The 55327-nt window shown below is 73.8% G+C and carries 59 protein-coding genes (2 of these 59 running past the window's edge); 26 read left to right on the forward strand and 33 right to left on the reverse strand.

Translation table 11 applies throughout. The features are described from left to right. The 6 genes from BLU82_RS16465 to BLU82_RS16490 form a co-directional block, all read right to left on the reverse strand. A protein-coding gene (locus BLU82_RS16465) for a DNA-3-methyladenine glycosylase (RefSeq protein WP_092622252.1) crosses the window boundary here: on the reverse strand, positions 1–590 show its 5' portion. Its footprint begins 43 nt before the window's first position; 590 of the gene's 633 nt are visible here — the first part of the coding sequence; its start codon is at positions 588–590; its stop codon lies beyond the left edge, outside the window. A 22-nt stretch (positions 591–612) separates the two neighbouring features. After that, complete coding sequence (locus BLU82_RS16470) at positions 613–882, reverse strand: DUF6510 family protein (protein ID WP_069115424.1); 270 nt, start codon at positions 880–882, stop codon at positions 613–615. Between the two features lies 1 nt (position 883). After that, a complete protein-coding gene (locus BLU82_RS16475; protein WP_092622253.1) occupies positions 884–1648 on the reverse strand; it encodes a ferredoxin reductase in 765 nt (254 codons plus the stop codon). Next, on the reverse strand, positions 1618–2217 hold the full coding sequence (locus BLU82_RS16480; protein ID WP_092622254.1) for a sulfite oxidase-like oxidoreductase: 600 nt from the start codon (positions 2215–2217) through the stop codon (positions 1618–1620). Before BLU82_RS16480 ends, BLU82_RS16475 begins: the two co-directional genes overlap by 31 nt. A gap of 104 nt (positions 2218–2321) precedes the next feature. Then, entirely contained in the window at positions 2322–3341 is a 1020-nt protein-coding gene (locus tag BLU82_RS16485; protein WP_092622255.1) for a DNA polymerase IV, read from the reverse strand. A 37-nt stretch (positions 3342–3378) separates the two neighbouring features. Next, positions 3379–4263, reverse strand: coding sequence for a hypothetical protein (locus BLU82_RS16490; protein ID WP_157741052.1), 885 nt, complete (start codon positions 4261–4263; stop codon positions 3379–3381). Positions 4264–4369: 106 nt separating this feature from the next. Here BLU82_RS16490 and BLU82_RS16495 point away from each other — a divergent pair, with 106 nt between their 5' ends. The 8 genes from BLU82_RS16495 to BLU82_RS16530 all read left to right on the forward strand — a co-directional run bounded on the left by BLU82_RS16495 (position 4370) and on the right by BLU82_RS16530 (position 12669). After that, positions 4370–4750: a VOC family protein gene (locus tag BLU82_RS16495; protein WP_092622257.1), complete on the forward strand. Its 381-nt coding sequence runs from the start codon at positions 4370–4372 to the stop codon at positions 4748–4750. A 155-nt stretch (positions 4751–4905) separates the two neighbouring features. Continuing rightward, positions 4906–5955 (forward strand): LacI family DNA-binding transcriptional regulator, encoded by a 1050-nt coding sequence (locus tag BLU82_RS16500; protein ID WP_092622258.1) that lies wholly within the window; start codon positions 4906–4908, stop codon positions 5953–5955. A 29-nt stretch (positions 5956–5984) separates the two neighbouring features. Then, positions 5985–7280, forward strand: coding sequence for an extracellular solute-binding protein (locus BLU82_RS16505; RefSeq protein WP_092622259.1), 1296 nt, complete (start codon positions 5985–5987; stop codon positions 7278–7280). 13 nt (positions 7281–7293) lie between these two features. Beyond that, positions 7294–8244 carry a carbohydrate ABC transporter permease gene (locus BLU82_RS16510; RefSeq protein WP_092622260.1) on the forward strand — a complete coding sequence of 317 codons (951 nt, stop codon included), beginning with the start codon at positions 7294–7296 and terminating at the stop codon, positions 8242–8244. 74 nt (positions 8245–8318) lie between these two features. Continuing rightward, positions 8319–9074 carry a carbohydrate ABC transporter permease gene (locus BLU82_RS16515; protein WP_092625919.1) on the forward strand — a complete coding sequence of 252 codons (756 nt, stop codon included), beginning with the start codon at positions 8319–8321 and terminating at the stop codon, positions 9072–9074. A gap of 2 nt (positions 9075–9076) precedes the next feature. Beyond that, complete coding sequence (locus BLU82_RS16520) at positions 9077–10150, forward strand: glycosidase (protein WP_092622261.1); 1074 nt, start codon at positions 9077–9079, stop codon at positions 10148–10150. A 17-nt stretch (positions 10151–10167) separates the two neighbouring features. Further along, a complete protein-coding gene (locus tag BLU82_RS16525; protein WP_092622262.1) occupies positions 10168–12165 on the forward strand; it encodes a hypothetical protein in 1998 nt (665 codons plus the stop codon). 21 nt (positions 12166–12186) lie between these two features. After that, a complete protein-coding gene (locus BLU82_RS16530; RefSeq protein WP_157741054.1) occupies positions 12187–12669 on the forward strand; it encodes a hypothetical protein in 483 nt (160 codons plus the stop codon). Here BLU82_RS16530 and BLU82_RS16535 read toward each other — a convergent pair. Further along, positions 12629–14875 (reverse strand): DUF3488 and transglutaminase-like domain-containing protein, encoded by a 2247-nt coding sequence (locus tag BLU82_RS16535; RefSeq protein WP_092622264.1) that lies wholly within the window; start codon positions 14873–14875, stop codon positions 12629–12631. The two genes, BLU82_RS16530 and BLU82_RS16535, sit on opposite strands and share 41 nt — an antisense overlap. Before the next feature lie 71 nt (positions 14876–14946). Here BLU82_RS16535 and BLU82_RS16540 point away from each other — a divergent pair, with 71 nt between their 5' ends. Next, positions 14947–15369 carry an MmcQ/YjbR family DNA-binding protein gene (locus tag BLU82_RS16540; protein ID WP_092622265.1) on the forward strand — a complete coding sequence of 141 codons (423 nt, stop codon included), beginning with the start codon at positions 14947–14949 and terminating at the stop codon, positions 15367–15369. Further along, positions 15359–16093 (forward strand): bifunctional 2-polyprenyl-6-hydroxyphenol methylase/3-demethylubiquinol 3-O-methyltransferase UbiG, encoded by a 735-nt coding sequence (locus BLU82_RS16545; RefSeq protein WP_092622266.1) that lies wholly within the window; start codon positions 15359–15361, stop codon positions 16091–16093. Before BLU82_RS16540 ends, BLU82_RS16545 begins: the two co-directional genes overlap by 11 nt. Before the next feature lie 61 nt (positions 16094–16154). Here BLU82_RS16545 and BLU82_RS34215 read toward each other — a convergent pair whose 3' ends face one another. From BLU82_RS34215 to argC, 9 genes are all read right to left on the reverse strand, one after another. Next, positions 16155–16322: a hypothetical protein gene (locus tag BLU82_RS34215; RefSeq protein ID WP_157741056.1), complete on the reverse strand. Its 168-nt coding sequence runs from the start codon at positions 16320–16322 to the stop codon at positions 16155–16157. 241 nt (positions 16323–16563) lie between these two features. Continuing rightward, positions 16564–17067 carry an O-acetyl-ADP-ribose deacetylase gene (locus BLU82_RS16550; protein ID WP_092622267.1) on the reverse strand — a complete coding sequence of 168 codons (504 nt, stop codon included), beginning with the start codon at positions 17065–17067 and terminating at the stop codon, positions 16564–16566. Positions 17068–17077: 10 nt separating this feature from the next. Then, on the reverse strand, positions 17078–18496 hold the full coding sequence (gene argH / locus BLU82_RS16555) for an argininosuccinate lyase (protein WP_092622268.1): 1419 nt from the start codon (positions 18494–18496) through the stop codon (positions 17078–17080). After that, positions 18493–19008: an arginine repressor gene (locus BLU82_RS16560; protein ID WP_092622269.1), complete on the reverse strand. Its 516-nt coding sequence runs from the start codon at positions 19006–19008 to the stop codon at positions 18493–18495. Before BLU82_RS16560 ends, argH begins: the two co-directional genes overlap by 4 nt. Then, positions 19005–19937 carry an ornithine carbamoyltransferase gene (gene argF, locus BLU82_RS16565; protein WP_092622270.1) on the reverse strand — a complete coding sequence of 311 codons (933 nt, stop codon included), beginning with the start codon at positions 19935–19937 and terminating at the stop codon, positions 19005–19007. The genes BLU82_RS16560 and argF overlap by 4 nt, the downstream gene beginning before the upstream one ends. Further along, positions 19934–21175: an acetylornithine transaminase gene (locus tag BLU82_RS16570; RefSeq protein WP_092622271.1), complete on the reverse strand. Its 1242-nt coding sequence runs from the start codon at positions 21173–21175 to the stop codon at positions 19934–19936. Before BLU82_RS16570 ends, argF begins: the two co-directional genes overlap by 4 nt. After that, positions 21172–22053, reverse strand: a complete 882-nt coding sequence (argB, locus tag BLU82_RS16575; RefSeq protein ID WP_092622272.1) for an acetylglutamate kinase — start codon at positions 22051–22053, stop codon at positions 21172–21174. The genes BLU82_RS16570 and argB overlap by 4 nt, the downstream gene beginning before the upstream one ends. Next, positions 22050–23207: a bifunctional glutamate N-acetyltransferase/amino-acid acetyltransferase ArgJ gene (argJ, locus tag BLU82_RS16580; protein ID WP_092622273.1), complete on the reverse strand. Its 1158-nt coding sequence runs from the start codon at positions 23205–23207 to the stop codon at positions 22050–22052. Before argJ ends, argB begins: the two co-directional genes overlap by 4 nt. Then, on the reverse strand, positions 23204–24244 hold the full coding sequence (gene argC / locus BLU82_RS16585; RefSeq protein ID WP_092622274.1) for an N-acetyl-gamma-glutamyl-phosphate reductase: 1041 nt from the start codon (positions 24242–24244) through the stop codon (positions 23204–23206). The genes argJ and argC overlap by 4 nt, the downstream gene beginning before the upstream one ends. Before the next feature lie 99 nt (positions 24245–24343). On the opposite strand from argC, the gene BLU82_RS16590 reads away from it, so the two are divergent. Next, the gene (locus BLU82_RS16590; protein ID WP_092622275.1) at positions 24344–25285 is read left to right on the forward strand and encodes a phosphotransferase; all 942 of its coding nucleotides are present in this window, start codon (positions 24344–24346) and stop codon (positions 25283–25285) included. A 3-nt stretch (positions 25286–25288) separates the two neighbouring features. Here the strand turns inward: BLU82_RS16590 and BLU82_RS16595 are convergent, their stop codons facing one another. The 6 genes from BLU82_RS16595 to BLU82_RS16620 all read right to left on the reverse strand — a co-directional run bounded on the left by BLU82_RS16595 (position 25289) and on the right by BLU82_RS16620 (position 31480). After that, complete coding sequence (locus tag BLU82_RS16595; RefSeq protein WP_092625922.1) at positions 25289–25855, reverse strand: Uma2 family endonuclease; 567 nt, start codon at positions 25853–25855, stop codon at positions 25289–25291. Between the two features lie 92 nt (positions 25856–25947). Continuing rightward, positions 25948–26769 carry an SDR family oxidoreductase gene (locus BLU82_RS16600; protein ID WP_092622276.1) on the reverse strand — a complete coding sequence of 274 codons (822 nt, stop codon included), beginning with the start codon at positions 26767–26769 and terminating at the stop codon, positions 25948–25950. Further along, positions 26766–29267, reverse strand: a complete 2502-nt coding sequence (pheT, locus tag BLU82_RS16605; protein ID WP_092622277.1) for a phenylalanine--tRNA ligase subunit beta — start codon at positions 29265–29267, stop codon at positions 26766–26768. The genes BLU82_RS16600 and pheT overlap by 4 nt, the downstream gene beginning before the upstream one ends. After that, positions 29267–30376, reverse strand: coding sequence for a phenylalanine--tRNA ligase subunit alpha (gene pheS, locus BLU82_RS16610; protein ID WP_092622278.1), 1110 nt, complete (start codon positions 30374–30376; stop codon positions 29267–29269). The genes pheT and pheS overlap by 1 nt, the downstream gene beginning before the upstream one ends. Before the next feature lie 55 nt (positions 30377–30431). After that, positions 30432–30971 (reverse strand): MOSC domain-containing protein, encoded by a 540-nt coding sequence (locus BLU82_RS16615; RefSeq protein WP_092622279.1) that lies wholly within the window; start codon positions 30969–30971, stop codon positions 30432–30434. Beyond that, positions 30971–31480: a PPOX class F420-dependent oxidoreductase gene (locus tag BLU82_RS16620; RefSeq protein ID WP_092622280.1), complete on the reverse strand. Its 510-nt coding sequence runs from the start codon at positions 31478–31480 to the stop codon at positions 30971–30973. The genes BLU82_RS16615 and BLU82_RS16620 overlap by 1 nt, the downstream gene beginning before the upstream one ends. A gap of 35 nt (positions 31481–31515) precedes the next feature. Between BLU82_RS16620 and BLU82_RS16625 the strand changes: the two genes are divergently transcribed. Beyond that, complete coding sequence (locus BLU82_RS16625) at positions 31516–32352, forward strand: TIGR03619 family F420-dependent LLM class oxidoreductase (RefSeq protein ID WP_092622281.1); 837 nt, start codon at positions 31516–31518, stop codon at positions 32350–32352. A 4-nt stretch (positions 32353–32356) separates the two neighbouring features. On the opposite strand, the gene BLU82_RS16630 is transcribed toward BLU82_RS16625, so the two are convergent. The 6 genes from BLU82_RS16630 to infC all read right to left on the reverse strand — a co-directional run bounded on the left by BLU82_RS16630 (position 32357) and on the right by infC (position 35430). After that, a complete protein-coding gene (locus BLU82_RS16630) occupies positions 32357–32755 on the reverse strand; it encodes a PIN domain nuclease (RefSeq protein WP_092622282.1) in 399 nt (132 codons plus the stop codon). Then, positions 32752–32964, reverse strand: a complete 213-nt coding sequence (locus tag BLU82_RS16635; RefSeq protein ID WP_092622283.1) for a type II toxin-antitoxin system VapB family antitoxin — start codon at positions 32962–32964, stop codon at positions 32752–32754. The genes BLU82_RS16630 and BLU82_RS16635 overlap by 4 nt, the downstream gene beginning before the upstream one ends. Before the next feature lie 156 nt (positions 32965–33120). Next, complete coding sequence (locus tag BLU82_RS16640; protein WP_092622284.1) at positions 33121–33930, reverse strand: RNA methyltransferase; 810 nt, start codon at positions 33928–33930, stop codon at positions 33121–33123. A gap of 126 nt (positions 33931–34056) precedes the next feature. Further along, a complete protein-coding gene (gene rplT / locus BLU82_RS16645) occupies positions 34057–34437 on the reverse strand; it encodes a 50S ribosomal protein L20 (protein ID WP_069115457.1) in 381 nt (126 codons plus the stop codon). 58 nt (positions 34438–34495) lie between these two features. Further along, positions 34496–34690 carry a 50S ribosomal protein L35 gene (rpmI, locus tag BLU82_RS16650; RefSeq protein WP_069115458.1) on the reverse strand — a complete coding sequence of 65 codons (195 nt, stop codon included), beginning with the start codon at positions 34688–34690 and terminating at the stop codon, positions 34496–34498. A 20-nt stretch (positions 34691–34710) separates the two neighbouring features. After that, positions 34711–35430, reverse strand: a complete 720-nt coding sequence (gene infC / locus BLU82_RS16655; RefSeq protein WP_370246300.1) for a translation initiation factor IF-3 — start codon at positions 35428–35430, stop codon at positions 34711–34713. Positions 35431–35656: 226 nt separating this feature from the next. Here infC and BLU82_RS16660 point away from each other — a divergent pair, with 226 nt between their 5' ends. Further along, positions 35657–36004, forward strand: a complete 348-nt coding sequence (locus tag BLU82_RS16660) for a DUF1844 domain-containing protein (protein WP_069115460.1) — start codon at positions 35657–35659, stop codon at positions 36002–36004. A 547-nt stretch (positions 36005–36551) separates the two neighbouring features. Here the strand turns inward: BLU82_RS16660 and BLU82_RS16665 are convergent. Continuing rightward, positions 36552–37148 (reverse strand): SseB family protein, encoded by a 597-nt coding sequence (locus tag BLU82_RS16665; RefSeq protein WP_157741058.1) that lies wholly within the window; start codon positions 37146–37148, stop codon positions 36552–36554. Positions 37149–37328: 180 nt separating this feature from the next. On the opposite strand from BLU82_RS16665, the gene pknB reads away from it, so the two are divergent. The 3 genes from pknB (at position 37329) to aroF (ending at position 41537) form a co-directional block, all read left to right on the forward strand. Further along, a complete protein-coding gene (gene pknB, locus BLU82_RS16670; protein WP_092622287.1) occupies positions 37329–39461 on the forward strand; it encodes a Stk1 family PASTA domain-containing Ser/Thr kinase in 2133 nt (710 codons plus the stop codon). Positions 39462–39489: 28 nt separating this feature from the next. After that, positions 39490–40362 carry a deoxyribonuclease IV gene (locus tag BLU82_RS16675; protein ID WP_092622288.1) on the forward strand — a complete coding sequence of 291 codons (873 nt, stop codon included), beginning with the start codon at positions 39490–39492 and terminating at the stop codon, positions 40360–40362. A 119-nt stretch (positions 40363–40481) separates the two neighbouring features. Continuing rightward, complete coding sequence (gene aroF / locus BLU82_RS16680; protein WP_092622289.1) at positions 40482–41537, forward strand: 3-deoxy-7-phosphoheptulonate synthase; 1056 nt, start codon at positions 40482–40484, stop codon at positions 41535–41537. 4 nt (positions 41538–41541) lie between these two features. Here aroF and BLU82_RS16685 read toward each other — a convergent pair whose 3' ends face one another. Both BLU82_RS16685 and BLU82_RS16690 read right to left on the reverse strand, forming a co-directional pair. Then, complete coding sequence (locus BLU82_RS16685; protein ID WP_092622290.1) at positions 41542–42450, reverse strand: sulfite exporter TauE/SafE family protein; 909 nt, start codon at positions 42448–42450, stop codon at positions 41542–41544. Between the two features lie 188 nt (positions 42451–42638). Next, positions 42639–43661 carry a low specificity L-threonine aldolase gene (locus BLU82_RS16690; protein WP_092625923.1) on the reverse strand — a complete coding sequence of 341 codons (1023 nt, stop codon included), beginning with the start codon at positions 43659–43661 and terminating at the stop codon, positions 42639–42641. Between the two features lie 291 nt (positions 43662–43952). Here BLU82_RS16690 and BLU82_RS16700 point away from each other — a divergent pair, with 291 nt between their 5' ends. From BLU82_RS16700 to BLU82_RS16725, 6 genes are all read left to right on the forward strand, one after another. Beyond that, positions 43953–44309 carry a winged helix-turn-helix domain-containing protein gene (locus tag BLU82_RS16700; RefSeq protein ID WP_092622292.1) on the forward strand — a complete coding sequence of 119 codons (357 nt, stop codon included), beginning with the start codon at positions 43953–43955 and terminating at the stop codon, positions 44307–44309. Positions 44310–44412: 103 nt separating this feature from the next. Continuing rightward, the gene (locus BLU82_RS16705; protein ID WP_092622293.1) at positions 44413–45444 is read left to right on the forward strand and encodes a sulfate ABC transporter substrate-binding protein; all 1032 of its coding nucleotides are present in this window, start codon (positions 44413–44415) and stop codon (positions 45442–45444) included. A gap of 5 nt (positions 45445–45449) precedes the next feature. Beyond that, positions 45450–46235: a sulfate ABC transporter permease subunit CysT gene (gene cysT, locus BLU82_RS16710; protein WP_231947805.1), complete on the forward strand. Its 786-nt coding sequence runs from the start codon at positions 45450–45452 to the stop codon at positions 46233–46235. Continuing rightward, positions 46228–47040 (forward strand): sulfate ABC transporter permease, encoded by an 813-nt coding sequence (locus tag BLU82_RS16715; protein ID WP_092622295.1) that lies wholly within the window; start codon positions 46228–46230, stop codon positions 47038–47040. Before cysT ends, BLU82_RS16715 begins: the two co-directional genes overlap by 8 nt. Next, on the forward strand, positions 47037–48038 hold the full coding sequence (locus tag BLU82_RS16720; protein ID WP_092622296.1) for a sulfate/molybdate ABC transporter ATP-binding protein: 1002 nt from the start codon (positions 47037–47039) through the stop codon (positions 48036–48038). The genes BLU82_RS16715 and BLU82_RS16720 overlap by 4 nt, the downstream gene beginning before the upstream one ends. Next, complete coding sequence (locus BLU82_RS16725) at positions 48035–48559, forward strand: NAD(P)H-dependent oxidoreductase (protein WP_092622297.1); 525 nt, start codon at positions 48035–48037, stop codon at positions 48557–48559. Before BLU82_RS16720 ends, BLU82_RS16725 begins: the two co-directional genes overlap by 4 nt. Here BLU82_RS16725 and BLU82_RS16730 read toward each other — a convergent pair. Continuing rightward, on the reverse strand, positions 48516–51362 hold the full coding sequence (locus tag BLU82_RS16730) for a LuxR C-terminal-related transcriptional regulator (protein WP_231947806.1): 2847 nt from the start codon (positions 51360–51362) through the stop codon (positions 48516–48518). The two genes, BLU82_RS16725 and BLU82_RS16730, sit on opposite strands and share 44 nt — an antisense overlap. A gap of 115 nt (positions 51363–51477) precedes the next feature. Here BLU82_RS16730 and BLU82_RS16735 point away from each other — a divergent pair, with 115 nt between their 5' ends. Together BLU82_RS16735 and BLU82_RS16740 are read left to right on the forward strand one after the other, a co-directional pair. Beyond that, positions 51478–51819 (forward strand): VOC family protein, encoded by a 342-nt coding sequence (locus BLU82_RS16735; protein WP_092625925.1) that lies wholly within the window; start codon positions 51478–51480, stop codon positions 51817–51819. A 28-nt stretch (positions 51820–51847) separates the two neighbouring features. After that, positions 51848–52447: a glyoxalase gene (locus tag BLU82_RS16740; protein WP_092622299.1), complete on the forward strand. Its 600-nt coding sequence runs from the start codon at positions 51848–51850 to the stop codon at positions 52445–52447. On the opposite strand, the gene BLU82_RS16745 is transcribed toward BLU82_RS16740, so the two are convergent. Further along, the gene (locus BLU82_RS16745) at positions 52444–53805 is read right to left on the reverse strand and encodes a class II 3-deoxy-7-phosphoheptulonate synthase (protein ID WP_197682994.1); all 1362 of its coding nucleotides are present in this window, start codon (positions 53803–53805) and stop codon (positions 52444–52446) included. The two genes, BLU82_RS16740 and BLU82_RS16745, sit on opposite strands and share 4 nt — an antisense overlap. A 132-nt stretch (positions 53806–53937) precedes the next feature. Here BLU82_RS16745 and BLU82_RS16750 point away from each other — a divergent pair, with 132 nt between their 5' ends. Together BLU82_RS16750 and BLU82_RS16755 are read left to right on the forward strand one after the other, a co-directional pair. Continuing rightward, entirely contained in the window at positions 53938–55152 is a 1215-nt protein-coding gene (locus tag BLU82_RS16750) for a pyrophosphate--fructose-6-phosphate 1-phosphotransferase (protein WP_092625927.1), read from the forward strand. Between the two features lie 65 nt (positions 55153–55217). After that, positions 55218–55327: the 5' end (the start) of an acyltransferase family protein gene (locus tag BLU82_RS16755; RefSeq protein ID WP_370246322.1), read on the forward strand. It continues 1981 nt past the right edge of the window; only the first 110 of its 2091 coding nucleotides appear in the window; its start codon is at positions 55218–55220; its stop codon lies beyond the right edge, outside the window.

A 55327-nucleotide genomic window follows, 5' to 3' on the forward strand; every position in this document is an offset into this window, starting at 1 on the left:
GTCGGCTCGCCGTCCAGCCAGAATCGCCACGGGAACGCGACGCCGTCGCCGCCGATGCCGCTGACGCCGACCCGCGGGCCGGTCCGCACCCGGCCGCCGTCGACCGGCGGACCCGGGAGCAGCTGCGTCGGCGAGCCGGGAGCGCACAGGTCGACGCCGTTGTCGGGGCGGCCGAGGCCCAGCGCGGACGTCAGACGGGCCGGGCCGCGGGCGTACTCGCGCGCCGTCCGCGCGGACAGCCGCCTGGACGCGGCCAGCGCGGCGCCTTCGACGACCTCGCCGGCCCGCAGCAGCACCGCCGTCGCCGTCCCGTCGACGTCGCACACCACGTTCGCGCAGAAGTGCATGCCGTAGGTGAAGTAGACGTAGAGGTGGCCGGCCGGCCCGAACATGACGTCGTTGCGCGGCGTGCGCCCGCGGTACGCGTGCGAGCCGGGGTCTTCGGCGCCCTGGTACGCCTCGACCTCGGTCAGCCGCACCGCCACCGTCCCCTCAGGCGTCGTGTGCCGCAGCACGCTGCCGAGCAGGTCGGGTGCCACCTCGAGGCCGGGTCGGGCCAGGAACGCGCGGTCGATCGTCGCCGTCTCCACCGCGCCAGTATCGACGACGGCGTCAGGCGGGCGGCAGCGGGACGCGCAGGCTCACCGTCCCCTGGAGGTCCAGCCACGCCGCGTCGGGCGCCCGGACCAGCCGCAGGATGACGTGCTCGCAGCTCGGGCAGCGCGCCACCCAGCCCTGCGCGTGGCCGTACACCCGCAGGTCCGCGACCCGGCGGGTGTCGCCGCAGCTCACACAGCGTCCGGTGGCAGCGGTGACGTCGACGGCGAACAGCTCGGCGAGCGGGCCGGCCAGGGCGTTGCCGTCCTGGTAGTCGTCAGTCATGTCAGTCTCCTGTCGGGCCGAACCGCTCGGTGCGGATGCGGCGCGGGTCGTGGCCCAGTCCGACCAGCGTGTTCGCCACCTTCTCGACGAACCCGGTCGGGCCGCAGACGAAGCACGTCGGCTCGAACTGCGGCGGCCAGCCGTAGAGCTCCAGGTCGGCGGGCCCGATGCGGCCCGGCGTCCGCACGGACCCGGCCGGCGCCGACCGGGTGAACAGCGTCGCGATGTCGAGCCCGCCGTCGTCGCGGGCGGCGCGGCGCAGTTCGGACGCGTAGAACTGGTCGGACGGCGAGCGGACGGAGTGGATGAGCCGGAACGGCGCCCGGCTGCGCGCCTCGCGCCGGGCCCGGACCATCGCCATCAGTGGGACGATGCCCGACCCACCCGCCACCAGCAGCGCCGGCGCCGTCCGCGACGGGTGCCAGACGAACCAGCCGCCGACCGGGCCGCGCAGCTCGACCGGGTCGCCGACGGCGAAGGTGTCCGTCAGGTACTCCGACACCTCACCGTTGTTCACCCGTTGAACGGTGAGCTCGACGCGGTCGCCGTCGGCCGGTGCGGCCAGCGAGTAGCTGCGCTGGGTGCTGTAGCCGTCCTCGTCGGTCAGCCGGACGTCGACGTGCTGCCCGGGCACGTGGCCGGGCCAGCCGGGGACGTCGAGCAGCAACGTCCGGGCGGTCGCGGTCTCGGTGCGGATGCCGGCGAGGGTCGCGACGCGCCACTCGAGGCGGGCGTTCAATCGCCCGCGTAGCGCTGCTCGCGCCACGGGTCACCGTAGTTGTGGTAGCCGACGCTCTCCCAGAACCCCGGCTCGTCGAACTCGAGCAGTTGCAGGCCGCGCAGCCACTTCGCCGACTTCCAGAAGTACAGGTGCGGCACCAGCAGCCGGGCCGGCCCGCCGTGCTGCGGCGCCAGCTCGGAACCGTCGAACTCGTAGACGACCCACGCCTTGCCGTCGAGCAGGTCCTCGAGCGGCAGGTTCGTCGTGTAGCCGCCGTAGCAGTGCGCCAGCGCGTAGTCGGCTGTCGTGTCGACGTCCTCCATCAGCAGGTCCAGCGACACCCCGCGCCATGACGTGGCCAGCTTGGACCACTTCGTGACGCAGTGGATGTCGACCGTCGGCTCCTCGGCCGGCAGCTCGAGCAGCTCGTCCCACGTCCACCGGTACTCCTGGCCGGTCTCGCTGGCGATGGTGAACTCCCACCGGTCCAGCGAGATGTTCGGCGTCGGCCCGGCGGACAGCACCGGGAAGTCCTCGGTCAGGTACTGCCCCGGCGGCAGCTGGACGTCAGCGTCGTGCCTTCTTCTCCGGAACCCCGGAGACACGATCCCCATCGTTCCACCCCGTTTCCCTCGCGCCTGCGGACGCGCCCTCCCACCCTGGGCACATGGTCCTCTCCCCCAGGTCCGGAGTCCAGAGCATTCGGGAGGTCGGTTCGTCAGGTACCGAACTCGGCCCGCACGCCCAGGAGCCGGACCGGGCGGCGGTCGGTGAACCGGGACAGCGCCACCAGCGCGGCCGTGGCGAGCGCGTCGGCGTCGCTCGTGGGCTCGGCAAGCTTGTGGCCGTGGGTGGAGGTGAAGAACGGGGCATAGCGGACCTTGACGACGACGCGGACGGCCGGGCGGCCCTCGGCGACGACCTCGCCGGCGACCTCGTGCGCCAGCCTGGCCACCTCGCGGGCGACCTCGTCCCAGTCGTCGAGGTCGTGCTGGTACGTGAACTCCTTGCCGCGCGACCTCGCCAGCCACGGCTCGCCGCTGACCCGCGCCGACGCGACCCCGCGGGCCACGCGGACCAGCCACGGCCCGATGGTGGGGCCGAACCTCTTGGCGACGTCGTCGGGGTGGGTGGTGGCGAGGTCGCGGACGGTGTGGATGCCGAGCTCGGCCAGCTTCTTCGCCGTCTTCGCGCCGATGCCCCACAGCGCGTCCGTCGAGCTCTCGCCCAGCACGTCGAACCAGGAATCGTAGGTGAGCGTGGCGACGCCGGCCGGTTTGCCGAACCCGGTGGCCAGCTTGGCCTGCAGCTTGTTCTCGCCGATGCCGACGGTGCAGTCGAGGTCGGTGGCCTCGCGGACGCGCCGCTGGATGCGCCGGGCGGTTCCCTCGGGGTCGTCGTCGCCGACGTCGAGGAACGCCTCGTCCCAGCCGAGCACCTCGACGGTGCCGAACTCGCGCAGCGTCTGCATGACGTCGGCGGAGACGGCCTCGTAGGCGGGCTTGTCGACCGGCAGGAAGACGGCGTCGGGGCAGCGTTTCAGCGCCGTGCGCAGCGGCTGGCCCGAGTGGACGCCGAACGCGCGGGCCTCGTACGACGCGGTGGCGACGACGCCGCGCTTGGACGGGTCGCCGTCGCCGCCGACGACGACCGGGCGGCCGGCCAGCTCGGGACGGCGCAGCACCTCGACGGCAGCGATGAACTGGTCGAGGTCGACGTGCAGGACCCAGCGGGACACGTGGCCATTCTGGCCCGGCGCACTGACAAGGTGGGGGTCAGCGGGCGGGATCCGTGGGATCTGCCGGGTCCTGCGGGTCGGCGGGGTCGGCCGGGTCCTGCGGGTCGGCCGGGTCCGCCTGGTCGGCCGGGTCGGCCGGCTCTGCGGGGTCGGCCGGCTCGGCCGGGTGGTCGGTGGCGGCGCGCCAGACGTCGTCCGCCGCGGGCCGCTCGTCCGCGACGGGCCCAGGGGCGGCGTCGGCGCCGTCCTTCCCGACCGCCGCGCCGCTGGCGTCGTACTCGACCTCGCCGGCCGGTTCGGGCGCGGCGCCGGGCGTGCCCGCGACCGGGAAGCGCTCCGCGTCGTCGAGGTGATCGTCGTGGCGGGCGGGTGCGCCGCCGAGGAAGTCGCGGATGCGCTGGCCGTACGCCGTCGCCTTGGAGGGGTCGACGGGGAAGGTGACGTCCTCGACGATGCGGGCGAAAGTGTCGCGGACCCTCGCCGTGCCGGCGTTGGTGGCGGCGCCGCCGAGGATCGAGCCGACCTGGTCTTGGACCGACGTGATGGTGTCGCCGACGAACTCGCGGATGCCGGAGTCGTGGACCGGGCAGCGCGGCAGCGCCGACTTCGCCGGGCGGACCAGCCGCTGCCGCCGTCGCCACGCCGGATCGTGCAGATACGCCTGGCCGTCGACCGCGTAACGGCAGATCAGCCCCTCGAACGCCAGCGCGTCGAGGTCGTCGGACATGGCGGCCGTCGGGTGCTCGTCGAACCGCAGCGCCCACAGCCGGCCGTTGACCACGGCGGCGTTGTCGACCGCGCGGCCCTCGTCGTCGAGGACGGTGGGCAGGTAGGCCCAGGTGTAGGCGGCGGTCAGCGACAACCGGGCCACCCGCTCGTCCTGGACGTCGCCCGGCTGGATGGTCCTGGGACTGTGCGCCATGGTCGGCTCCTTCATGTGCTCCGTCGGCTGCTTCGAATCTACGTCAGCTCCGGGCGGCGGAACGGGTCTAGGCTCGACGAAGGAGCAGTTCGAGGGGGCGGTCGCCATGACCGGACAAGTCGTTCACTTCGAGATCCCCGCCGACGACGTCGAGCGGGCCCGCGAGTTCTACCGCGACGCCTTCGGCTGGGACGTCACGCCCATGCCGGACGTCGACTACACGATGGTCGCCACCACCCCGGTCGACGAGACCGGGCGGCCCAAGGAGGCGGGCGCCATCAACGGCGGCATGTTCACCCGCGACGCCGACCGCCCCGGCCCCATCGTCACCATCGGCGTCGACGACGTCGACGCGGCGCTGGCGGCGGTGCAGCGACTGGGCGGCGCGGTGGTCCTGCCGAAGGCCGAGGTCATGGGCATGGGGTACGCGGCCTACTTCCGCGACAGCGAGGGCAACGTGCTCGGCCTCTGGCAGGCAGCCGGGTGACCTCGCCGCCGTCGGCGCTCGGTGGTTGAGCCGATCGGGTGACCAGGGCGGCGGCATAGCTGCCTCACCCATCGGCCGTCCACTCCCTTGCGAGCAAACCTAAACCGGTATAGGCTCCGATTCTAAACCGGTTTAGACGCGAGAGGCGACCGCCGATGCCCGCCGAACCATCCCCAGTCACCATCGCCGACGTCGCGCGGCGGGCAGGCGTGAGCAAGGGGCTGGTGTCGTTCGCGCTCAACGGAAAGCCCGGGGTCTCGGCGCAGACGCGCGACCGCATCCTCGAGGCGGCGCGCGACCTGGGCTGGCAGCCGAGCCTGCGGGCCCGCGCCCTGTCGGTGAACCGGGCGTTCGCTCTGGGGCTGGTCATCACCCGCGACCCGGAGATCATCACCGGCGACCCCTTCTACCCGTCGTTCATCGCGGGCGTGGAGCGCGAACTGGCACCGGCCGGCCAGGCGCTGGTGCTGAGCGTCGTCCCGGACGAGGTGGCCGAGCTGGCCGCGTACCGGAAGCTGGTCGCCGACCGCAGGGTCGACGGCGTCTTCATCACCGACCTGCGCCACGACGACGCCCGCATCGCCCTCGCCGAGGAGCTCCAAATCCCCGCCGTCACGCTTGGCCACCCGGAGACGCCGTCACCGTTCCCGGCGGTGTCGATGGACGACCGGGCCGGCATCGAGGCCGCCGTCGACCACCTGGTCGGGCTCGGCCACCGCGGCATCGCGCACGTCGCCGGGCCGGCCCGCATGCTGCACGGCAGCCGCCGCCGGAAGGCGTTCGAGGACGCGATGGCCCGCGCCGGGCTGCCGGCCGAGCTCGTCGTCGAGACCGACTTCCGGGCCGCCGACGGCGCCCGCGCGACCCGCGACCTGCTCGCCCGCCCCGACCGGCCGACGGCGATCGTCTACGCGAACGACCCGATGGCGATCGCCGGGCTCGGCGTCGCGCAGCGGTCCGGGCTGCGGGTGCCCGACGAGCTCTCCGTCACCGGCTTCGACGGCAGCGACGTGGGCGAGCACCTCTTCCCCGCGCTCAGCACCGTGGCCACCGACGCGGTCAGCTGGGGCGCCGTCGCCGCGCGGGTGCTGCTGCGCTCGATCGCCGGCGAGGAGCCGGGTGACACCGACCTGCCGCCCGCGCGCTTCGTGCCGCGCGAGTCGACCGCCAGCCACTCAGAGCCCCCCACCCGGGCCGGCCGCTGACGCCGTCCGGGCCGACAGAAGGAGACACCGTGCAACGACGCACCCGAGCCACCGCAGCAGCCCTCACCGCCGCCGGCCTGCTCGCCGTCACCGCCTGCGGCGGCAGCGACGACGACGCCGAGACCGGCGACGACGGCGGCCGCGGCGACATCACCATCTGGTACTCGAACAACGAGGCCGAGGTCGCGTGGGGCGAGCAGATGGTGGAGGCCTGGAACGCCGAGCACCCGGACGAGCAGATCGAGGCGCAGGAGATCCCGGCCGGCGCCAGCAGCGAGGAGGTCATCGGCGCCGCCATCACGGCGGGCAACGCGCCGTGCCTGATCTTCAACACCGCGCCCGTGGCGGTCCCCGACTTCGAGCGGCAGGGCGGCCTCGTGTCGCTGTCCAGCTTCGAGGACGGCGACGACTACGTGACGGCGCGCAGCGGCGACATCGCCGAGCAGTACCAGTCGGCGAGCGGCGAGTACTTCCAGCTGCCGTGGAAGTCGAACCCGGTGATGATCTTCTACAACAAGGCGATGTTCGCCGCCGCCGGGCTCGACCCGGAGAACCCGCCGCTGGGCACGCACGACGAGTTCCTCGAGACCGCACGCACGCTGGTGGCGTCGGGCGCCGCGCCGAAGGCGATCTGGCCGGCCCCGACCAGCGAGTTCTTCCAGAACTGGTTCGACTTCTACCCGCTCTACGCGGCCGAGACGGGCGGCACGCCGCTGGTCGAGGACGGCGCGGCGACGTTCGCCGACGACGCCGGGCAGAGCGTCGCGGAGTTCTGGAAGACGCTGTACGACGAGGGCCTGGCCAGCCGCGAGGCCTACCAGGGCGACTCGTTCGCCGACGGCCAGGCGGCCATGGCGATCGTCGGCCCGTGGGCGATCAGCGTCTACGGCGAGAACATCGACTGGGGCGCCGTCCCCGTCCCGACATCCGCCGGCACCGCCCCGGAGGAGACCTACACGTTCAGCGACGCCAAGAACATCGGCCTCTACACCGCGTGCGAGAACCAGGCGACGGCGTGGGACGTGCTGAAGTTCGCCACCAGCGAGGAGCAGGACGGCCTGCTGCTGGAGATGACCGGCCAGATGCCGATGCGCCAGGACCTCCCCGGCACCTACCCGGACTACTTCGCCGCCAACCCGGCGTACGAGGCGTTCGGCGACCAGGCGGCCCGCACGGTCGAGGTCCCGAACATCGCGAACTCCGTCGCCGTGTGGCAGACGCTGCGCGACGCGTGGTCGCAGTCGGTGATCTTCGGCGAGGGCGACCTCCAGGACTCGCTGCAGGGCGCCGCCGACGAGATCGACGGCCTGGCCGGCCAGTCCTGACGGGCGGCCGGGCATGACGGTCGTCGACACGGACGCCCGGGCCGCGGGCGGCGCACCGGCACCGCCCGCGCGCCGGCGACGGGCGCGGGGGCTGCTGGGCCGCAACCCGTCCGGCCTGCTGTTCAGCGCGCCGTACCTGGCGTACGTGCTGGTCGTGTTCGCGGTGCCGCTGGGCTTCGCGGTGTGGATGTCGTTCCACGACTACTTCTTCGCCGCGCCCGGCGCCGACGTCGACCGGCCGTTCGTCGGGCTGGACAACTACACCGACGTCCTGACCGATCCGGACGTGCGCCGCTCGTTCGTGAACATCGGGATCTTCCTGGTCATCAACGTGCCGCTGACCGTGGTGCTGTCGCTGGTGCTGGCGACGCTGCTCAACCAGGTGGTGCGCGGCCGGATCTTCCTGCGGGTCGCCTTCTACGTCCCGTACGTGACGGCGTCGGTCGCGGTGGTGGGCGTGTGGTTGTTCCTGTTCAGCGGGGACGGGCTGGTCAACGAGGTGCTGGGGCCGCTGGCGCCGGACCCGCCGTGGCTGATCAACTCGTTCTGGGCGATGCCGTCGATCGCGTTCTTCGTCACCTGGAAGCAGCTGGGCTTCTACATCCTGCTGTACCTGGCGGCGCTGCAGAACGTCCCGAAGGAGCTGTACGAGGCGGCGGCGACGGACGGAGCGGGCCGGCTGCGGACGTTCTGGTCGGTGACGGTGCCCGCGGTGCGGTCGGCGACGGTGCTGGTGCTGCTGCTGTCGACGATCATCGGCGCGAACCTGTTCACCGAACCGTACCTGCTGACGGGCGGCGGCGGGCCGAACGGCGCGTCGGCGTCGCCGGTGCTGATCATGTACCAGCGCGGCATCGAGCAGGGCACGCCCGGCGTGGCCGCGGCCATCGGCGTGATCCTGGTGCTGCTGGTGCTGCTGGTCGCGTGGCTGCAGCGGCGCTTCGTCGGAGGTGGTGAGTCGTGAGCCGCGGAGCCTCCGTGACGAGGTACGTCGTGCTCGGTGTGGGCGCCCTGGCGTTCCTCTTCCCCTTCTACTACATGGTCATCGGGTCCCTGCAGACCGCACCCGACCCCACCCCGGCCGGCGCGTTCCCGGACCCGTCGAACCTGACGCTGGACAACTACGCCGCGATCGACGGGCGCATCGACCTGCTGCAGGGGCTGGTGAACTCGGGCATCTTCACCGGCGGGGTGATCCTGGGGACGGTCGTGTTCGGCGTGCTGGCCGGGTACGCGCTGGCGGTGCTGCGGTGGCGCGGCCGCGGGACGACGTTCGCGCTGGCGCTGCTGGTGCAGGTGGTGCCGTTCCAGCTGCTGATGATCCCGCTGTACGTGCTGATCGCCCGCGACTACGGGCTGGCCGACAGCTACCTCGGGATGATCCTGCCGTTCGCTATCAACTCGACCGCGGTGATCGTGTTCCGCCAGTACTTCCTGCAACTGCCCCGCGAGCTGTTCGACGCGGCGGCTGTGGACGGAGCGGGCGATCTGCGGACCCTGTGGAACGTCGCGTTGCCGCTGGTCCGGCCGGTGCTTCTGACCGTCGTCCTGATCACGTTCATCGGGCCGTGGAACGAGTTCCTGTGGCCGTTCCTCATCACCAAGGACCAGTCGATGCAGCCGCTGGCGGTGTCGCTGGCCAACTACATCAGCAACGTGGCGGCGTCGGCGGCCAACCCGTTCGGCGCCGTGCTGGCCGGCGCCGTCGTGCTGGCGGCGCCCGCGGTCGTCCTGTTCATCGTCTTCCAGCGCTACTTCACCAGCACGAACCTCGATTCCGGCGTGAAAGGCTAGGCATGCCCGTCTCCACCACCGTCCCGTACACGCTGACCCGGCTCGGGGTCGTCATGGCCCCGCTCGACGGCGAGCCGCTCGAGGCCGAGGGGGTGCTCAACCCGGCCTCCGGCCGCGACCCGGACGGCGTCCTGTACCTGCTCCCCCGGCTGGTCGCGGCGGGCAACGTGTCGCGGGTGGGCCTCGCCCGCGTGGTGATCGACGACGACGGCGTGCCGGTCGGCGTGGCGCGCGAGGGCGTCGTCCTGGAGCCGGACCGGGCCTGGGAGCGCGGCGCCGCGCACAGCGGCGTCGAGGACCCCCGGATCACCTGGATCGGCGCGCTCGGGCTGCACGTCATGACGTACGTCGCGTACGGGCCGCTGGGGCCGCGCACCGCGCTGGCGGTGTCGGACGACCTGCGGACGTGGCGGCGGCTCGGGCCGGCGCTGTTCGCCTACGACGACGACCTCGACGTCGACCTCAACCTGTTCCACAACAAGGACACCGTGTTCTTCCCGACGCCGGTGACGTCGCCGTCCGGGGTCGAGAGCCTCGCCGTGCTGCACCGTCCGATGTGGGATCTCGGCGAGATCCGCCCCGGTCAGGGCGTCGTGCTGCCGCGCGGTGTGACCGACGAGCGGCACAGCGTCTGGATCTCGTACGTGCCGCTGGCATCGGCGCTGGCCGACGTCCGCAACCTGGTGCACTGGGGCGAGCACCGGTTCCTCGCCGGCCCGGAGTACCCGTTCGAGGAGCTGAAGATCGGCGGTGGACCGGCGCCGCTGCGGGTCCCCGAGGGCTGGCTGCTGCTGCACCACGGCGTCACCGGCGTGCTCGCGTCGGGCGTCGCGCAGCAGCAGCGCGTCAACTATGCCGCCGGCGCCCTGCTGCTCGACGCCGCCGACCCGTCCGTCGTGCTGGCCCGCACGCCGCAACCGCTGCTGGCGCCGGAGACCGACGACGAGCGCAGCGGCATCGTTCCGAACGTCGTCTTCCCCACCGCGATCGAGGAGATCGGCGGCGCGCACTACGTCTTCTACGGGATGGCCGACAGCAAGATCGGGGTCGCCCGCCTGGACCGCACGGACCTCTGACCGAAGGGAGAGCCGCGATGACGCGGAGCTCGTGGACGGCGGCCCTGGCCGCGACGCTGCTGACGACCGGGACGCTCGTGGCCGGGGCGGCGCCCCAGCCGGACCCCGTCCAGCCACTGGCGAACACCGCGCACCTGGACTTCCTGCTGGACCAGGCATCGCCTGCGGAGGTGGCCGGCCACACGACCTACCGGCTGGCCGAGGAGCCGGCGCTGACCTTCCCGTGGACGTACGCCGACGCGCGGGCGGGCGGGACGTTCGAGCGGATCGGCGGCGGGCGGCTCGACCCCGCGACGGGACACTGGTCGCAGGGCGCCTACAACGCCGACGACGTGTCCCGCGCGGCCGTCGTCTACCTGCGGCACTGGCGGCAGACGGGCGCCGCCGCCAGTCGCGAGAACGCGTACGAGCTGCTGCGATCACTGGCCTACCTGCAGACGACCAGCGGGCCGAACGCCGGCAACGTCGTCCTCTGGATCCAGCCCGACGGCGAGCTGAACCCGAGCGCCGAGCCGGTCGAGCTGCCCGACCCGTCCGACTCCGGGCCGAGCTACTGGCTGGCGCGGACGATCTGGGCGTTCGGCGAGGGGTACGCGGCGTTCGAAGACGCTGACCCGGCGTTCGCCGGCTTCCTCCAGGATCGGCTCCGGCTGGCCGTCGACGCCGTCGACCGGCAGGTCCTGACGCGGTACGGCGAGTACACCGTCGCCGACGGGCTACGGGTGCCGTCGTGGCTGATCGTGGACGGCGCGGACGCGACGGCGGAGGCGGTGCTGGGGCTGGCGGCGTACACGACGGCGGCGCCGTCGGACCGGCCGGCGCGGAGCGCGCTGCGCAAGCTGGCCGAAGGCGTGGCGGCGATGGGCGGCGGCGACCCGGACGCGTGGCCGTACGGCGCGGTCCTGCCGTGGGCGCGGTCGCGGTCGATGTGGCATGCGTGGGGGTCGCAGCTGCCGGCGTCGCTGGCGGCCTCGACGGCGTTGTCGTCGCCGGAGCTGCTGCGCCCGGCCGTCGTCGACTCCGCGCGGTTCGTGCCGACGCTGCTGACGGCGGGCGGCGCGGACAACGGGTGGATGCCGACGCCGACCGAGCGGGTGCAGATCGCCTACGGCGTCGATTCGCGGCTGCAGTCGCTGCTGGCCGTCGGCGAGGCGGCGGACCGGCCGGCGTTCGGCGAGCTGGCCGGGCTGACGGCGGCGTGGTACTTCGGCGCGAATCCCGCCGGTGAACCGATGTACGACCCCGCGACCGGCGTGACGTACGACGGCGTCGCGGCCGACGGGACGATCAACCGGAACAGCGGCGCCGAGAGCACCATCCACGGGCAGCTGTCGATGCTGGCGCTGGACGCGCACCCCGAGGTGCGGGAGCGCGCCGCCGCTCTGACGGACGTCGTGGCGCGCGACGGGCTGCGGCTGGTCGAGGCCGAGGCGGCGACGTCGACGACCGGGACCGTGCGGGCGCCGGAGGCCGCGTGGACCGGCGAGTCGCTGTGGAGCGGGTCGCTGCTGGCGCTGTCGCCTGGGCAGACTGCGACGTTCGACCTGGGACCGTCGGACCAGCCGCGGTTGGTCGAGCCGGTGTCGTGGCTGCCGCTCGGCGGAACGGCGCGGTCGGCGTGGACGGCGTCCGGGCGAGCCGTCGGCACGCTGGAGCACCGGGTCGGAGCGCAGGGGCTGACCGCGGTCCCGGGCGCGCTGCTGCCGCTGCCGCTGCGCCGGCCGGTGCCCGCGGGCGCGTCGTCGGTGTCGGTGACGGCATCGCGCGGCGCGGTCGAGCTGGATGCGCTGCTGGTCCGGCCGGACGTGTCCCGGCTCGCCCTGGCCGGCGACGGCGGGGCGCGGGCCGAGCTGCTGCACTCGGCCGCGGCGACGCCCCGCCGGGTCGAGGTCGACGGGCCCGGGACCGTGCGGGTGTACGACGGCTCCGGCCGGCTGCAGGCGTCCCGCGAGCTGACCGGGCGGACGACGATCACGCTGCGGCCGGGCGGCTTCGCCGTCGTGTCGGGCGGTTGACCGTGTGCGAAGGTGGTGGGCGTGCGGCCGAACCTCGAACGCATCCACGGCGGCGACGCCCTGGCCGAACAGGTCCTCCGTGACCTGCCGGCGGTCCTCGACGACGCGACGCTGGCGCGGCTCGGCCGCTCGGCCGTGCAGGCGCTGGGCCGCTACAGCGCGCGGCAGGTCGTGGTCGCGCTGCGCACCCGGTCCGCGGGGCTGCTCCGCGACGCGTTGACGGCGGCCGCGGTGTCCGAGCAGCTGGTCATGGCCGACCCGCGCGACACCATGGTGGGGCTCGCGCCGCACCTGCACGTCGCGCGGGAGCTCGGACTGGACGCGCCGCGGCTCTTCGCCGACGTCGCCGCACGCCTCCCGGCCGGCGACGTCGCGACCCTGCTGCGCACGTTCGGCGCCCGCACCGACGTCAGGTTGCCGGGCTTCGGCTGGCGCATCGTCGACACCCCGGACGGACCGGACCTCATGCCCGATGCGGGACGAGCGGCGGCGCCGTCGCGGTGACCGGCGGCGGCGACATACGGGCCGGCCAGAGCGCGGCCCGCACCCGCCGCCGGAGCGGCCGCGTCCGCAGCACGGCCCGCCGGACGGTACGGACGTCCTGGCGCAGCGTGGCGACCGGCTCGGCCGACCGCGCGTAGCGGGCTCTCTCGACCGCCGTCGTCAGTCGCCGCAGCGCCGCGCGGGCGCCGTCGTCGAGGGACACGGCCTGCGCCAGCCGGGCGGCCGTGGCGCGCGGCGTGCCCTGGACCGGCCCGAGCCCGGCGTCGCGGACGGCCAGGCGCAGCTCGGTCCAGGCCGCCTCGGCCTCGTGCCGCGGCCGGCCGGCGGCCCGCCGCCAGCGCCGTCGCCGCCGGAACGCCGTCATCGCTGGCCGACCGGTCAGCAGCATCATGACGGCGGCCGCGACCAGCGCGCCGGGCGGGACCCCGTCACCGCCGGCGGCGCCGGCGGCGACGTCGTCCGGCTCGTCCGCGGGCGCCGGCGAGGTCTCGGCCGGCGGCGCCTCAGCAGGCGGGGTCCCGGGCTGCGGCGACGGGGTGCCGGGGCCGGGCGCGGCGCCCGGCCGGGCCGGGGTCGGCTCGAAGGCGACCCAGCCGGTGCCCTCGAACCACAGCTCCGGCCAGGCGTGTGCGTCGTGCGTAGTGACGATCCGGCCGCCGCCGGGCAACGCGTCGCCGGGCAGGAAGCCGACCGCGACCCGCGCCGGGATGCCGAGCCGGCGTGCCATGACCGCCATCGTCGCCGCGTACTGCTCGCAGTAGCCGCGGCGGTCCTGGAGGAACGTCAGCAGCGACCCGGTCGCCGTGCCGGGGTCCACGGTGTCGGTGTCGTAGACGAACCCGCCGCCGCCGCGGAACCAGGCCTCCAGCGCGCGGGCCCGGTCGTAGTCCGTCGCGGCGGCGCCGACGGCCTCGTCGAGATACGGATCGACGACATCGGCGTCAGCGGACAGCGCGACCATCGGGTCGAGCCCGGGGCCGGGCGGCGGCGCGGACCGCAGCCGTTCGGCGTCGTACGAGACCAGCGCGACGTCGGCGCTGAAGCGCAGCCCGCGCGGGTCACCGCTGGGCGAGCCGACCTCGAGGGTGTCCGGGTCGTAGAACCACTCCCCCGCGACCGCCACCCGCAGCGGCGGGTACGGCAGCGGCAGCGACCGCCACGGGTAGTTCTCGGTGACCGTGATCTCGATCTCCGCGACGGGCGGCTCGCCGCCGGCGACCGGTGGCGCCGGCAGGTCACCGCGCAGCAGGCGCAACGTGGTCCCCTCGCCCTGGTGCCAGCGGCTTCCGTCGAACTCGTCGTGGACGGCGACCCGCAGGTACGGCGGCTCCGGCGCGTCCGTCGTGTACTGGAGCACAGGGAGGTCCTGCGGCCGGGTGAGGTTGCGGTGCAGGTCGACGATCGGGTTGTCGACGGGGACGGACGGCGCCCGGGCTGCTTCGTCGTCGAGCCGGGCGAACAGCGACTCGTCGATGACGCCGTCGCCCAGGCCGGGCAGCAGCGCCGGCACGACGACCGCCGCCGACACCGCGGCCAGCCCGGCCCGGCGGCTGGTGCGCAGGCCGGTGTGCAGCCCGGCCCGGCCCGGGCGGTCGCCGTGGCCGGCGCCGGGCCCGACGAACCGGCCCCAGCGGGCGACCCGGGCGTGGCCCTCCGCCGCGAGCAGGACGAGGTAGCCGGCCGCCGGCGGCACGAACCAGAACCACGCGACGCCGCCCGGCAGCACGCCGGCCGCGATGAGGTAGCCGGCCGCCAGCACCGGACCGGCCAGCGCCGGCCGGCGCCGCGCGGCGACGAGGAGGTCGGCGGTGATCGCGACCGCCCCGGCGCACGCGACCAGCAGCACGACGGCGCCCGGGTCCGGCGGCAGCGGTGCGGCGTTCTCGCGGACCACCTCGACGCCGTCGCGGACCGTGGCCGCGAGCCGGGCCGGATCGGGCAGCAGCGCGGGCCACGGGGAGGCGCCCCGGTCGGCGTTCGACGCCAGCACGCCGAGCCACCAGCCGAGGACGACCACCTGCACGGCCACGACCAGCGGCGCCGGCGTCCGGTGCCGGCGCAGCGTCCAGCCGGCCGCCGCGACCAGCACGACCGCCGCCGGAACCGCGCTCGCCCACCCGGGCGACTCCGCGAGCGCCAGCAGCGGCACGGCGGCGAGCAGCGCGGCGACCGCCGTGACAATGGTCGTCCGGAGCCCACCGGGCACGCCGTCACCCCCCTTTTCCAGGTCAGACGCCCGAGACCACCGGCAGGTTGCGTTGTCGCTAGGGTGGGGGCATGGTGGACGACGGCGAGCGGGCCGCGACGGTCGCCGACGTGCACGAGGTGGCGCTGGCGATGCCCCACGTCACCGTGTACCCGGGCACCGAGCACAAGCCCGTCTACCAGGTCGGCGGACGGTCGTTCGTGTTCTTCCGCAACCCGCGGCCCGACGCCGTCGACCCGGAGACGGGCGAGCGGTACGACGACGTCATCGTGCTGTGGGTGGAGTCCGAGGCCGAGAAGCAGGCGCTGGTCCAGGACCCGCGCACCCCGTACTTCACGACGCCGCACTTCGACGGGCACCTGTCGGTGCTGGTGCGGGCCGGCCGGCTGGGCGAGCTGACCCGCGCCGAGCTGGCCGAGCAGGTCCAGGACGCGTGGCTGGCGCGCGCCTCGAGGACGCGGGCCGCCGCGTGGCTGCGCGATCATGGACGGTAACCGCGCCGCCTGGGACGACGCCTCGCTGAAGCACGTCCGCGAGGACGACGAGTTGCTGGCGCAGGCGCGGACGGCGACGCTGCTGCCGGCCGAACTGGAGCTGCTGGGCCTGGTGCTGGCGGCGGCGCCCGAGGTCGTGCACCTGCAGAGCGGCCATGGCCTCGACGACGCGGCGCTGGTGCGGGCCGGCGCGCGGTCGGTCGTCGGTGTCGACTTCAGCGCCGTCGCCGTGACGGCGGCGCGGCGGCGGGCCGCCCGGCTGGGCCTGCCGTGCCGGTACGTCGTCGGCGAGCTGCCCGGTGCCCCCCTGCGCTCCGGTGGCGCGGACCTCGTCTACACCGGCAAGGGCGCGCTGATCTGGCTGCCCGACCTGGCCGCCTGGGCCCGCGACGTGGCGCGGCTGCTGCGACCGGGCGGGTCGCTGTTCGTCTACGAGGCGCACCCCGCGGTGCCGCTGTGGACGTGGGACGCCGACGAGCCGCGGATCCGGCCGGACCGCGGTTACTTCGAGCGCCGTCATGTGAACGACACGTTCCCGGCCCGCGGCGCGGTGGAGCGGCAGGCGACGCTCGGCGAGATCGTGACGGCGGTGGTCGGCGCCGAGCTGGAGCTGCGCCACCTCGCCGAGTACCCCGATCCGTTCTGGCGTCCCGACGGCGTCGACGCGGCGGCCTGGCGCGGGCGGCTGCCGAACGCCTTCTCACTGCTGGCGCTCCGGCGCTGAGACCACGCACAGACGGGGCCGGCTCTCGCCAGCCCCGTCTCGCTCCCAGCGGTTCGTGGCGCTACCTCAGCAGCGCGACGAACTGGTGCAGGGCGACACCCAGGATGGAGAACGCTCCCGCGATCAGTGGCCAGAGATCCCTCAGGATCTGGCTGATGACCTCGGTGTGCTGACGCAGCTGTTCAAGCCTGGCCAACGTCGTGCGCTCGTCCCTGTCACTGTGGTTCACGTGCATCCTCTTTCCGAGGGGCCACACAGTGAGCCGCTGTCACAGCCCGCCGGGTAGCCCATCTCTGGACTACTCCGGGGGTTCCCGATGTAGTTAGCCCTCCAGGATGACACCTGGTCAATGAGTCGTCAACGGCGGTACTCTGGTCCTGGTCGGCGGAGGTGCTGTCACACCGATGATCCCGGCCGGACCCCGGCGCGCCTCTCATTCACTGTGGTTCCGCGCCGGGGTTTCTGCTGCCTCAGGCGTCCAGAGCGGCGGTGAGCAGGTCGTACGTCGGGCGGTCGTAGGCGACCAGGCGGATCAACTCCACCTCGGTCGAGGCGGCCCGGACGGTGTCGACGGCGATGCGGGCGGCCTGGTCGGGCGGGTAACCGAAGATGCCGGTCGAGATCGCCGGGAACGCGACCGACCGGGCGCCCAGCGAGTCCGCCACCTCCAGCGAACGCCGATAGCAGGACGCCAGCAGCGCGGCCTCGCCGGCCGCTCCCCCGCGCCAGACCGGCCCCACGGTGTGGATGACGTGGCGCACCGGCGGGTCGAGGTCGAACGCCGGGGTCGCGACGGCGTCACCCGGCCGGCACGGCGCCAGCGCGGCACCGGCCTCCTTCAACCGTGGCCCGGCGGCCCAGTGGATCGCCCCGTCGACGCCGCCACCGCCGCGCAGCGACGAATTGGCCGCGTTGACGATCGCGTCGACGTCCTCGCGGGTGATGTCGCCCTGTGCCACCTCGACCCGAGCCATGAGGCCGAACCTAGCCCCAGGCCCGCCCCGACGCGACGGCGGACCGGACGGCGGAGAGCTGCTCCTGCACCCGCTCCGGGGCCGTCCCGCCGCGCGCCGACCGCGACGCCAGCGAGCCCGGCACCGACAGCACCGACCGCACCGAAGGCGTCAACGACGGCGAGATCTCGGCCAGGTCGGCGTCGGTCAGCTCCCACAGCTCGAGCCCCCGGGCCTCGCAGGCACGGACACACGCCCCCGCGATCTCGTGCGCCGACCGGAACGGCACGCCCTCGCGCACCAGCCACTCCGCGACGTCGGTGGCCAGCGAGAACCCCTGCGGCGCCAGCTCCTCCAGTCGCGCCGCGTTGAACCGCAGCGTCGCCACCATGCCGGTGAACGCGGGCAGCAGCACGGTCAGCGTGTCGACGGAGTCGAACACCGGCTCCTTGTCCTCCTGCAGGTCACGGTTGTACGCGAGCGGCAGCGCCTTCAACGTCGTCAGCAGTCCGGCGAGGTTGCCGATCAACCGGCCGGCCTTGCCGCGGGCGAGCTCGGCGATGTCCGGGTTCTTCTTCTGCGGCATGATCGACGACCCGGTCGACCAGGCGTCGTCGAGGGTGACGAAGGAGAACTCCTTGGTCGCCCAGAGGATGACCTCCTCGGCGATCCGCGACACGTCCACGCCGATCTGAGCGAACACGAACGCGGCCTCGGCGACGAAGTCACGCGACGCCGTGCCGTCGATGGAGTTCTCCGCCGACGTCGAGAAGCCCAGCTCCGCGGCGACGAACGCGGGGTCCAGCCCCAGCGACGACCCCGCCAGCGCGCCCGACCCGTACGGCGACGAGTCGGTGCGGCGGTCCCAGTCGCGCAGCCGGTCGACGTCGCGCAGCAGCGGCCACGCGTGCGCCAGCAGGTGATGCGACAGCAGGACGGGCTGGGCGTGCTGCAGGTGCGTCCGGCCCGGCATCGCCACCCCCAGGTGCGCCGAAGCCTGCCCGACCAGCGCGTCCACCAGGTCCAGCACGAGCCCGGACACCGTCCGCGCCGACTCGCGCAGGTACATCCGGAACAGCGTCGCCACCTGGTCGTTGCGCGACCGCCCGGCGCGCAGTTTGCCACCCAGTTCCGGGCCGACGCGGTCGATCAGCCCGCGCTCCAGCGCGGTGTGCACGTCCTCGTCGGCGAGAGCCGGCACGAACTCGCCGGACGCGACGTCGGCGGCCAGCCGGTCCAGCCCGTCGAGCATCCCGGCCAGCTCGGACGAGGTCAGCAGCCCGGCCCGCTCCAGCACCGCGGCGTGCGCCTTCGACCCGGCGATGTCGTACGGCGCCAGCCGCCAGTCGAAGTGCGTCGATTTCGACAGCGCGGCCAGCGCGTTCGACGGCCCGCCCTCGAACCGGCCGCCCCACAATGCACTGCTCACAGATCCTCCGGAATCGTTCATGACGGCGGCGGGGGCACGGTGCCCTCGGCGAGGGCCAGGAACCACGCGGCCACCCGCTCCCCGCCCGCCGGGTCGGCCGAGATGACGAGGACGGTGTCGTCACCGGCGATGGTGCCCAGGATCTCCGCGCGGGCCGCGTGGTCGACCGCGGACGCCAGGTACTGCGCGGCGCCGGGCGGGGTGCGCAGCACCACCAGGTTGGCCGACGACCGCGCCGAGATCAGGATCTCCTCGCAGACCCGGACCAGCCGGGCGTCGACGGCGGACCTGGACGTGGCCAGCGGCCGGGAGTCGCCGCCCTCGCCGGGCAACGCGTACACCAGCCAGCCGTCGGCGTTGCGGATCTTCACCGCGCCCAGCTCGTCGAGGTCGCGCGACAGCGTCCCCTGCGTGACCTCGATGCCGCTCTCGGCCAGCCGCTCGGCCAGCTCCGTCTGCGACCGGATCGGGGTCTGCGCGAGGATCTCCGCGATGCGCCCGTGCCGGGCCGCGCGCGTCGCCGGCTGCGTCATGCCGTCGCCTCCTGCGCGAGCAGCCAGGTCAGCAGCGCCTTCTGTGCGTGCAGCCGGTTCTCGGCTTCGTCCCACACGGCGCTGGCCGGGCCGTCGATGACGTCGGCGGCGATCTCCTTGCCGCGGTAGGCGGGCAGGCAGTGCAGCACGACGGGGTCCGGCCCGGCCGCCGCGACCGCGCCGGCCGTCAGCGCGAACGGGACGAACGGCGCCTCGCGGTCGTCCGCCTCCGATTCCTGCCCCATCGACACCCAGGTGTCGGTGGCCAGCACGTCGGCGCCGGCGAAACCGTCGTAGGGGTCGGTGACGTGCGCGACCGAGCCACCGGTCGCCGCCGCGATCGACGCCGCCCGCTCCAGCACGTCCGCCGACGGGGCGAACGCGGCCGGCGACGCGACCCGCACGTGCATGCCGACCAGCGCGCCGGCCAGCAGGTACGAGTGCGCCATGTTGTTGGCGCCGTCGCCCGCGTAGGTGAGCGTCAGCCCGGCCAGCGTGCCCTTGCGCTCGCGGACGGTCTGCAGGTCGGCCAGCAGCTGGCACGGGTGGTAGTCGTCGGTGAGTGCGTTGACGACGGGGACGGCGGACGCCGCGGCCATGTCGTCGAGGCGCTGCTGCGCGAACGTGCGCCAGACGATGGCGGCGCACTGGCGGTCCAGCACGCGTGCGGTGTCGGCGATCGGCTCGCCCCGGCCCAGCTGCGACGTCTGCGCGTCGATGACCAGCGGATACCCGCCCAGTTCGGCGATGCCGACACTGAACGAGACGCGGGTGCGGGTGGAGTGCTTGTCGAAGATCACCGCGACGGCGCGCGGGCCCTCCAGCGGCCGGTAGGCGAATCGGTCCGCCTTGAGCTCGGCCGCCATGTCGAGGACCTGCAGGTACTCGACCGGCGACAGGTCGTCGTCGCGGAGGAAGTGCCGGGTCATCGGGTCTCCTTCGGTGCGGTCCCGACGGCGTCGAGCACCGCCGGCAGCGCCGCCAGGAACTCGTCGGCCTGCGCGGTGTCGAGGATCAGTGGCGGCGCGAGCCGGATCGTATCGGGCGTGACGGCGTTGACGACGAACCCCGCGCCGAGCGCGGCCGAGACGACCGAGGCGGCGAGCGGGGCCGCCAGCTCGATGCCGAGCAGCAGCCCGCGTCCCCGCACGCCGCGGACCAGCGGATGGCCCAGCGCCAGCACCTCGGCACGCAGGTGGGCGCCGACGGCGCGGGCGTTGTCGAGCAGGCCGTCGCGCTCGACGGCGTGCAGCACCGCCAGCCCGGCGGCGGCCGCGACCGGGTTGCCGCCGAACGTGGTGCCGTGCGCGCCGGGCCCGAGCAGGTCGGCGGCCCGGCCGAGGCCGATGCAGGCGCCGATCGGGAAGCCGCCGCCGAGGCCCTTCGCGACGGTGACGACGTCGGGCACGATGCCCTCGGCGGTGTGCGCGAACCAGTCGCCGCAGCGGCCGATGCCGGTCTGGATCTCGTCGACGACCAGCAGCGCACCGGCCCGCTCGGTGATCTCGCGGGCCGCCGCCAGGTAGCCGGCCGGCGCCGGGACGACGCCGCCCTCGCCCTGCACCGGCTCGAGGAACACCGCCGCGGTGTCGGCGTCGACCGCGGCGGACAGCGCCTCGGCGTCGCCGTACGGCACGAACGTCACGCCGGGCGGCAGCGGCTCGAACGGCTCGCGGATGGCCGGCTTGCCGGTCAGCGCCAGCGCGCCCATCGTCCGGCCGTGGAACCCGCCCTCGGTCGCGACGACGTTCGGCCGGCCGGTCCGCCGGGCGATCTTGAACGCGGCCTCGTTGGCCTCGGTGCCGGAGTTGGCGAAGAACACCCGGCCGGCGCCCGCGGGCGCGCCCAGCAGGTCCAGCAGCCGCTCGGCCAGCGCGATCTGCGGCGCGCTGGCGAAGAAGTTGGACACGTGCCCGAGCGTCGCGAGCTGTGCCGTGACGGCCGACACCAGCAGCGGGTGCGCGTGGCCGAGCGAGTTCACCGCCAGCCCGCCGAGGAGGTCGAGGTAGCGGCGGCCGTCGGCGTCCCACACGTAGCAGCCCTCGCCGCGGACCAGCACCCGCTGCGGGCTGCCGAACGTGTTCATCAGCGCCTGGCCGTAGCGCGCGGTCCAGGCGTCGTTGTTGCCGACCGCGCCCAGCCCGGGCACCTGCTCCAGCTCCGTCATGACGGCACCACCATCGTTCCCACGCCCTCGTCGGTGAAGACCTCCAGCAACAGCGAGTTCGGGACCCGGCCGTCGATGATCGTCGCCTCCGGCACCCCGCCCTCCACCGCGCGCAGGCACGCCTGCATCTTCGGGATCATGCCGGACGACAGCGACGGCAGCAGCGTCGTCAGCTCGCCGGCGGTGAGCTCCTGCACGATCTCGGTGTCGGCCGGATAGTTCCGGTACAGCCCTTCCACGTCGGTCAGCACGACCAGCTTCTCCGCGCCCAGCTCGACCGCCAGCGCGGCCGCCGCGGTGTCGGCGTTGACGTTGTGCACGACGCCGTCGGCGTCGGGCGCGACCGACGACACGACCGGGATGCGCCCGGCGTCGATGAGGTCGCGGACCGCGTCGGCGTTCACCTCGGCGACGTCGCCGACCAGCCCGAGGTCGACCGGCTTGCCGTCGATGATGGCCGACTGCCGCTCCGCCGTGAACAGGCCCGCGTCCTCACCGGACAGCCCGACCGCGAGCGGCCCGTGCGCGTTCATCAGGCCGACGATCTCGCGGCTCACCTGGCCGACCAGCACCATGCGGACGACGTCCATCGCCTCGGGCGTGGTGACCCGCAGGCCGCCGCGGAACTCGCTCTCGATGCCGAGGCGGTCCAGCATGGCGCTGATCTGCGGCCCGCCGCCGTGCACAACCACCGGCTTCAGCCCGGCCAGCCGGAGGAAGACGATGTCGTCGGCGAAGGCCCGCTTGAGGTCGTCGTCGATCATCGCGTTGCCGCCGTACTTCACCACGACGATCTTGCCGTGGAACCGCTTCAGCCAGGGCAGCGCCTCGACCAGCACACCGGCCTTGGCCAGCGCGGCCATCGTCGTCACGCTCATGTCGAGTACGCCGAGTTCTCGTGCACGTAGTCGTGCGTGAGGTCGCTGGTCAGGATCGTCGCCGCGGCCGGGCCGGCGTTCAGCTCGACCAGCACGTGCACGCCGCGGCCGGACAGATCGACGCCGTCCGACGGCGCGCCGACACCCGTCCCGCCGGCGACGCAGACCTTGACGCCGTTCATCGAGATGTCGATGCGCTCCGGCTCGAACGCCGCCTTCGTGGTGCCGACGGCGGCCAGCACCCGGCCCCAGTTCGGGTCGTTGCCGAACACCGCGGCCTTGAACAGGTTGCTGCGGGCGACGGCGCGGGCGACCTCGACGGCGTCGTCGTCGCTCGCGGCGCCGGTGACCTCGATGGCGATGTCGTGCTGCGCGCCCTCGGCATCGTGCCAGAGCTGCTGCGCGAGGTCGGCGCAGACGGCTCGGACAGCCTCGGTGAGGTCCTGTTCGGACGGCGTGGCCCCGGACGCGCCGCTGGCCAGCAGCGCGACGGTGTCGTTGGTGGACATGCAGCCGTCGGTGTCGAGCCGGTCGAACGTCGTCCTCGTGGCCGCCCGCAGCGCGGCGTCGAGCGTGGCCGCGTCGGCGACGGCGTCGGTGGTGATGACGACCAGCATGGTGGCCAGCGCGGGCGCCAGCATGCCGGCGCCCTTGGCCATGCCGCCGACGACCCAGCCGTCGCCCGCCGCCGTGGCCTGCTTGGCGACGGTGTCGGTGGTCATGATGGCCGTCGCCGCCGCGGGCCCGCCGTCGGGTGACAGCTCGGCGTGGGCGGCGCGGATGCCCTTCTCCAGGATCGGCCGGTCCAGCGGCTGTCCGATCAGCCCGGTGGAGCAGACGGCGACGTCGAAGGCCTGGCCGCCGGTCAGCTCGGCCACCAGCTCGGCGCTGGCGTGCGTCGTCTGGAACCCCTCGGGGCCGTTGTAGCAGTTGGCACCGCCGGAGTTCAGGACGACGGCGGAGAGCTTCCCGTCGGCGATGGTCCGCTCGCTCCACAGCACCGGGTTGGCCTTGCACCGGTTCGACGTGAACACGGCGGCGGCGGTGTGCTGGGGTCCGTCGTTGACGACGAGCGCGACGTCGGGCTTGCCGCTGGGCTTCAGGCCGGCGACGACGCCCGCGGCCCGGAATCCGGCCGCCGCGGTGACGCTCACGGCGCCACCCCCGTCGTCGGCAGGCCGAGTGTCTCCGGCAGCCCGAGCGCGAGGTTGGCCGATTGGACGGCGGCCCCCGCTGTGCCCTTGGTGAGGTTGTCGATGGCGGCGACCGCGACCACCCGACCGGCCGCCTCGTCCACCGTCACCTGCACGTGGGCGGTGTTGGCGCCGAGAACGGCGGCGGTGGTGGGCCACTGCCCCTCGGGCAGCAGGTGCACGAACGGCTCGTCGGCGTACGCGGCTTCCCAGGCGTTGCGCGCGGCGGCCGCGTCGCCGGTGAGCTTGGCCGTCACCGTGGCGAGGATGCCGCGGCTCATCGGGACCAGCGTGGGCGTGAACGAGAGCGTCACGTCGGCGCCGGCCGCCAGCTGGAGGTTCTGCTGGATCTCCGGGATGTGCCGGTGCACGCCGCCGACGGCGTACGGGGTGGCCGCGCCGAGGATCTCGCTGGCCAGCAGGTGCGGCTTCAGCGACTTGCCGGCGCCGGACGGGCCGCAGGCCAGCACCGCGACGATGTCGTCGGGCGCGACGACGCCGGTGGCCAGGCCGGGCGCGAGCGCCAGCGTGACGGCGGTGACGTTGCAGCCGGGGACGGCGATGCGCCGCGCGCCCGGGAGCGCGTCGCGCTGCTTGTGGCCGTCGGCGTGGACGAGCTCGGGCAGGCCGTAGGGCCAGCTGCCGGCATGCTCGGTGCCGTAGAAGCGCTGCCAGGCCGCGGCGTCGGTGAGGCGGTGGTCGGCGCCGCAGTCGAGCACGAGGACGTCGTCGGGCAGCTGCGCCGCGATCTCGGCCGACGCGCCGTGCGGCAGCGCCAGGATCACGACGTCGTGCCCGGCCAGCGTCTCGGCCGTCGTCGGCGCCAGCGTGCGGTCGGCCAGTTCGATCAGCTGCGGGTGGTGCGCGGTGAGACGGTCGCCCGCCTTCGAGTGCGCCGTCACCGTCCCCACGCCGAGTTCGGGGTGCGCGAGCAGCAGGCGCAGCAGCTCGCCGCCCGCGTAACCGCTCGCTCCCGCGATCGCCACAGTCGCTCCCATGCGAATGATTATGCAGAGTTCCGCAAATTCATGCAACGTGGTGGCCGTCACGCCGAAATTCGGGTGCGGCCGGTCTCCGGGGTTCGCGAGGATGGTCGCATGCCCGCCGTCACCGCGTCCGGAGTCCGTGCGACCTGGGAGTCCCTGCCCGTCGCCGTGCGGGCCGGCATCGACGACGTGCTCGGCTCGCGGGTCGTGGCCGCCGACAACCAGTCCGGCGGCTTCTCCCCCGGGCTGGCCGCGCGCGTGCGCTGCGCCGACGGCGGGCGGGCGTTCGTCAAGGCGGTCGGCATGCCGCTCAACCCCGAGTCGCCTGGGCTCTACCGGCGCGAGATCGAGGTCGCCGCGGCGCTGCCGTCCGGCGTTCCCGCGCCGCGGTTCCGTGGCTCCTACGACGACGGCGACTGGGTCGCGCTGGTCTTCGACGAGGTCGACGGCCGCATGCCGCACGAGCCCTGGCGTCCGGACGAGCTGCGGCTGGTGGCCGACGCGGTCACGGGGCTGTCGCGGTCGCTGACGCCGTGCCCGGTGCCGTCACCGCGGCTGGCCCGCGACGAGATGCGCGAGCCGATGCTGGGCTACCGGTCGCTGGCGGCCGACCCGCCGGACGACCTCGACCCGTGGGAGCGGCGTCACCTCGACCGGCTGGCCGCGCTGGCCGAGTCCTCGCTCGACGTCGTCGACGGCGACACCTTGGTCCACTTCGACCTGCGGGCCGACAACGTCCTGCTGTCCGGTTCGCGGGTGTGGTTCGTGGACTGGCCGTGGGCGTTCCGCGGCGCGGCCTGGCTCGACTCCGTGCTGCTGATGCTCAACGCGGCCTACCACGGCCACGACCCCGAGCCCTACCTCGACGCCCACCCCCTTCTCGCCGGCGTCGACCCCTCGCAGGTGACGGCGGTCCTGGCCGGGTTCGCCGGGTTCTTCGGCGCCTTCGGGCGGCGGCCGCCGCCGCCCGGGCTTCCGACCATGCGCGCCTTCCAGCTCGCCCAGCACGCGACGACGCTCGCCTGGGTGCGCCGGCGCACCGGCTGGGAGTGAGTCTCAGCGCGGGGCGACCAGCTCGGCCGGGATGATGCGGACGGGGTACGGCAGGGTCAGCTCCAGCGCGTCGCCGCCGCCGGCCCGGCCGGCCTCGGCGTACGCGCCGTCGCGCAGCTCCCAGGCGATGATCGACGGCTCGTCGGGATCGACCACCCAGTACGACGGCGTGCCGGCGGCCTCGTAGCGGGACCTCTTGAGCAGCAGGTCGTACCGTCGCGTGGACGGCGACAGCACCTCGACCGCCAGCAGCGGCGGTCCGGTCAGCTCGCGCTTGATGACGTCCTCCCATGGCGCCACCAGCACATCCGGCTGAAGCACCGTGTCCTTGGCCAGCGCCACATCGAACGGCGCGACGATCGCCTCCAACCCGGGCGGACAGCTGTCGCCGAGCAACCGCGCAAGTCGTATCACCGCGACCTGATGCATTCCCGTGGGCGCCGGGGTCACGAGAAGCATCCCGTCGAGAAGTTCGTGCCGGCGCCCGTCATCGGGCATCGCGTCCAGCTCGGCCCGGGTGATCGGCCCCGGGTTGAGCGGCGGCAGCTCGTCGCTGCGCGGAACGGTCATGGCCACCATCGTGCCTCCTGTTCGTCACGACCGCCAATGCTGCCGCGCGAAGGCCAAAGGCGCGAATAGCTATCCACAGGGCTGTGGATAACTTAGCTGAGCGGGTCGTTGGGCCCGGCGGTGGGCAGGCGCAGCGCCCGCGCGTCGTGCGCGAGGATCTCGTCGCGCAGGGCCAGCAGCGACTCGGGCGTGTCCGTTCCGGCGCGGAAGAACCGGCCGCCGAGGTCGTCGAGGACGCCGTCGCCGATGGCGGCGACGAGGTCGACCACGTCCGATGGCGCCGTCCACGAGGTGCGGCCGGCGTGCATGGGCATCGCCGTCGTCATCTCGGTCTCGACGTGGCCGGGCGCGAGGTCGAACGCGCGCACGCCCCGCGACCGGTACTGCAGGTCGAGCAGTCCGGTGAACCGGGCCAGCGCGCCCTTCGAGACGGCGTACCCGGTGTAGATCTCGGCGCTGCGATAGCCCAGGCCGCTGTTGAGGTTGACGACGCGGCCGCCGCCACCGGCCAGCATGACCGGGAGCACGGCGTGGGTGACCAGCAGCGGGCCGCGCACGTTGACCTCGACGACGCGCCAGGTCTCCTCGACCTCGGTGTCGAGGAACGGCTGCTCGACGCCCTCGATGACGCCGGCGTTGTTGACCAGCAGGTCGATGCGGTCCAGCCCGCCGGCCAGCGCCGACACGGCCGCGGCGACGTCGTCGTGGTCGGTGACGTCGGCGGTGACGCCGACCGCCGTCGCGCCCTGCGCCCGGCATTCGGCGACGACGTCGTCGAGGCGGTTGCGGTCGCGGGCGACCACGCCCACCGACACCCCGCGCGCGGCCAGCCCGACCGCGATGGCCCGGCCGATGCCCCGGCTGGCGCCGGTGATCAGCGCCGTCCGGGCCGCGGGCACCCCGGCGACGCTCATGTGCCGCGCAGGACCGCGCCGGTCCGCTGCGTGGCCGCGGCCACGGCGGCGTCGCGGGCGGCGGTGGTCTCGTCGACGGTGAGCGTGCGGTCGGGCGCGCGGAACCGCAGCGCGTAGGCCAGCGACTTCCTGCCGTCGCCGAGCTGAGCGCCGGTGAACACGTCGAACAGCCGCACCGACTCGAGCAGCTCGCCGGCGCCGGAGCGCAGCGCGTCCTCGACATCGGCGGCCGGGACGGCGAGGTCGACGACCAGGGCGACGTCCTGGGTGGCGACCGGGAAGGTCGAGACGGACGGGGCGCGCACCGGCTCGTCGGCGACGCCGTCGAGGCCCGCCGGGAAGAAGCGGTCCAGCTCGAGCTCCATGGCGCTCGTGCGCGGCGGCAGACCGAGCGCCGAGACGACCCGCGGGTGCAGCTCGCCGGCGTGCCCGACCAGGGTGTCGCCGACGTACAGGGCGGCGCAGCGGCCCGGGTGCCAGGGTGCGTGCTCGTCCTTCTCGACCCGCAGCGTCACGCCGGCGGACCGGGCGACGACCCGCGCGGCCTCGACTGCGTCGGCCCAGGTGGCCGGACGGCCGGCGCCCCACCAGCCGGCCGGCTCGCGCTCACCGGCCAGCGCGACGGCGACGCGGTGCGGCTGCGACGGGACCGCCGCGAGCAACGAGTCCAGCTCGGCGTCGGTGGGCCGGCGGTCGACCGGCAGCCGCGGCGGCACCGGCAGCGCGCCCGGCGCCGGGCGGAACACCAGGCCGGCCTCGTAGACGGCGACGTCGGAGGCACCGCGCCCGACGTTGCGCCGCAGCGTCGCGAGGAGGCCGGGCAGCAGCGTCGTGCGCAGCAGCGGCTGCTCCTCGGAGATCGGGTTGGCCAGCCGCAACGCGACCCGGCGGGCATCGTCGGCCGGGAAGCCCAGGGCATCGAAGTCCGCCGAACCGACGAACGGGTACGACGGCGCCTCGACGTAGCCGGCCGCGGCGACGGCCCGCTCGACCCGGCGACGCAGCCGCTGCGACGGCGTGATGCCGCGCCCGGCCGGGGCCACCGGCAGCACCGACGGCACCGCGTCGTAGCCGTGCAGCCGGGTCACCTCCTCGACGAGGTCGTACGGGTCGGTGAGGTCGGGCCGCCACGTCGGCGGGGTGACGGCGATGCGCTGGCCGCCCGCCGGCGCCACCGCCGCGCCCACGGCCGTGAGCAGCGACGTCACCTCGTCCGCCGGGTAGTCGACGCCCACGACGCGGGCGGGCAGGCCGGCCGGGATCTCGATCGGCGCCGGCGCCGGAACCACGCCCGCCACCGTCAGGCCCGGCTCCTGGGTGGCCCCGCCGAGCGAGACCAGGAGGTCGACCACCCGCTGCGCCGCCACCGCGGGCAGGGCGGGGTCGACGCCGCGCTCGAACCGCTTGGACGCCTCGCTGGGCAGCTTGTGCCGGCGCGCCGTGCGAGCGATGCCGGTGGCCTCGAAGTGCGCCGCCTCGACCACGACGGCGGTGGTGGCGGAGCTGAGCTCGGTGGACCCGCCGCCCATGACGCCGGCCAGGCCGATCGGCCCGGAGTCGTCGGTGATGAGCAGGTCGTCGGGGTCGAGCGCGCGGACGGCGCCGTCGAGCGTCGTCAGCTTCTCCCCCGCCACCGCGCGACGCACGACGATGGGCCCGCGCAGCGCGTCGCGGTCGTAGCCGTGGATCGGCTGGCCCAGTTCGAGCATGACGAAGTTGGTGATGTCGACGGCCAGCGAGATGGGCCGCATGCCGGCCAGCTGGACCCGTCGCTGCAGCCACCGCGGGCTCGGCGCGGCGGGGTCGAAGCCCGTGACCGTGCGGGCGGCGAACACCGGGCAGCGCCCGGCGTCCTCGACCCGCACCGGGTAGCCGTCGCCGCCCGTCGTGTCGATGTCGTCGCGCACGCCGGGGTCGGTGAAGGGCACCCCGTACGCCGTCGCTGCCTCGCGGGCCACGCCGCGCACGGACAGGCAGTAGCCGCGGTCGGGCGTGACGGCGATGTCGAGGACGTCGTCGCGCAGGTGCAGCAACTCGACGGCGTCGGCCCCCGGCTCCGCCTCGCCGTCGCCCAGCACCAGGATGCCGGCGTGGTCGTCGCCGATGCCGAGCTCGCGGACCGAGCAGATCATGCCGTCGGACACGTGGCCGTACGTCTTGCGCGCGGAGATGGCGAACCCGCCGGGCAGGACGGCGCCGGGCAGCGACACGACGACGAGGTCGCCCACAGCGAAGTTGTGCGCGCCGCACACGATGCCGCGCGGCTCGGCCTCGCCGACGTCGACCGAGCACCAACGGATGGTCTTGCCGTTCTTCTGCGGCTCGTCGGTGAACTCGAGCACGCGGCCGACGACCAGCGGGCCGGTGATGTCGGCGCCGGCTTCGTCGACGGTCTCGACCTCGAGACCGGCCCGGATCAGCCGGGCCGCGACGTCGCGCGCGCTGACGTCGTCGGGCAGCGGCGCGTAGTCGCGCAGCCAGCTCAGGGGGACGCGCATCAGATCTCCATCCCGAAGGCCGCGGCGAACCGGACGTCGCCCTCGACCATGTCGTGCATGTCCTCGACGCCGTGCCGGAACATCAGCGTGCGCTCGAGGCCCATGCCGAACGCGAAGCCGGTGTACCGCTCGGGGTCGATGCCGCAGGCCACCAGGACCCGCGGGTTGACCATGCCGCAGCCGCCCCACTCGATCCAGCCCTCGGACCCGCAGGTGCGGCACGGATTCTCCGGGTCGCCGACGGACGCGCCGCGGCAGACGAAGCACTGGAGGTCCATCTCGGCGCTGGGCTCGGTGAACGGGAAGTACGACGGGCGCAGCCGGGTGGTGATGCCGTCGCCGAACATCGACGACGCGAAGTGGTCGAGGGTGCCCTTGAGATGCGCCATCGTCAGGCCCTCGTCGACGGCCAGCCCTTCGACCTGACTGAACACCGGCGTGTGCGTGGCGTCGAGCTCGTCGGTGCGGAACGTGCGGCCCGGGCAGATGACGTAGATGGGCGGCGTGCGGGTGAGCATCGACCGCGCCTGCACCGGCGACGTGTGCGTGCGCAGGACCAGCCCGGAGTCCTCGTTCTCGACGAAGAAGGTGTCCTGCATGGTCCGCGCCGGATGATCGGGGCCGATGTTGAGGGCGTCGAAGTTCAGCCATTCGGCCTCGACCTCGGGACCCTCGGCGACCTCCCAGCCCATGGCGACGAAGACGTCGCCGACCCGCTCCTGGATGGTCGTCAACGGGTGCCGGGCGCCCCGCGGCGCGCGGTCCCACGGCAGCGTGACGTCGACGGCCTCCTCGACGAGGACGCGTTCGTCGCGCTCGGCCTCGAGCACCGCCTGGCGTTCGGCGAGCGCCGTCGCGACGTCGCGGCGCGCGGTGCCGACGCGCTGCCCGGCCTCCTTGCGCGCCTGCGGCGGCAGCGCGCCGATCTCGCGGTTGGCCAGCGCCAGCGGCGACCGGTCGCCGGTGTGCGCGAGCCGGGCCTCCTTCAGCGCGTCGAGGTCGCCGGCGGCGGCGAACGCGGCGAGGGCGTCGGACACCATCGCCGCCACCTGATCGGCGTCGAGCGGGGTCACCTGGACTGGGTCGTAGTCGCTGTTGGGCGCGGACATGTTCCTCGTCTACTCACGCGGGGCTCGCAACCCCGCGAGTCTACGCGGCTGACCGTCACACCGGGGCGAGCGGGCGGTGCGGCCCGTCGGGCAGGTCGACGGCGATCGGGTCGCCCGGCCGCACCTCGCCGCCGACCAGCACGATCGCCATGATCCCGGCCCGCCGGACGATCTCACCGTCCGCGTCGCGCCCGACGACCTGCCTGAGCAGGCCGGGCCGGAAGTCGTCGATCTGGTAGCAGGGGTTGCGCAGCCCGGTGACCTCGACGACGGCCTCGGCGCCCAGCCGCAGCCGCGTGCCCGCCGGCAGGCCGAGCAGGTCGACGCCGCGAGTGGTGACGTTCTCGCCCAGGTCGCCGGGTGCGACGTCGAACCCGGACCCCGTCAGCTCGTCGTGCAGTTCCGCGTGCATGAGGTGGACCTGGCGCAGGTTCGGCTGACGAGGGTCGCGCCGCACCCGGGACCGGTGCTTCACCGTCGTCCCGGCATGGGCGTCGCCGTCGACGCCGAGCCCGGCCAGCAGCGCGATGGCCGGCTGGTTCGGCTTGCCGAAGCTGTGCGTGGGGCTGGCGCTGACCGCGGTGACCTGCGCCATCAGTGGCCGTGGCCGTGGCCGCCGTGACCGTGGCCGTCCTGCTCGTCGTCCGGGACGAGGTGCGGCGGGAAGCCGCCGGTCGCGATGGGGCCCCACCGCTGCGGCGTGATGCGCAGCAGCGACTTGCCCTGCCGGTGCATGGCCTCGCGGTAGCCGTCCCAGTCCTCGTGCTCGCCGGCGACGTTGCGGTAGTACTCGATCAGCGGCTCGACGGAGTCGGGCAGGTCGATGATCTCGGCCGGCCCGTCGACCTGCACCCATGCGCCGTCGAAGTCGTCGGAGAGCACGACGATGCTGGCGCGCGGGCGCTGGCGGACGTTGTTCGCCTTGGCGCGGTCGGGGTAGGTCGACACGACGATGCGCCCGGAGTCGTCGACGCCGCAGGTGACCGGCGAGGCCTGCGGGCCGCCGTCGGCGCGGGTGGTGATGACGATGCCGTGGTGGCGCGGCCGGACGAACTCGAGCAGCCCGGCGAGATCGACGGTGGTGTTCGTGGCGATGTTCGGCATGGGGCCACCTTAAGAGGAATGCGTAGTCTCGACGCATGCTCCCCGACACCGAACTGCGGGTCGTCCTGCCCAACGAGTCGCCCGCCATGCAGCCGTCCCGGCTGACCGAGCTCGCGGCCGGCGCCGAGCGGCTCGGCTACGGCGCCGTCCTGCTGCCCGACCACCTGCTGCCGCCGTCGCCGTACGGCCCTGAGTACGGCGGGGTCTACGAGCCGCTGACGACGCTGGCGTTCCTCGCGGCGGCGACGCGGCGCATCGGGCTGGGGATGTCGGTGCTGGTGCTGCCGCTTCGCGAGCCGTTCCTCGTCGCCAAGCAGGCCGCCACGGTGCACCGGCTGTCCGGCGGGCGGCTGACGCTCACCGTCGGGGCGGGGTGGGTGCGGTCGGAGTTCGACGCCGCCCGGGCCGACTACGCGGGCCGCGGCGGCTACGTCGAGGACGCGTTGCGCCTGATCCGGACCCTGTTCTCCGGCGCCACCTCGTACGACGACGCGCGGTTCGGGTTCGAGCACGGCGTGTTCGAGCCGCGGCCGCTGACGCCGCTGCCGATCGCCGTCGGCGGCACGACCGACGCGGCGCTGCGCCGGGCCGCTGCTGTGGCCGACGAGTGGCACGCGCTCGCCCTCGACGCCGACGGGTTCGCGTCGCGGCTCGCGGTGCTGCGGTCGCTGCGCGAGACCGGGCCGCTGGCCGGGCAGCCGCTGCGGGCGGGCACCCGCATCGAATGGGCCGGCGGACGGTCGTCGCTCGCGGCAGCGGTCGATTCGGTGCACGCCCTCGCCGCGGCCGGCGCCGACTCCGTCGCCGTCTGGTTCGGCGACGAGGACGGCTTCGGGGAGCGCATGGAGGAGTTCGCGGCCGCGTTCGGCTGACGGCTCACACGAGGTGCGCACGCAACGGCAGGGAGCTGGCGATGGCGTCGTAGTCGGCGTCCTTGTGCAGCAACGCGACGTCATGCCGTAGCGCGACGGCCGCGATGAGGCAGTCGACGAGGCTGCGCACCGTCCGGCCCTGGCGGCGCACCGCCAGGTAGATCGCGGACGCCTGCCTGAAATCCAGCCTCGGGTCGACGCCCAGCACCGGCAGTCCGTTCGTGAGCCTCTCCAACGCGTCGGCACGCGTGGGCGTGTCGGCGCCGGCGAGCAGCTCCATGATCACCGGCTCGGTCGTGCACACCTCGGCGCCCCGCTGGATCAACGCTGTGAGTTCCCTGGCCGCCGCCGTGTCAGCCGCCCGCAGGTAGTCGATCCAGGCCGACGTGTCGACGAGGATCATCCGGCCGTTGCGGCGTCGGCCGACCGCAGCTCGTCCAGATCGGCGCCCCAGCCGACGCCGCGCAGCCCCAACAGGAAGTCCTTCGTCAACGGCACACCGACGAGACGGCGCAGGGCGAGATCGACCGCCTCACGCTTGGTCGCGACTCCGTATCGCCGCATGACTTCACCGACGAGCGCATCGTCGAGTTCGATGTTGGTACGCGTCATACACCAACCATACACCTGGTGTCATGCGTCGCTGATTCGTTGACGATGGTGACCGTCGCTCGGGGTGACGACCTCCACGTTCATGATCATCAACCCTTCCGGCCGCCATGTCGACCAAGAAGGTGGATGGCAACGGCCTGTCTCAGACGCGTGACACTAGCGGGTGGCGCGGCGGCCGGCCCGAGCCGAGCCGTAGAGACAGACGGCGGCCGCCGTGGCGAGGTTGAGGCTCTCTGCGCGGCCGTAGATCGGGACCCGGACGACGTGGTCGGCGAGCGCGGCGACGTCGTCGGGCAGGCCCCACGCCTCGTTGCCGAACAGCCACGCGACCGGGCCGGCGAGCAGGCCGTCGTCCTCGGCGTCGTCGAGGTCGAGCGAGCCGGCGCCGTCGGCCGCCAGCACCGTCAGCCCGCGCTCGCGCAGCGCCGCCACCGCATCGGCCGCCGGCACGCCGGACACCACCGGCAGGTGGAACACGCTGCCCGCCGACGCGCGCACGGCCTTGCCGCCCTGCGGGTCGGCCGAGCCGTGGGTGAGCACGACGGCGTCCGCTCCGGCCGCGTCGGCGCAGCGGACGACCGTGCCGGCGTTGCCCGGGTCGCGGGCCTCGGCGAGGACGGTTACCAGCCGCGGCTCCCCCGTCAGCGCGACGTCGAGGTCCACTGTCAGCGACCGGCACACGGCGACCAGCCCCTGCGGCGTCACCGTCTCCGACAGCGCCGCCAATGCGGCGTCGCCGGCCGCGTGCACGGGGATGCCGGCGTCGTCGGCGGCGGCGACGATCGGCGACCACCGGGCCGCCGCGTCCGCCGTCACGAACAGCTCCACCACCCGGCCCGGCCCGGCGGCGACCGCCTCACGGACCGCCTGCGGGCCCTCGGCGAGGAACAGCCCCGCCTTCTCGCGGGCGGGCCGGCGCAGCAGTTTGTGCGCCTCGCGCACCCGGCCGGACCGTTCGGTCAGCATGGGTCTCCAGCATCCTTCCGGTGATCATGATCCCTGGCGGTCACCCTGCGACCGCCAGAGCACATCATCACCGGACAGACGAAGACCGGGCCTGCCGACGCAGGCCCGGTCTCGGCGAACGAACGCTCAGGCCGCCGGCGCGTTGCGGTCGGCGGGCAGCGCCGCGCGCGCGACCTCGACCAGGGCCTTGAAGGCGCCCGGGTCGTTGACGGCGAGGTCGGCGAGCATCTTGCGGTCGACGTCGACCTCGGCCAGCCGCAGGCCCTGGATGAAGCGGTTGTACGTCAGGCCCTCGGCGCGGGACGCCGCGTTGATGCGGGTGATCCACAGCTGCCGGAAGTCGCCCTTGCGCTGCTTGCGGTCGCGGTAGGCGTAGACGAGCGAGTGGGTGACCTGCTCCTTCGCCTTCCGGTACATCCGGGACCGCTGACCCCGGTAGCCGCTGGCCCGCTCGAGGGTCTCACGGCGCTTCTTGTGGGCGTTGGCCGCCCGCTTCACGCGTGCCACTGGTACTCCTTGCTGAGTTCGGCCATACCGGCCGAAGGGTGAACTGGACGGTCGCCGCTTACTTGCCGAGCAGCTTCTTGATGCGGGGCGCGTCGGCCTTGGACACCTCGGTGGTGCCGGCGAGCTTCCGCGTCAGGGTGGACGGCTTGTGCTCCAGGTAGTGGCGACGGTTCGCCTTCTGGCGCAGCACCTTCCCGCTTCCGGTGATCCGGAACCGCTTGCTCGTGCCGCTGTGCGTCTTGTTCTTCGGCATGGCGCCGTCTGTCTCCTCGGTCAGTCTTCGTTGTCGGGGGTCGGCCGCTCGACCGGCTCCCGCTCGGCCTTCTCGGCCTCGGCCGCTGCCCGGCTCGCCGCGCGCTCGGCCTTCTCGGCCTCTTCGTCGGCGTGCCGCTGTGCCTGCCGCTCGACCTTCGCCGCTTCCTTCTCGGCCTTGGCGTCGGCCTTCTTGCGATGCGGCCCCAGCACCATGATCATGTTGCGGCCGTCCTGCTTCGGCGACGATTCGACGAAGCCAAGCTCATTGACGTCCTCGGCCAGGCGCTGCAGCAGCCGGAAGCCCAGCTCCGGACGCGACTGCTCACGGCCGCGGAACATGATGGTGACCTTGACCTTGTCACCCTCGGCCAGGAAGCGCTCGACCGCGCGCTTCTTGGTCTCGTAGTCGTGCTTGTCGATCTTGGGGCGGAGCTTCTGCTCCTTGATCAGGACGTGCGACTGGTTCCGGCGAGCCGCGCGCTCCTTCATGGCGGACTCGTACTTGAACTTGCCGTAGTCCATGAGCTTGGCCACCGGCGGCCGGGCGCCGGGCGCGACCTCGACCAGGTCGAGATCGGCCTCCGCCGCAAGCCGGAGCGCGTCCTCGATGCGGACGATGCCGACCTGCTCACCGTTGGGGCCGACGAGCCGGACCTCCGAAACGCGGATCCGGTCGTTGATGCGGGGCTCTGCGCTGATGCCTTCCTCCTGAATTCGACGGGGTGGTGCCTCGACCACGCCGCGGAAACACGAATGGCCTCCGCGAACGTGCATCGCAGAGGCCAAACCCATCGGCGTCGCGGCACATTCCTGAGCCACGACCACAAGGGCGCCCAAAGGACGCCCTGACCAGGGAACCCGACGATCTGTGCGATCGTTGCGGGTGGGAGCGGACTCCGCTTGCTGGCCGCCTCACCCGAGGGTTCGAGTCAGACGGTCCGGTCGGTGTGAGAGCCTACCATGAATGAGCACGCCCGATCACATCGCCGCCGACGCCAGTCGCGACATCGCCGACGTTCCCGCCGTCGAGGTCATCTCCACGGCCGCCGTCCACCTCATGAGCGCCGCCGCCGTCCACCTCGGGCTGGCCGAGGACCTCCCGGAGCACCGCGATCTCGACGAGGCGCGGTCGCTGATCGAGGCGCTCGCCGGCCTCATCACCGCCGCCGCCCCGTCGCTGGGGACGCACCACGCGGGGCCGTTGCGGGACGGGCTGAAGACGCTGCAGCTGGCGTTCCGCGAGACGTCGCCGATGCCTGACGCTGTTGGTGAGGGGCCCGGGGAGAAGTACACGGGACCGGTCTACTCGTAGTCCGGCCATTTGGGTTCGCCGGACGCTCGTTGGCGCTGATCTGCCGCGGTGGCCAGCCGGAAAATGGGCCCCGGCTTCTGGCCCTGCTGCGCTTCTTCTCCGCTGGCCGCTCGCTGGCCGCTCTCCGTCCCATGATCATCCAGGTTTCGGGGCGTGATAGCGCCACAGAACCTGGATGATGATGGCGCGAAAGCCACCGAGGGCCCGGTTGCGTGTGTGGGGGAAGCGGCGCGGGGACGACTACGGCGCTGCGCACGCGTCGCGTTGGGGTAGGTATGACCCGCCCCTCTAGGGAGGGTGCCCACCCTACGGGCGGGCACCGACAACCTCGCGCCGCCACTGCAGCACTCGGGCGTACGTCCGCCGCCGTGAACGTCGGCCACACGACGAGCGAGCCGGACGGGGCCAGTCGACCACGGGGCAAGCGAGCAAGACGGGGGCCAGTCGACCACCGGGTGAGCAGAGCGAGCAGCACGGGGCCAGTCGACCACCGGGCGAGCAGGCCGAGCTGGCCAAGTCGAGCACGGGGCGGGCAGGTTGAGCGGGGTCAGCCGATCAGGGCGCGGCGGACCCGGCGGCGGACGCGGCGCCAGATGCCGCCGCGGGAAGCACCGCTCCCGTCACCGGAATCGGCGCGCGCGGCGGCGGCCACCGCCGGCTCGGCGTGGCCGACGCCGGGCCAGGGGCCGAGCGGCCGCCAGCCGGAGGCGAGGGACCGCAGGTCGGCCGCGTCGACGGCGAACATGATGGGGCCGGCGAGGTCGATGACGAGGGCTTCGGCGCCGTCGGCGAGGGCGGCCTCGGCGGCGCTGCGGGTCGGCACCGGGGACGGTCGAGCCTCGGGGTTCCAGCGTTGCAGCGACTCGACGCAGGTGAAGGCGAGCAGCCCGCGGCGGCCGTCGCGGCCGGTGGTGAGGACCGTCGCCATGGCGGTCTCCTTCTCCGCGCCCGTGGCGTCGACAGACTCGGCGACCGCGACCACGGGGATCAGCAGCCGGCCCGCCGCCAGCGCCGCGAGCACGTCGGCGGAGCCGCCCTCGCCCCGCTCGTACGCGGCCAGCGCGGCCACGATGCGAGGGTCGGCCGCGCCGTCGTCATCGCCGAAGGGCGTGGACGGCACGCGGCGTCGGGGCACAGCGGTCACGGGCGGCGACCATAGCCCGCCCACGCGCCCAGCGCCATCCGAGTGCCGGTATTGGTCCGCAGCAATGCCCGCAAGAACGACATATCGGACGCACGCCTACGAGCGGCGACGTATCGGGCGGGACGGATCGGCGGACCGTGTCGATCGGCTCAGGTCCTCCGGTGAACGTACACTCCCCCCGTGGACCTCTCCGTCTCCGACGCACCGGTGGGCCGTCTCCTCGACGGACGCTACCGGATCGAGGCGCTCGTCGCCCGCGGCGGAATGGCCACGGTCTACAAGGCCACCGACACCCGGCTCGACCGCCCCGTCGCGCTGAAGATCATGCACGCGGAGCTGGCCGCCGACGACGACTTCGTGGCCCGGTTCATCGGCGAGGCCAGGGCCGTCGCCCAGCTGTCCGACCCCAACGTCGTCAACGTGTTCGACCAGGGCGAGGACGACGGCGCCGTGTACCTGGCCATGGAGTACATCCACGGCCGCACGCTGCGCGACGTCCTGCACGAGCGGGGGCGGCTGGGCGCCGACCTCGCGCTCGAGGTGGCCGAGTCGGTGCTGTCGGCGCTGGCCTCGGCGCACCGGGCCGGCATCGTGCACCGCGACGTCAAGCCCGAGAACGTGCTGGTCGGCAACGACGGACGGGTGAAGGTCGCCGACTTCGGGCTGGCCCGGGCCAACAGCAGCTCGTCGAAGACCACCCGCGGCCTGCTGGGCACCGTCAGCTACATCTCCCCCGAGCAGGCGCTCGGCGAGCGGGCCACGCCGCGCTCGGACGTCTACTCGGCCGGCATCATGCTCTACGAGCTGCTCACCGGTAAGACGCCGCACGAGGGCCCGACGGACTTCGTGGTGGTCCGCAGCCACATCGACGACGACGTCCCGCCGCCGTCCGAGTCGGTCCCGCTGCCGCCCGCCGTCGACGCCCTCGTGCTGACGGCCACGGCGCGCGAGCCGATGGAGCGCTACGCCGACGCCAGCGCGTTCCTCAACGCCATCCGCTCCGCCCGCGCGGCCATCGCCGGCGCCCCGCTGCCCGAGCCCGACGACGACCCCGAGCTCACCGCGGCGCACGCCGAGCCGCGCGACTCCGCCGGCGTCACCGTCGACGAAGCGCTGGCCGGCACCGTGCTGGCCGGCCAGGTCGGCCAGGTCGGACGGGCCGAGCCCGACGACCCGGGCCCGCCGGACGACGACGGCGACGCCGACGGCGAAGACGCGACGGCCGAGGACCGCTGGGCCGGCGAGGACAGCCATCCGGGCTCGACCCGCCTCATCGACGCGCCGCTGTCGATCCGGTTCACCGCCGACGACACCGGCGAGGAGCAGGCCGTCGCCGCCGCGCCGGCCGGCACGCGGGCCGCCCGGCAGGCCGAGGCGCGCGCCCGCACCAGCAGCCACCGCCGCACCGAGCAGGCGCGCAGCCGTCGCGGCCTGTACCTGTTCCTGTTCGTGCTGCTGCTGGCCATCGGCGTCGCCACGGCGGCGTGGTGGTACGGGTCGGGACGGTGGGAGTCGACGCCTTCGCTGCTCGGCCTCACCGCCGAGCAGGCCGAGGCGCGCGCCGACGACTCCGGGTTCAACGCGGTCAACGGCGGCGAGCAGTACTCCGAGTCGGTCGAGGCCGGCCAGGTCGTGAGCACCGATCCGGCGCCGGGCGAACGGCTGCTCGGCGGCGCCGAGATCACCTACGTGCTGTCGCTCGGCCCGGAACGCTACGAGGTGCCGGAGCTGGTCGGGCAGACCGTCGATCAGGCGAACGAGCTGGCGGCGCCGCTGTCGATGACGGTCCGCGTCGAGGACGAGGTCTACCACGACGAGGTGGAGGCCGGGCTGATCCTGACCCAGAGCATCGAGCCGGGCGAGCAGGTGCGCCGCGACACCGAGGTCGTGGTCACCGTCAGCCGCGGGCCGCAGCCGGTCGAGATCGAGGACTTCACCGGCCGCTCCGGCGAAGAGGCGCAGGCCGCGCTCGCCGAGGCCGGGTTCACCGTCAACCGGCAGGAACAGACCTCCGAGGACGTCGAGGCGGGCCTGGTCATCTCGCAGGACCCCGCCTCCGGCACCGGTTTCCGCAACGACGAGATCACGATCATCGTCTCCTCCGGGCCGGAATTGATCGAGGTTCCGAATGTGCGCGGCGAAAGAGTGGAAAGGGCCGAGGAAATCCTCCGCGAAGCGGGCTTCGTGCCCGAGGCCGTCGATCTCTTCCCCGAGTTCGGCAGCAGCGGCCGCGGCGACCGCGTCCAGAACCAGGAGCCCGCGGCCGGTGAGCAACTGCCGCGCGGCTCGACCGTCCGCATCATCTACTTCTGACCCGGCCTCCGGCCGACCGAGGACGCACGTGACCGACGCGCTCGCCCTGCTGGGCACCCACCTCCCCGCGGCCGGGAAGCCGGCCACCGTCCCCGAGCGGGCCGCCGCCATGGGCGCGTCGTCGGTGCAGGTGTTCCTCGGCAACCCGCGCGGCTGGGCCATGACGCCCGGCGACCCGGCCACCGACGACGCCTTCCGCGCCGCCGCGGCCGAGCACGGCCTGACGGTGCTCGTGCACGCCGCGTACTTGGTCAACCTCGGCAGCCCGGTGCCCGAGACGGCGCAGCGCTCGGCCGCCGCGCTGGCCCACTCCCTGCGGCGGGCCCGCGACGTGGGCGCCGCCGGGGTCGTCGTCCACACCGGCTCGTGCGTGACGGCGGGGAACCGCGACGACGCGTTACGGCAGGTCCGCGAGCTGCTGCTGCCACTGCTGGACGAGCTCGACGGCACGCCCGGCGGGCCGGAGCTGCTGCTCGAGCCGACCGCCGGCCAGGGCCAGTCGCTGTGCGCGACGATCGACGACCTCGAGCCGTACCTCGGCGCGCTCGACCACCATCCTCGGGCGCGGGTCTGCCTCGACACCTGCCACCTGTACGCGGCCGGCCACGACCTCGCGGCGCCGGGCGGCATGACGGCGATGCTGGACCGGTTCGCCGACGTCGCCGGCGCGGACCGGCTGGCGGCCGTCCATGCGAACGACTCGATGGACGGCTGCGGCTCGTTCCGCGACCGTCACCAGCGCATCGGCAAGGGGCACATCGGCGCCGCCGCGTTCGGCGAACTGCTGCACCACAAATCGGTCGCCGGATTGCCGGTGGTGCTGGAGACGCCGGGCGGCCCACCGGCTTATGCCGAAGATCTTTCGATGCTGAAGGAATTACAGCCGAGTTCCCAGAAATAACAACATGAGATGTCAAGTGACCTGATTGTGACCAACTGTCTTACTCCCCGGACAACCCTGCCGAACTAGGCTTTCGGTGCCCTACTTTCGAGTCTGGGGACGAGGCGGGAGGTTGCGTCATGGTGGTCGTGATGTCGCCCGAAGCGACGCCGGAACAGATCGACGCCGTCGTGGCGCGGGTCCGCACCATCGGCGGCGAGGCGTTCGTCAGCCGCGGCGTCCAGCGCACCATCATCGGCCTCGTCGGCGACGTCGACGACTTCCGCGCACTCAACCTGCGCGGCCTGCCCGGGGTGGCCGACGTCATCGCCATCTCCACGCCGTACAAGCTGGTCAGCGTCGACCACCAGCCGGCCCGCAGCACCGTTGTCGTGGGCAGTGGCACCGGCGCGCGCCCGGTCCTCATCGGCCCCGACACCTTCACGCTGATCGCCGGGCCGTGCGCCGTCGAGTCGCTCGAGCAGACGCTCGAGGCGGCCGAGATGGCCAAGGCGGCCGGCGCCACCATGCTGCGCGGCGGGGCGTTCAAGCCGCGGGCCGCGCCGCGCGAGTTCCAGGGCCTGGGCAAGGTCGGCCTGCACATTCTGGCCGAGGTCCGCGAGGTCACCGGCCTGCCCGTCGTCACCGAGGTCATCGACCCCGGCGACGTCGACCTCGTCAGCGGGTACGCCGACATGCTGCAGGTGGGCGCGCGCAACATGCAGAACACCGCGCTGCTGCAGGCGGTCGGCCGGGCCGGCAAGCCGGTGCTGCTCAAGCGCGGCATCCAGGCCACCGTCGACGAGTGGCTCATGGCCGCCGAGTACGTCGCCCAGCGCGGCAACCTCGACATCGTGCTGTGCGAGCGCGGCATCCGCACCTTCGAGACCGCCACGGCGACGACGCTCGACATCGCGGCGGTGCCCATCGTGCAGCGGCTCTCGCACCTGCCGGTCATCGTCGACCCGTCCCATTCGGCCGGGCGGCGCGACCTCGTGCTGCCGCTGTCGCGGGCGGCCATCGCGGTCGGCGCCGACGGCATCCTCGTCGACGTCCACCCCGATCCCGAGGCGGCGCTGTGCGACGGCCCCCAGGCCCTGGCCGGTGCCGACGTCCGCGAGCTGGCGTCGACGCTGCGGCGACTCATCCCGGCGGCGGGGCGCCGGCTGGGCGACCCCTCCCCCGTCGGGCTCTGATCTCTCAGCCGACCCTGACGAGCTCGGGCTCCGCGGTGGCGGCCGCCCGCTGCTGACGCAGGTGGGCGCGGATCGAGTAGGCCAGCGCGGCCGCCCACACCATCGCGACCACCACGTACACCACGGCCCGCACCCCGCCCGGCGCGTCGACCCAGTCGCTGCGCAGGATGGTGCGGCCGTTCGTCAGCACGATCATGCCGCCGACGGCCGAGCCGAGCACCCGTGGCGGGACGATGCGCACCAGCCACGCCGCGATCGGCGCGGCGAGCACGCCGCCGGCCAGCAGCACGCCCACCCAGGCGAAGTCGATGTTCTCGGTGCCGAGGCCGATCAGGAAGCCCACGCTCGCCGCGACCGCGACGAGGAACTCGCTGGTGTCGATCGAGCCGATCACCTTCCGCGGCTCCATGCGGCCGCTGGCCAGGATCGCGGGCGTGCCGACCGGGCCCCAGCCACCGCCGCCGGTCGAGTCGACGAACCCGGCGACCAGCCCGAGCGGCGTGAGGAACCGGCGGCCGAGCGGCTTCGGGTCGCGGCGGACGGGCAGGCCGCGCAGCGTGAACCGCACCAGTAGGTAGATGCCGAGCGCCAGCAGGATCAGCGACATCACCGGCGCCGCGGCCTCGGTGGACAGGCTCGACAGGAACGTCGCGCCGGCGAACGCGCCGACCGCGCCGGGCACCCCGATCTTCGCGACGACCTTCCAGTCGACGTTGCCGAACCGCCAGTGCGACAGGCCGGAGACCAGCGTGGTGCCGATCTCGGCCAGGTGGACGGTGGCCGACGCGGCCGCGGGATTCGCCGTGACGGCGAGCAGCAGCGTGCTGGAGGTGACGCCGTACGCCATGCCGAGGCTGCCGTCGATGAGCTGGGCGGCGAAACCGACCAGGCCCAGCAGGACGAGGGTACGCACCCGGCCGCCTCCCAACCACCTAACCCGTCAGAACTATAGGAATAGTCGCCTAGGTCGGGATTGTGGTCAACAGATGGACGGCGGTGTCTCGCACTGCGGACGCGCCGGCGGGCGCGGGGAGCTGTTCGGCGGGATGCCGGAGGGACGGCCGGTGGGTCGGCCGGGCGGGCGTCAGGTGGGCAGCAGCGTCAGGCGCGGAGCAGATCGGCCAGGACGCCGGCCGCTCGCTTGGCGTCCTCGGCGCTCACGTCGAGGTGCGTGATGAGCCGCACGAGGCCGGGGCCGACGGTGCCGGTGAGGATGCCGGCGTCGGCCGCGTCAGCCACGAGGGCCGTGGCCCGGTCACCCACGTCGAGGATGACGACGTTGGTCTCGACGGCGGCGAGGTCCACGGCCGCGGGATCGACGGCGGCCACGGCCTCGGCGATGAGGCGGGCGTTCGCGTGGTCGTCGGCCAGGCGGTCGACGTGGTGGTCGAGGGCGTAGAGGCCGGCGGCCGCGAGCACGCCGGCCTGCCGCCAGCCGGCGCCGAGCCGCTTGCGCCACACCCGCGCCTCGGCGATCGCCGCCGCCGGGCCGACCAGGACCGAGCCGACCGGCGCGCCCAGGCCCTTGGACAGGCAGACGGCGACGGTGTCGAAGAGGCGGCCGTAGTCGGCCAGCGGGACACCGGTCGCGACGTGCGCGTTCCAGAGCCGGGCGCCGTCGAGGTGCAGCCGCACGCCGACCGGGTCGACCAGCTCCCGTAGTGAACGCAGCGAGTCCAGCGGCTGCACCGTGCCGCCGGCGAAGTTGTGCGTGTTCTCCACCGCGACCGCCGCCGTCGACACCAGGTACGGCCCCGCGTCGGGGGTCATGAGGCGGCGGACGGCGTCGAGGTCGACGTGGCCACGGGGGTCGGACCAGGTGCGCGTGGTGACGCCCTGCGTGACGGCGTGGGCGCCCAGCTCGGCGCGGACGACGTGCGCCCGCTCTTCGCACAGCAGCTCCTGCCCCGGCGCGACCAGCGACCGCACCCCCAGCACGTTCGCCAGCGACCCGCTGACGGTGAACAGGCCGGCCTCGTGCCCGAGCAGCCCGGCGACCCGCTCCTCGAGCGCGCGCACGGTCGGGTCCTCGCCGTAGACGTCGTCGCCGGTGCCGGCGGTGGACATCGCGGCCAGCATGGCGGCGGTGGGCCGGGTGACGGTGTCGCTGCGCAGGTCGATCACGCCCACACTCTAAGCCGCCGTGCCCACGATACGGATGGCCGGTTGCTTTCCCATAAGACCCATAGGAAATTGGGTGACGTGCCCAGGCTGCTGCTCACCCAGCGACGCGCCGTCGATCTGATGCGCGTCGCCAGCCAGCTCTGTCACTGACCCGGTCCGCCGGCCGACCAGCCGGCCCGCCAGGCAGACCAGCCGACGGGACGGCCGGCGGACCAGCCGGCGCACCCCATCGCCCACCCCGCGATCCCCATCCACCGGCCGCACCCCGGCCACCTTTCCCCGGAGCCGTCCATGCCCCTCGCCATCGCACCCCCGCCACCGCCCCTCGACGCGCCCGAGCCGTCGCCGCTGGGCCTGGTCGTCTTCGTCGAGGTCGACGATGCGCTGGCCGGCCGGTCCGGCGCCACCGTCGTCGTCGACGGCCGGGCCGAGGCGCTGACGTTCCGCGAGTTCGAGCCGCTCGCCTACCTGATCGAGAACCGGCGCCGCGCGCTCACCCGGCTCGAGCTGATCGGCCAGGTCTGGCCGCTGGGCACGCGGGCCGGCAGCCGCACCGTCGACGTCCACATCAGGCGGCTGCGGGTGAAGCTCGGCCGGCACGGACGGCGGATCCGCACGCTCCGTGGCCACGGCTGCCGGCTGGACTGACCACTATCCGGGCAATTCTCGCTCAGCATGCGAGACTTGCTCTATTGTCCACTAATCCACCGTGATTACTATGATCCGACCGATCCGAGGGGGCACCACACTCATGAGCACCCGAACCAGAGCAGCAGTCACCACGTTCGTCCTGGTCGGCGGGCTGGCACTGGCGGCCTGCGGCGGCGACGACACCGACGCGGCATCGGGCGAGGAGACGACGCTGTCGATCGTGGGCTTCGCGGTCCCCGAAGCGGCCAACGTCGCCATCGCCGAGGAGTGGAGCCAGACCGACGAGGGCGCCGGCGTGCGCTTCCGCAGCTCCTACGGCGCGTCCGGCGACCAGAGCCGGGCGGTCGAGTCCGGCCTCGAAGCCGACTACGTCCACTTCTCCGTCACCAGCGACGTCACCCGGCTGGTCGACGCCGGCCTGGTGGACGAGACCTGGGACGACGGCCCGACGAAGGGCGTGGTGTCGTCGTCGGTGGTCGTGCTGGCGGTCCGGCCCGGCAACCCGGAGAACATCCAGGACTGGGACGACATCGTGCAGCCGAGCGTCGAGATCGTCACGCCGAACCCGGCGTCGTCCGGCGCCGCCCGCTGGAACGCGCTGGCCGCCTGGGGCCACGTCGCGGCGAACGGCGGCACCGACGCCGAGGCCGAGGAGTTCGTCCGCCAGGTGTTCGCGAACGTCGTCGCGCTGCCCAACAGCGGCCGCGACGCCACCACCAGCTTCCTCGGCGGCACCGGCGACGTGCTACTGGCCTACGAGAACGAGGCCATCCTCGCCACCCAGAACGGCGAGGAGCTGGACTGGGTCATCCCCGAGACCACCCTCCTCATCGAGAACCCGGGCGCGGTGCTCAGCGACGCCGACCCGAAGGCGCAGGAGTGGCTGGACTTCGTGCTCAGCGAGGCCGGCCAGCGCCAGTTCGCGCTGAAGGGCTTCCGGCCGGTCATCGACGGCGTCGACACCAGCGGCGTCGAGGGCGCACTGGACCCGGACGACCCGTTCCCGGCGCCCGCGCACCTGCTCACCGTCGAGAACGACTTCGAGAGCTGGAGCGCGCTGTCGGACAAGTTCTTCGACGAGGAGAACGGCATCATCACCCGGATCATCGCCGAGTCCGGGAAGGCGCAGTGAGCTCAGTGCGGCTCACCCGCGGGTCCGGGCTGGGGCTGGGCGTCGCCCTGCTCTGGTTCAGCCTGCTGGTGCTGATCCCGCTGGCGGCGGTCGTCGCGACGGCCGCCGCCGGCGGGTGGGACGGGTTCTGGCGGGCGGTGACGAACGAGCAGACGGCCGCGGCGATCCGGCTCACGGTCGGGACGGCGCTGCTCGTCACCGTCGTGAACGTGGTGATGGGGACCCTGATCGCGTGGGTCCTGGTGCGCGACCGGTTCCCCGGGCAGCGGGCGCTCGAGGTGCTCATCGACGTCCCGTTCGCGCTGCCGACGATCGTGGCCGGGCTGGTGCTGCTGTCGCTGTACGGGCCGGACAGCCCGCTCGGCCTGGACGTCGCCAACACCCGGGCCGCGGTGTTCCTGGCCTTCTTGTTCGTGACGCTGCCGTTCGTGGTCCGGACGGTGCAGCCGGTGCTGGCCGACCTGGACCGGGAGGTCGAGGAGGCCGCGGCGTCGCTGGGCGCGTCGCGGCTCACGACGTTCCGCCGGATCATCCTGCCGGCGCTGGCCCCGGCCATCGCGGCCGGCGCGGCGCTCTCGTTCGCCCGCGGCGTCAGCGAGTACGGCTCGCTGGTGCTGCTGTCGGGCAACCTGCCGCTGCGGACGGAGGTGACGTCGGTGCGCATCCTCAGCAGCATCGAGAACGACAACCTCGCCAACGCGGCGGCGGTGGCGACGGTGCTGCTGGCGGTCTCGTTCGCGGTGATCGTCGCGCTCGACGTCATCCAGCGCCGGGTGGGACGCCGTGGGTAGGGGCCGCGGGCCCGGCCGGTGGGTCGCCCGCGCCGTCGTGACGGCGTACCTGGTGCTGCTGGTCGCGTGGCCGCTGTGGCTGGTCGCGCAGCACACCTTCGCCGACGGCCTCGACAGCCTGCGCGGCATCCTCGACGACCCGGACGTCGCGCACGCGCTGCGGCTCACCGTCGTCGTCGCGGTCGTCTCGGTCGTGCTGAACACGGTGTTCGGCGTCGGCATCTCGCTGCTCGTCGTGCGGTACGCGTTCCCCGGGAAGCGGCTGCTCAACGCGCTGCTGGACGTGCCGCTGTCGGTGTCGCCGATCGTGGTCGGGCTGGCGCTGGTGCTGGTGTACGGAGGGCGGTCCGGCTGGTTCGGGCCGGCGTTGGAGTCCGCCGGGCTGCAGGTGGTCTTCGCCACCCCGGGCATCGTGCTGGCGACGACGTTCGTGGCGTTGCCGCTGGTGATCCGCGAGGTGGTGCCCGTCCTCGAGGAGATCGGCACCGAGCAGGAGCAGGCGGCGCAGAGCCTCGGCGCGACGGCCGCGCAGACGTTCCGCCGCATCACGCTGCCGGCGATCCGCTGGGGCGTCACGTACGGCGTGGTGCTCAGCCTGGCGCGGTCGCTGGGCGAGTTCGGCGCCGTCAAGGTCGTCTCCGGCAACGTCCTCGGCGAGACCCGCACCGCCACGCTCGTCGTCGAGGAGAAGTACCTGAACTTCGACCAGGGCGGCGCCTACGCCACCGCGTTCCTGCTCGCGCTGGTCGCCGTCGCCTGCATCGTCGTCGTCTCGATCGTCCGGCCGAAGGAGGAACCCCGTTGAGCATCGAGATCACCGGCGTGACCAAGCGCTTCGGCGACTTCGTCGCGCTCGAGGACGTCTCCGTCAGCATCCCGTCCGGGCAGCTCACCGCGCTGCTCGGCCCGTCGGGCGGCGGCAAGTCGACGCTGCTGCGGATCATCGCCGGGCTGGAGTACGCCGACGCCGGCACCGTCGGCATCGAGGGCCTGGACGCCACCGCGCTGCCGGCCCGCAAGCGCGGCGTCGGCTTCGTCTTCCAGCACTACGCCGCGTTCAAGCACCTCACGGTGCGGCGCAACATCGCCTTCGGCCTGGAGATCCGCAAGCGGCCGAAGGACGAGATCCGCCACCGGGTGGACGAGCTGCTGGCGCTGGTGCACCTGGAGCAGTTCGCCGAGCGGCTGCCGGCCCAGCTGTCCGGCGGCCAGCGCCAGCGCATGGCGCTGGCCCGCGCGCTCGCCGTCGAGCCGAAGGTGCTGCTGCTGGACGAGCCGTTCGGCGCGCTGGACGCGAAGGTCCGCAAGGAGCTGCGCGAATGGCTGCGCCGGCTGCACGACGAGGTGCACGTCACCACCGTCTTCGTCACGCACGACCAGGAGGAGGCGCTGGAGGTGGCGGACGAGATCGTCGTGGTCAACGAGGGCCGGGTGGAGCAGATCGGCACGCCGGACCAGCTCTACGACGAGCCGGCCAACGACTTCGTCATGCGCTTCCTCGGGCCGGTGACGCAGCTGGGCGACCTGCTGGTCCGTCCGCACGACGTCGCGCTGGCGCCGGGCGCGGACGACCCGGACGCGGTCGCCGGACGGGTCGCGCGGGTGGTGCGCGTCGGGTTCGAGGTGCGGGTCGAGGTCAGCACCGGCGAGCAGGTCGTGCTGGCCACCCTGACCCGCACCGAGTTCCTGCGCCTGGGTGTCGGCGTCGGCGCGACGGTGTCCGTGCGGGTGGTGCCCGGCGCGCCCGTCGTCCCGGTGCGGGGTTCTGTCGTTCGATCGGGTCTGGAGGTTCCCGCGAGATGAGCATCGTGACAGTGGTCGGCAACCCGCGGCCGGGGTCGCGCACGCTGGGGGTGGCGACGGCGCTGTCGTCGGCGGTCGCCGCCCGTGCCGGTCTGCCGGACGGTCCGGTCTTCGACCTGGCCGGGTTCGGCGGGCAATGGCTGGGCGACCTCGCGTCCGACGGTGAGTCGGCGCTCGCCGCCGCCGCCGAGGCGTCGGTGCTGGTCGTGGCCACGCCGACGTACAAGGCCAGCTACACCGGGCTGCTCAAGGCGTTCCTCGACCGGCTGCCCGGTGGGGCGTTGCGCGGAACCGTCGCCGTGCCGGTGACGGTGGCCGCGGCGCCCACGCACCGGTTCGTCGCCGACCTGCAGCTGCGCCCCGTCCTCGCCGAGCTGGGCGCCACCCTGCCGGTGCCGTCGTTCGTGGTGGAGGAGCGGGAGCTGCCGGACCTGCTGGCGCTGGCCGAGCGCTGGGCCGCCGGCCACGGCGCCGTCCTCACCGCGACGGCGAGCGCGCTGGCCGCTGCCGAGGCGGCCTGACGGCGGTGAGTCCGAGGCCGGCGAGCGCGTCGGCGCCCGTGGCGTCGCCGGCCAGCAGCAGCGTCCGGGCCCGCTGGTACGGGCAGCCGGCCTCCTCGAACGCGGCGGCCGTGGCGAGCAGGCGGTCGCCGTTGTCGTCGAGCAGGGCGGACGCGCGCTCGACGATGGCGCCCGCGACGGGGTTGCCGTCGACGACCGGGCGGGCGGCCGCGAGCCGCTCGGCCGCGCCGGGCCGACCGCCCAGGACGGCGGCCTCGGCCGCCAGCGCGACGTGCCAATGCAGCAGGATCCCGGTGCGCCATGGCGCCGGCCCGCCGTCACCGTCGTCGAGCCCGTCCAGCGCCTCGTCGGCCCGTCCCTGGTGCAGCAGCGCGATGGCGTCCAGCGTGGGACTGTAGCCGGCGCGGTCCGCGGGGCCGACGCCCAGCTGGTCGAGGACCGCGAGCCAGTCGGCCCGGGCCGCGTCGTCGCCACGCAGGCCGTGGATCATCGCGACCGCCGCGGCGACCGGTCCGAAGCCGCGGGCCGGCGGGCGGCCGGCCCGGGTCCAGGAGTCGAGGAAGCGGCCGCTTCCGGCGACGACGTCCGTGGCGTAGCCCGCGAGCGCGTCGGCCACGATCAGCTGTGACGTGGCGAGGTGCCCGACCTCGGCCAGCGGCGGCAGGTCACGCAGCCGCCGCCCCCACCGTCGCGCGGCCGGCAGGTCGCCGACGCCGATGCCGGCCGCCGTGGCGACGAACAGGGCGTCGATCAGCTCGTCGGCGCTGTCCGGGGTGAGCGGCACGGTGTCGAGCCGGTCGACGCGGCGACGCGCGGTGGCCGCGGCGGCGAAGGTGTCGCCGGCCCGCCGCTGGGCCGCGGTCAGCGCCTGCAGCGCGGCGCACTCCGCCAGCGGGTCGTCGAGGCGGCCGGCCAGCTCGACGGCCTGCTCGGCGCGTGCGGTCAGCTCGGCCGCCGAGGTCGCGGACCCGGCCGGCCCGGCGGGACCGTCAGGGCCGGCGAAGAACGCGTAGCCGAGGGCGACGCAGTCGGCCAGCGCCACCGCCGCCCGGGCCGCGGGGTCGTCGCCGGCCAGCTCGCGCGCCCGGGCCAGCAGGCCGGCCGGTTCGTCGCGCGGCGGCGGCTCGGCGAACGTCCCGGCCTTGCGGATGTAGGTGGTGACCGCCGTCGCGAGGTCGTGGGCGGCGCCGGCGTGGTCGCCGGCCCGCAGGGAGACGTCGGCGGCGGCCTGCCAGAGGCGGTAGGCGTCGGCGCCGCGCATGCGGCACGCGGCGACGTTGGCGGCCCGCCGCAGCGCGTCGGCCGCCACCGGGCCCTCGGCGAGGGCGGCCGCCTGCTCGTAGCGCTGCTGGGACTCGCCGGCCAGGTTCCGGGTGAACGCCAGGCCCGCCAGCGCCAGGGCCAGCCGGTGGGCGTCGCCGCGGTGTCCGGGACGTCCGGCCGCCCAGCCGAGCGCGGCGCGCAGGTCGTCGGCCACCGCGTCGAACCCGGCCCGCCAGGCGCCGCCGGGCGATGGATCGTCGGACAGCTCGGCGGCCGTGGTCAGGCACCAGCGCAGCTGCCGGGTGCGGGTGGCGTCGTCGTCGCCGGACGCGGCGAGTTGCTCGGCGCCGTACTGGCGGATGGTCTCCGCGGCCCGGTACCGAGTGGCCCCGGCCGAGACCGTGACGCCGAGCAGGTGCTGGTCGGCGAGCCGGGCCAGCCCGTCGACGACCTCACCGGGCTCGAGCGGGGCGAACCCCGCGACCGTCTCGGCGGCCGCGGCGGTGAACGGCGCGACGAACACCGAGACCCGCCGCAGCAACGCGAGGTCGGGCCCGGCCAGCAGCGCCTGGCTCCAGTCCAGCACCGCCCGCACCGAACGGTGCCGGTCGTCGGCCCGGTAGCCGCCGACCAGCAGCCGCAGGTGGTCGGAGAGCCCCGCGACCAGCCCGTCGAAGCCCAGCGCGGGCAGGCGGGCGGCGGCCAGCTCGATGGCCAGCGCCACGCCGTCGAGCTTGCGGCACACGTCGGCGACCTGGTCCCGGTGTGCGGCGTCGACGGTCCAGCCCACGGCCGCGGCACGGTCGGCGAACAGGGCGACGGCGTCGGAGTCGCCGTCGAGGGACAGCGGCGGCACCGAGTAGACCCGTTCGAACGGCACCGAGAGCCGGGCCCGGCTGGTCGTCAGCACGTGCACCGACGGGCAGCGGGCCAGCAGCCGCTCGACGAACGGCGCCACGCCGTCAGGCAGGTGCTCGCAGTTGTCCAGCACCAGCAGGGCGCGCCGGTCGGCCAGGGCGGCCGTCACCGAGTCGTCGATGCCGCGGCCCTGCTGCTCGCCGACGCCGAGCGCGCCCGCCACGGCGGACCCGACCATGGCCGGGTCGGTGACCGGAACGAGGTCGGCGAACCACACGCCGTCGGCGAAGTCCGCGGCGAGGTCGGCGGCGACGGCCAGCGCCAGCCGGGTCTTGCCGACGCCGCCCGGCCCGACCGCCGTGACCAGGCGGTGCTCGCCAACCGCCGCGCGCAGCTCACGGCGTTCCCCGGCCCGGCCGATGAACGGGTTCAGCGGCGCCGGGAGCGCGGCCAGCGCCTGGGTGGTCCGCTCGGCGTGCGCCGCCTCGGCCGCGAGTGTGGCGAGCGCCCGGCGGTCGGGCGCCCCGAGCTTGCGCAGCAGCGATGACACGTGGGTCTCGACCGTGCGCACCGAGATGACCAGCTGCGCGGCGATCTCGGCGTTACTGCGGTGGTCGCCGACCAGCGCCAGGACCTCGGCCTCGCGCGCCGAGATGGCCGTGGTGGCCGCCTGCTTCGACACCTCGCCCAGTATTCCGTACGGGCTCCGTGACGAGACCCGTGCTCGGCACGGATGCGGGCGGGGCCGGCCCGGCGGGAGGCTGGTCCAGCAGGCCCGATCCACCGAGGAGGCAGCCGTGAGCCACGGCATCAAGACCATCATCGTCCCGGTCCGCGACCTGGGCCGGGCCCGGGCGCTCTACGGGACCGTCCTGGGCGTGCCGCCCTACGCCGACGAGCCCTACTACGTCGGCTTCCGGGTCGGCGACCAGGAGATCGGGCTGGACCCGAACGGCCACGGCCACGGCATGACCGGCCCCGTCGGCTACTGCCACGTGGCCGACGCCGCCGCGGCCCTGCGCCGGGCGGTCGAGGCCGGCTGGCGCGTCCGTCAGGACGTCAAGGACGTCGGCGCCGGGCAGCTGGCCGCCGTCGTCGAGGACCCCAGCGGCAACCTGCTCGGCTTCCTCCAGCGCTGACCACACCGAACCGAGAAGAGGAACCCTCATGACCACCATCGATCACGTCACCCTCGAGGTGGCCGACCCCGCGACCGCCGCCGGCTTCTACGCGTCCCTCGGCCTGGCCGAGCGGGTCCGGGTCCGGCCGGCCGACGCGCCGGCGACCGGCTTCAGCGGGTTCACGCTGTCGCTCGTCGCGTCGCAGCCGAGCACCGTCGACGCGCTCGTCGCCGCCGCCGTCGAGGCCGGCGCCACGGTGCTGAAACCCGCCTCGAAGTCGCTCTGGGGCTACGGCGGGGTCGTGGCGGCACCGGACGGCACCATCGTGACGTTCGCGTCGTCGTCGAAGAAGGACACCGGCCCGGCCACCCGGCAGGTCGACGACCTCGTGCTCCAGCTGGGCGTCGACGACGTCGCCGCGAGCAAGCGGTTCTACACGGACCGCGGCCTCACCGTCGCGAAGAGCTTCGGCCGCAAGTACGCCGAGTTCGACACCGGCGCCGTCACGCTCACCCTCAACCGGCGCAAGGACCTCGCCAAGGTCGCCGGCGTCGACCCGGACGGCTCCGGCGCGCACGGCGTCGTCATCGGCGGCGCCGACGGCGCGTTCACCGACCCCGACGGGTTCCGCTGGGAGACCGCCTAGTTCGCGGACTCGAGCAGCTCGGCGACGAGGAAGGCGAGCTCGAGCGACTGGGTGCGGTTGAGCCGCGGGTCGCAGACGGTCTCGTAGCGGCTGCCCAGGCCGTCCTCGGCGATGGGGTCGCCGCCGCCGACGCACTCGGTGACGTCGTCGCCGGTGAGCTCGACGTGGATGCCGCCGGGGTGGGTGCCGAGCGCACGGTGCACCTCGAAGAAGCCGCGCACCTCGTCGACGACGTCGTCGAAGCGGCGGGTCTTGTGGCCGCTGGCCGCCTCGTAGGTGTTGCCGTGCATCGGGTCGCAGATCCAGGACGCGACCAGGCCGTCGGCCGCCGCCTTCTGCACCAGCGCCGGCAGTGTCTCGCGGATCTTCCCGGCGCCCATGCGGGTGACGAACGTCAGGCGGCCCGGCTCGCGCTGCGGGTCGAGCTTCTCGGCCAGCGCCAGCAGCTGGTCGGGCGTCGTGGACGGGCCGACCTTGACGCCGATGGGGTTGCGGATGCGGGCCGCGAACTCCAGGTGCGCGCCGTCGAGCTGGCGGGTCCGCTCGCCGATCCACACGTAGTGGCCGGACACGTCGTACGGCGCGCCGGTGCGGGAGTCGACGCGGGTCAGCGCCAGCTCGTAGTCGAGCAGCAGCGCCTCGTGGCTGGAGTACAGCTCGACGGTGCGCAGCTGGTCGGTGTCGATCTCGATGGCGCGCATGAACTTCAGCGCCTGGTCGAGCCGCCGGGCCAGCCGCTCGTAGCGCTGCCCGGCCGGCGACGTGCGGACGAAGTCGGTGTTCCAGGCGTGCACCTGGTGGAGGTCGGCGAACCCGCCGCCGACGAACGCGCGGGTGAGGTTCAGCGTGGCCGACGACGCGTGGTAGGCGCGGACCATGCGGTGCGGGTCGGGCACCCGCGCGCCGGGCGTGAACTCGAAGTCGTTGACGATGTCGCCGCGGAAGGCGGGCAGCGTGACGCAGTCGCGGGTCTCGGTGGACTTCGACCGCGGCTTCGCGTACTGGCCGGCCAGCCGGGCGATCTTCACGACGGGGACGCTGGCGGCGTAGGTGAGCACGACGGCCATCTGCAGCAGCGTCTTGAGCTTGTTGCGCACGTTGTCGGCGCTGACCCCGGCGAAGGTCTCGGCGCAGTCGCCGCCCTGCAGGACGAACGCCTCGCCGCGGGAGACGGCGGCCAGCCGCTCGCGCAGCAGGTCGCACTCGCCGGCGAACACCAGCGGCGGCATGGCGCGCAGCTGCGCGACGGCGTCGTGGACGGCGGCGGGGTCGGGCCACTCGGGCTGCTGGCCGGCCGGCAACGCGCCGACCGCCTCGGTCAGCTCGGTGTACAACGCAAGGTCCTCCGGGGAGTTCACACCTGACAGGGTAGGCCGCCGCACTGTGAACCCGCCGTGAACGCCCACACCCCGGACAGCGCGGCCGGCGGTCTCAGGAACCGGCGATAAGGTGTCAGGCGATTCGTCCCCTCCGACAGAAGGTCACCTCACATGCCCGAGAGCACACCGGTGCGCAAGGTCGCGATGCTCACGGCCGGCGGCCTGGCGCCGTGCCTGTCGTCGGCCGTCGGCGGCCTGATCGAGCGGTACACCGAGATCGCGCCCGAGGTCGAGATCATCGCCTATCTCGACGGCTACGCGGGCCTGCTGACCGGCCGCTCCATCACCGTCACGCCCGAGATGCGGGCCACGGCGTCGCGGCTGCACCGGTTCGGCGGCTCACCCATCGGCAACAGCCGGGTCAAGCTGACGAACGTCGCCGACTGCGTGAAGCGCGGGCTGGTCCAGGAGGGCCAAGATCCCCTGCACGTGGCGGCCGAGCAGCTCACCCGCGACGGCGTCGACGTGCTGCACACCATCGGCGGCGACGACACCAACACCACGGCCGCCGACCTCGCGGCCTATCTCGCCACGAACGACTACGAGCTGACCGTCGTCGGGCTGCCGAAGACCGTCGACAACGACATCGTGCCGGTGCGGCAGAGCCTGGGCGCCTGGACGGCCGCCGAGCAGGGCTCGGTCTACGCCCGCAACATCATCGCCGAGCACTCCTCCAACCCGCGCATGCTCATCGTGCACGAGGTCATGGGCCGGCACTGCGGCTGGCTGACGGCCGCCACGGCGCGCGTCTACCGCAAGTGGCTGGCCGCGCAGGAGTGGGCGCCCGAGCTGGGCGTCGACCCCCGCCGCTGGGACGTCCACGCCGTGTACGTGCCCGAGCAGAAGCTCGACCTCGACGCCGAGGCCGGCCGGCTGCGCTCGCTGATGGACGAGCTGGGCTGCGTCAACATCTTCCTGTCCGAGGGCGCCGGCGTCGACGCCATCGTCGGTGAGCTCGAGGCGGCCGGCGAAGAGGTCCCGCGCGACCCGTTCGGCCACGTCAAGATCGACAAGATCAACCCCGGCGCCTGGTTCGCGAAGCAGTTCGCCGCCCGCGTCGGCGCCGAGAAGGTCATGGTGCAGAAGAGCGGCTACTTCAGCCGCTCCGCCGCCGCCAACGCCGACGACCTGCGCCTCATCAAGAGCTGCACCGACCTCGCCGTCGAGTGCGCACTGCGGCACGAGGGCGGGCTGATCGGCCACGACGAGGAGCGCGGCGGCCGGCTGCGCGCCATCGAGTTCGACCGCATCAAGGGCGGCAAGGAGTTCGATCCGTCCACGCCCTGGTTCGCCGACCTGATCGGGGCGATCGGGCAGCCGGCCTGACTTCCGCCACGACGACCACAGCCGGAGCCGAGGCCCGTCCTCGGTTCCGGCCGGACGTCGAGGGCCTGCGCGCCGTCGCGGTGCTGCTGGTGCTCGCCTACCACGCGGGCCTGCCGCTGGTCAGCGGCGGGTTCGTCGGCGTGGACGTGTTCTTCGTCATCTCCGGATTCCTCAT

Source organism: Jiangella sp. DSM 45060, assembly GCF_900105175.1.
Lineage (GTDB): Bacteria > Actinomycetota > Actinomycetes > Jiangellales > Jiangellaceae > Jiangella.

What these genes read in the sequence shown, in the direction of transcription:
- BLU82_RS16470 (WP_069115424.1), bottom strand. Translation starts at nt 882, where the DNA reads ATGACTGACGACTACCAGGACGGCAACGCCCTGGCCGGCCCGCTCGCC.
- BLU82_RS16480 (WP_092622254.1), bottom strand. Translation starts at nt 2,217, where the DNA reads ATGGGGATCGTGTCTCCGGGGTTCCGGAGAAGAAGGCACGACGCTGAC.
- BLU82_RS16490 (WP_157741052.1), bottom strand. Translation starts at nt 4,263, where the DNA reads ATGGCGCACAGTCCCAGGACCATCCAGCCGGGCGACGTCCAGGACGAG.
- BLU82_RS16495 (WP_092622257.1), top strand. Translation starts at nt 4,370, where the DNA reads ATGACCGGACAAGTCGTTCACTTCGAGATCCCCGCCGACGACGTCGAG.
- BLU82_RS16500 (WP_092622258.1), top strand. Translation starts at nt 4,906, where the DNA reads ATGCCCGCCGAACCATCCCCAGTCACCATCGCCGACGTCGCGCGGCGG.
- BLU82_RS16510 (WP_092622260.1), top strand. Translation starts at nt 7,294, where the DNA reads ATGACGGTCGTCGACACGGACGCCCGGGCCGCGGGCGGCGCACCGGCA.
- BLU82_RS16515 (WP_092625919.1), top strand. Translation starts at nt 8,319, where the DNA reads ATGGTCATCGGGTCCCTGCAGACCGCACCCGACCCCACCCCGGCCGGC.
- BLU82_RS16520 (WP_092622261.1), top strand. Translation starts at nt 9,077, where the DNA reads ATGCCCGTCTCCACCACCGTCCCGTACACGCTGACCCGGCTCGGGGTC.
- BLU82_RS16525 (WP_092622262.1), top strand. Translation starts at nt 10,168, where the DNA reads ATGACGCGGAGCTCGTGGACGGCGGCCCTGGCCGCGACGCTGCTGACG.
- BLU82_RS16540 (WP_092622265.1), top strand. Translation starts at nt 14,947, where the DNA reads ATGGTGGACGACGGCGAGCGGGCCGCGACGGTCGCCGACGTGCACGAG.
- BLU82_RS16545 (WP_092622266.1), top strand. Translation starts at nt 15,359, where the DNA reads ATGGACGGTAACCGCGCCGCCTGGGACGACGCCTCGCTGAAGCACGTC.
- BLU82_RS16550 (WP_092622267.1), bottom strand. Translation starts at nt 17,067, where the DNA reads ATGGCTCGGGTCGAGGTGGCACAGGGCGACATCACCCGCGAGGACGTC.
- argH (WP_092622268.1), bottom strand. Translation starts at nt 18,496, where the DNA reads ATGAACGATTCCGGAGGATCTGTGAGCAGTGCATTGTGGGGCGGCCGG.
- BLU82_RS16560 (WP_092622269.1), bottom strand. Translation starts at nt 19,008, where the DNA reads ATGACGCAGCCGGCGACGCGCGCGGCCCGGCACGGGCGCATCGCGGAG.
- argF (WP_092622270.1), bottom strand. Translation starts at nt 19,937, where the DNA reads ATGACCCGGCACTTCCTCCGCGACGACGACCTGTCGCCGGTCGAGTAC.
- BLU82_RS16570 (WP_092622271.1), bottom strand. Translation starts at nt 21,175, where the DNA reads ATGACGGAGCTGGAGCAGGTGCCCGGGCTGGGCGCGGTCGGCAACAAC.
- argB (WP_092622272.1), bottom strand. Translation starts at nt 22,053, where the DNA reads ATGAGCGTGACGACGATGGCCGCGCTGGCCAAGGCCGGTGTGCTGGTC.
- argC (WP_092622274.1), bottom strand. Translation starts at nt 24,244, where the DNA reads ATGGGAGCGACTGTGGCGATCGCGGGAGCGAGCGGTTACGCGGGCGGC.
- BLU82_RS16590 (WP_092622275.1), top strand. Translation starts at nt 24,344, where the DNA reads ATGCCCGCCGTCACCGCGTCCGGAGTCCGTGCGACCTGGGAGTCCCTG.
- BLU82_RS16595 (WP_092625922.1), bottom strand. Translation starts at nt 25,855, where the DNA reads ATGACCGTTCCGCGCAGCGACGAGCTGCCGCCGCTCAACCCGGGGCCG.
- BLU82_RS16600 (WP_092622276.1), bottom strand. Translation starts at nt 26,769, where the DNA reads ATGAGCGTCGCCGGGGTGCCCGCGGCCCGGACGGCGCTGATCACCGGC.
- pheT (WP_092622277.1), bottom strand. Translation starts at nt 29,267, where the DNA reads ATGCGCGTCCCCCTGAGCTGGCTGCGCGACTACGCGCCGCTGCCCGAC.
- pheS (WP_092622278.1), bottom strand. Translation starts at nt 30,376, where the DNA reads ATGTCCGCGCCCAACAGCGACTACGACCCAGTCCAGGTGACCCCGCTC.
- BLU82_RS16615 (WP_092622279.1), bottom strand. Translation starts at nt 30,971, where the DNA reads ATGGCGCAGGTCACCGCGGTCAGCGCCAGCCCCACGCACAGCTTCGGC.
- BLU82_RS16620 (WP_092622280.1), bottom strand. Translation starts at nt 31,480, where the DNA reads ATGCCGAACATCGCCACGAACACCACCGTCGATCTCGCCGGGCTGCTC.
- BLU82_RS16625 (WP_092622281.1), top strand. Translation starts at nt 31,516, where the DNA reads ATGCTCCCCGACACCGAACTGCGGGTCGTCCTGCCCAACGAGTCGCCC.
- BLU82_RS16630 (WP_092622282.1), bottom strand. Translation starts at nt 32,755, where the DNA reads ATGATCCTCGTCGACACGTCGGCCTGGATCGACTACCTGCGGGCGGCT.
- BLU82_RS16635 (WP_092622283.1), bottom strand. Translation starts at nt 32,964, where the DNA reads ATGACGCGTACCAACATCGAACTCGACGATGCGCTCGTCGGTGAAGTC.
- BLU82_RS16640 (WP_092622284.1), bottom strand. Translation starts at nt 33,930, where the DNA reads ATGCTGACCGAACGGTCCGGCCGGGTGCGCGAGGCGCACAAACTGCTG.
- rpmI (WP_069115458.1), bottom strand. Translation starts at nt 34,690, where the DNA reads ATGCCGAAGAACAAGACGCACAGCGGCACGAGCAAGCGGTTCCGGATC.
- BLU82_RS16660 (WP_069115460.1), top strand. Translation starts at nt 35,657, where the DNA reads ATGAGCACGCCCGATCACATCGCCGCCGACGCCAGTCGCGACATCGCC.
- aroF (WP_092622289.1), top strand. Translation starts at nt 40,482, where the DNA reads ATGGTGGTCGTGATGTCGCCCGAAGCGACGCCGGAACAGATCGACGCC.
- BLU82_RS16700 (WP_092622292.1), top strand. Translation starts at nt 43,953, where the DNA reads ATGCCCCTCGCCATCGCACCCCCGCCACCGCCCCTCGACGCGCCCGAG.
- BLU82_RS16705 (WP_092622293.1), top strand. Translation starts at nt 44,413, where the DNA reads ATGAGCACCCGAACCAGAGCAGCAGTCACCACGTTCGTCCTGGTCGGC.
- BLU82_RS16725 (WP_092622297.1), top strand. Translation starts at nt 48,035, where the DNA reads ATGAGCATCGTGACAGTGGTCGGCAACCCGCGGCCGGGGTCGCGCACG.
- BLU82_RS16740 (WP_092622299.1), top strand. Translation starts at nt 51,848, where the DNA reads ATGACCACCATCGATCACGTCACCCTCGAGGTGGCCGACCCCGCGACC.
- BLU82_RS16750 (WP_092625927.1), top strand. Translation starts at nt 53,938, where the DNA reads ATGCCCGAGAGCACACCGGTGCGCAAGGTCGCGATGCTCACGGCCGGC.